The organism is Sandaracinobacteroides sayramensis, assembly GCF_022014495.1.
Classification (GTDB): domain Bacteria; phylum Pseudomonadota; class Alphaproteobacteria; order Sphingomonadales; family Sphingomonadaceae; genus Sandaracinobacteroides; species Sandaracinobacteroides sayramense.
This window is the reverse complement of the sequence record NZ_JAKLSQ010000002.1, coordinates 1-45,621: the sequence shown is the minus strand read 5'-3', so window position 1 is coordinate 45,621 and position 45,621 is coordinate 1. Positions and strand designations below refer to the sequence as shown.

Below are 45,621 nucleotides of genomic sequence, written 5' to 3'. Positions count from 1 at the left end.
GGAGGTGCAGGAGGGTCACCCTCCTGCTGGGGGTCCAGGGGGCAAAGCCCCCTGGCCTTCTTCCCTACTCCGCAGCGACCGGCTCGCGCACGGTGAGGGCGGCTCGGACGGAGGCGCCGTAGGCCGGGTCGGCCTTGTCGAAGTGGGCGAGTTGCCGGTCGACGATGAATTGCGGCACGCCCTGCATGGCGGCGGCGATGTTTTCGCCGAGGCGCTTCTGCTCGTCGGCTTTCAGCAGGCGGAAGAGGTTGCCGGCCTGGGTGTAGTCGTCGTTGCCCTGGCGGTGGTTGTGGCGTGCGGCTGCGCCGGAAAGCGCCAGCGGCGGCTCGGCGACGGACGGGTCTTCGATGGGGCCGCCGAAGCTGTTGGGCTCGTAATAGGCGTCGTCGGCGCCGTGCTTGTGGCCGAAGAAGTTCATCTGCCCGTCCTTGTGGTAATGGTGGACGGCGGATTTCGGCGCGTTCACCGGCAGCGCCTCATAATGGGTGCCCAGCCGGTAGCGGTGGGCGTCGGCGTAGGAGAAGATGCGCGCCTGCAACATCTTGTCGGGCGAGGGGCCGATGCCCGGCACGAAGTTGGAGGGGCTGAAGGCCGCCTGCTCGATCTCGGCGAAATAATTGGCGGCGTTGCGGTTCAGCTCCATGATTCCGACTTCGATCAGCGGGTAGTCGGCGTGCGGCCAGACCTTCGTCAGGTCGAAGGGGTTCCAGCCGGTGCGGGCTTCCCACTGCGCGGCTTCGGCTTCGGGCATGATCTGCACGCACAGGCGCCAGGCCGGATAGTCGCCGCGCTGGATCGCGCCGAACAGCGCTTCCTGATAGCTTTCGCGCGTCTTGCCGATCAGCTCTTCGGATTCGGCGTTGGTCATATTCTCGATGGGTTGCAGCGCCTTGAAGTGGAATTTCACCCAGAAGCGCTCGCCGGCCTCGTTCCAGAAGCTGTAGGTGTGGCTGCCGAAGCCGTGCATGTGCATCGGGTTCTTGGGAATGCCCCGGTCCGAGAACAGGATCGTCACCTGGTGCAGGCTTTCCGGCGACAGGCTCCAGAAGTCCCACATGGCGGTGGGGGAGCGCAGGTTGTTGACCGGATGCCGCTTCTGGGTGCGGATGAAGTCGGGGAATTTCAGCGGGTCGCGCACGAAGAAGACGGGGGTGTTGTTGCCGACCAGATCCCAATTGCCCTCGTCGGTGTAGAATTTCACCGAGAAGCCGCGCACGTCGCGCTCGGCGTCGGCCGCGCCCATCTCGCCGGCGACGGTGGAGAAGCGGGCGATCAGCGGCGTCACCTTGCCCACTTCGCCGAAGACGGCGGCGCGGCTGTAGCGGCTGATGTCGTTGGTGATGGTGAGGCTGCCATGCGCCCCCCAGCCCTTGGCGTGCACCACGCGTTCCGGGATTCGCTCGCGGTTCTGGTGGGCCAGCTTTTCGATCAGTTGCCAGTCCTGCATCAGCACGGGGCCGCGCGGACCGGCGCTCTGGCTGTTCTGGTTGTCGGCGACGGGGCTGCCGGCGCTGGTCGTCAGGCGGGGCGGGTTGGTCATGGCTGTATCCTCCTGTGATGCCAGGCAAGCTAACATGCCGGTGTGACAGGCGGAAACACGGAAACCCGGCCTCAGTGATCGATAAGATCGATCATATGGGGGCAGGCAAACGGCGGCTTCGAATGGAAGGCCGGCAGTCCTTGCCCAACCCTCGTCACGCCTTGCCACCTTCTCGTCACCCCGGGCTTGACCCGGGGTCCAGCTTTTTTCCTTGAGCGCTTTGCCGTCCGGAAAGCTGGCCCCCCGGGTCAAGCCCGGGGTGGCACATTGCTGCCTCAGGCGGAGAAAAGCGCCTCTTCGGGGATGGCGTAGAACAGGTCGGCACCGCGCGTCACCGGCCCCAGCAGCGCCGGCGCCGCCGGCAGAAGCTGCTCGGCGAAGAAGCGCGCCGTGGCGATCTTGGCCTTCAGGAAAGCGGGGTCGCCCTGCCCTTCCTCCAACTGGCGCGCGGCTTCCGCCGCCTGGCGGGCCAGAAGCGAGGCGCCGATCGTCAGCCCGAACATGCGCAGATAGGGGGTCGCCGCGGCGGCCGTGTCGGCAAGCTTCTCGCCTTCATTGCCGGAAATCCAGACGCTCGCCGTCTGCAGCGCTTCGATTGCGTCCTCAAGATAAGGCACCATCTGCCCCAGATCGCCGCTGCGCGGCAGGCCGGCCACGAACTGCCGCTCCCGCTGGAGCAGCGCCCGCCAATGGCGCCCGCCATCCATCGGCAGCTTGCGGCCGACGAGGTCCAGCGCCTGGATGCCGTTCGTGCCTTCGTAGATGGGGGCGATTCGCGAATCGCGGTAATGCTGCGCCGCGCCGGTTTCCTCGATGAAGCCCATGCCGCCGAACACCTGCAGGGCGAGGCTCGACATTTCCACGCCGATGTCGGTGGAGAAGGCCTTGGTGACGGGGGTCAGCAGATCGGCCAGCCCCTGCGCATCCGCCTTCTTCTGCGCCTCCGGCTCGGCATGGGCGCGGTCTACAGCGGAGGCGTTCAGATAGGCGATGGCGCGCGCCGCCTGGGTGAAAGCGCGCACCGTCATCAGCATCCGGCGGACATCGGCATGCTCGACGATGCGGACCGGCTCGCGCGAGGCCCCGCCGAACTTCGCCGACTGCACGCGCTCGCGGGCGAAGGCCAGCGCCTGCTGATAGGCGCGTTCGGCAATCGCGATTCCCTGCAGGCCGACGTTGATCCGCGCGTGGTTCATCATCGTGAACATCGCCCGCATGCCGGCGTTCTCCGCGCCGACCAGATAGCCGACGCATTCGCCCTTGTCGCCGAAGGCCATGGTGCAGGTGGGGCTGGCGTGGATTCCCAGCTTGTGCTCGGTGGAAACCACGCGGACGTCGTTGCGCGCGCCCAAAGATCCATCGGCGTTCACCAGATACTTCGGCACGATGAACAGCGAGATGCCCTTGGTTCCGGCCGGCGCGTCCGGCGTGCGGGCCAGCACCAGATGCACGATATTCTCGGTCAGGTCATGCTCGCCCCAGGTGATGAAGATCTTCTGGCCCTTCAGCCGCCAGCTTCCGTCACCCGCCGGGGTGGCGGTGGAGCGCAGCGCCCCCACGTCGGAACCGGCCTGCGGTTCCGTCAGGTTCATCGTGCCGGTCCAGCGGCCTTCCACCAGCGGCTGCAGATAGAGCTTCTGCTGCTCGGGGCTGGCGTGCGCCTGCAAGGCCTCGATCGCCCCCAGCGTCAGCATCGGGCAAAGCGAGAAGGCCATGTTGGCCGAGGTGATCTGCTCCTGCACGGCCGATGCCAGCGCAAACGGCAGCCCCTGCCCGCCATGGTCGGGCGAAGCGCCCAGCCCGATCCAGCCGCCTTCGGCATAGGCGTCGTAGGCGGCCTTGAACCCCTGCGGCGTCTGCACCACGCCATCGGCGGCGCGCGCGCCCTCCCGGTCGCCCACCGTGTTGAGCGGCGCGAACACATTCGCGGCCAGCTTGCCCGCCTCGGTCAGCACGGCTTCCAGCAGGTCGGCGGTTGCGGCACCGAAGGGCGGCAACCCGGCCAGCTCGTCGAATCGGGCGATCGTCTCCAGCACGAAACGCTGCTCGGCGACGGGCGGGGTATAGGTCATGGGGAAACACCTGTTATTTGAATCTGCTGCGGCTATAGCCGCTCGCATGGCGGATTCCACTGGCGAGTTGACACGAATGCGCCCGGCCGATGCCCAGGGCGTGGCGGAAGCCGTGGCGCTGCTGGCCGGCGGCAGCCTCGTCGCCATCCCGACGGAGACGGTCTATGGCCTCGCCGCCGACGCCGCCGACGGCGAGGCGGTGGCCCGAATCTACGCCGCCAAGGGCCGCCCCCACTTCAACCCGCTGATCGTGCATCTGGCGGACCGGGCGATGGCGGACCGCTACGCCGACCTCCCGCCGCTCGCCGAAAAGCTGGCGGCGGCCTTCTGGCCCGGCCCGCTGACGCTGGTGCTGCCGCTGAAGCCCGGCGCCCCGGTTTCCCCGCTGGTGACCGCCGGCCTGCCGACCATCGCGCTCCGCCTGCCGGCGCACCCGGTGATGCGCGACGTGGTGCGCGCGCTCGGCCGGGGGGTGGCGGCGCCGTCCGCCAACGCCTCGGGCCGGCTCTCCCCCACCCGCGCCGCGCATGTCGCCGCCAGCCTCGAAGGGAAGGTACCGCTGGTGCTGGACGGCGGCCCGTGCGAAGCGGGTATCGAAAGCAGCATCGTCGCAGTTGTTGGCGGCGAAGCCCGGTTGCTGCGGCAAGGGGCGATTGCACGCGAATCGCTCGAAGCTGTGCTGGGCGCCCCGCTGGCGCTGGCATCCCCATCCGAGCCGGTCGCGGCGCCGGGCATGCTGCTAAGCCACTATGCGCCGCGCTTGCCGATCCGCCTGAACGCCGAAACCGCGCGCGCGGAAGAGTTTCATATCGGCTTCGGCCCAATCTTCGGCGACGAGAATTTGTCCGCCCGAGGCGACCCGGTCGAAGCGGCAGCACGCCTGTTCGATCTGCTGCACCGCGCGGACGCCAGCGGGCGAACGGCGATCGCGGTCGCCCCGATCCCCGAGGCAGGGCTGGGCGCGGCCATCAACGATCGGCTGCGCCGTGCTGCCAGCCACCGAAGCCAATAAGAAACTCGCTTATCCCTGCGATCCACGCTTCGCCACCTTGAATACTGGCCCGCGAGTGCACAGTTAACACGCACTAAAACAGGGAGATTGTGGATGGCTGAACGTATTCGCGAACGAGACCTTATCATCCCGGCACTCAAGGCAGCGGTTGGCGCTGGAGGAGAAATCCAGACGACCGCTTTGATCGAGCAGATGACTGACCAGTTCGAACCGGAAGGCGAGGATGCGAAGATCATTCAGAATCGTAGCGACAGCAAATTTAGCCAGAAAGTGCGGAACCTTGTATCTCACCGGGATACCAGTACGAGCATGTTCTCTCAGGGATACGCAACATATCATCCAGAGACAGAATCGATCCGCATCACTGATCTGGGTCGCGAATTCTTGGATCAGGGGCCCGATGAGTAAAGTGCCTTATAGCCGGGCTTGAACCACTTTAACTCTGTCCCGCTGGTCGCGTCTTTGTCCCAGACGAACCAAGCATAGGCCGTGGTCCCTGTTCCCTTCTGGACTGTGCCAGCCGGATAAAACGTAATCCGCTCGCTAAAGACCCACACCCGCGACGGTGGCGCATCGGTGAAAATCGTGCGCTGGCGGTTCGCACCTTCAAGAAAAGCCAGTCGCAAGAGCAGCGCGAACTTCTTACCTGCCTTCTCTAACCCAGTTTGCACGAAACCCTCGGCAGCATTGTAGGGCGGGTTGGTGATGATGTTGGGAGCCTTGCGCCAGCTATTCAGAAAGTCGTGGTTACCCTCACCATAACCGCGATCGATCAGGTCCGAACTGATTACCTGATTCCCCGTCCTTTCCAACACCTTGGACATAGCGCCATTGCCACAGGCGCTCTCCCAAATGTCCCCCACAAATTCTTCATTGTCTATGAGTGCATGGGTCGCCCATGCCGGGGTAGGGAAGAAGTCGGGGCCATCGAGGTCGGCGAACCGTTTCGTGGTCGGCTTGAACCCGCCGTTAAGGTAATATGTTGCGTCCATTAATAAAGTATAGCAGAATCAATATGTTAGTCAATATCATCTAAGTGACTCAAAAGATTCGGAAAGGCGTCGTCCGCTAAAACTAACCCGCATCGACATTCGACCAACCTGACCGTCTAAAGCAATTCCGTCGCCGCGCTCCACCAGTCGGACGGCACCTGCACTTCGGGCACCGGCCCGTCGAACAACGCGAAGGAAGTGGCGCCCGAGCCGGACATGCGCGCCAGCGAGACGCCCGGAAGCCCCCGCAGCCAGCCCAGCACTTCGGCGATCACCGGCTGCAAGGCGATGGCCGGCGCTTCCAGATCGTTGCGGGCCGCGCGCCAGTCCGCATCCAGCGGGCCGCGATCGACTCCGTCCCAGGCCTTGAACACCGGTCCCGTCGGCACCGGAACGCGCGGGTTCACCAGCAGCACGCCCAGCCCGGCGACGCTTTGCGCCTCCGCCAGCCCTTCGCCCACGCCCACCCCGCGCGCCGTGCGGGAGCGGACGCAGGCCGGCACATCCGCGCCCAGCCCTGCGCCGATCCGTTCCAGCGCCGCTTCGCCCAGCGGCGCGCCCGCCAGCCGGTTCAGCAGCCGCAGCGCCGCGCCCGCGTCGGCGCTGCCGCCGCCCAGCCCGGCGGCGACGGGGATTCGCTTCTCCAGCCGCAAGACGTAACGCGCCCGCCAACCTGTCTCCGCCGCGAAAGCCCGCGCCGCGCGCAGCACCAGATTGTCGACCAGCGGCCCGGCGGCTCCGGCCATGGGGCCGCTCACCTCCAGCGACCAGTCCTCCGCCGGCTCCGCCTCCAGCCGGTCGCCGAAACGGGTGAAGGCGAACAGCGTCTCCAGTTCATGATAGCCGTCCGCCCGGCGGCGGCGCACATGCAGCGCGAGATTGATCTTGGCGGGCGCGCCCTCCACGCCGGCAATGGGCAAGGTCATCGGCTGGCGAGCGCCACGTCCAGCCCGTAATCGAGCTTCTTGCGGATCATCTCCGCCAGTTTCGGCTCGGGCGAAAGCGCCGCCGCGCTGGCCCAGGCGTGGCGCGCCTCGATCCGCCGGCCCACCTTCCACAGCGCGTCGCCCAGATGGTCGGCGACCGTCGGGTCGGAAGGCTCGGCTCCGCGCGCCGTTTCCAGCAGCCTCACCGCTTCCGGATAATTGCCGGTCAGATATTCCGCCCACCCCATGCTGTCGACGATGGCGCCATTTTCCGGCGAGATGGCATAGGCCTGCGCGATCAGACCCCGCGCCTCTTCGATGCGGAGCCCCCGGTCGATCAGGCTGTAGCCCAGATAATTCAGATATATGGGGTTTTTGTCCGCCAGTTCCACGGCGCGGCGCAGATCCGTCTCGGCCCCCGGCCAGTCGCCGGCCTTTTCCTTCACCGTGCCGCGCAGGAAGGCCAGTTGCGCTTCCGCCGGGGCGGAATCGGCGGGCAGGCGCTTCAGCGCCTCATCATAGGCGGCGATCGCCTCGGCGCTGCGCTCCTGCCGCCGCTCCAGTTCCGCCAGCCGGCTCCAGTCGTCGGCGGTCGCATCCGGGCGGCTGGCGTAACGCCGCAATATCTCGCGGGCCTCGTCGTCGCGCTCGGCGGCGATCAGGATTCCGGCGCGGCGGGTTTCGGCGATCTGCCGCCAGCCGCCGCCTTTCGGCACGGAATCGAGCGCCGCCAGCGCCTGGTCATATTTGCCCGCCCGCGCCAGCGTGTCGGAGGCGACCAGCCAGCCGTCCGGCAGCGCCGGGTCGGCGAGCGTCGCCAGCCGGGCGAAATTGATCGCCGGCCCGACGGCACGCTCGCGCGCCAGATCGGCCGCCAGCCGCAGGAACATCAGCGCAAGCCCCTCCTGCGGGCTGTCCACCAGATCGGCGAGCTTGCGGCCGCTCATCCGCGCGTCCTTGCCCAGCCGCTCCCGCGCCTCGATCAGCTGCGGATCGCGCTCCGGCCCGCCGCCCAGCAGCAGGATCGCCCGCTCGCGGTACTTCGGGTCGGTGGCGGCGGCTTCCAGCGCCGTGCCGACCGCCGAGAGCCTGAGCCGGGTGACGTTCGCGCCTTCCGCGCCGACGATGGCCGCATAGGCGTCCGCCGCTTCCGGCCAGCGCTTGCCATAGGCCAGGAGATGCGCCCGATGCTCGCGCAGGTAAGAGGCCGCCGCTCCGCGTCCGGCCGCCGGGTCGACCAGCGCCAGCGCCCCGTCGATATCGCCGCGCGCGGCCCGCCCCCAGGCTTCCAGCAGCACGCCCAGCACCTGGCCGGATTCGCCGCCCCGGCCCGGGGCGCCGAAGGCCGCGCGCGCCGCTTCATAGCCGCGCCAGTCCCGCGCGGCGGCGGCGCCCGCCGCCCGCGTCAGCGCGACGATGGAATCGCCGACCGCGCTCGCGGCGGTGGATTCTGCGGCCAGCGGAATCTGGTTGGCCAGCCGCAGCGCCGCCTTCATGTCGCCCGACAGCATGGCGACATCCAGCGACCGGCGGCGGGCGATCTCGTCGCGGTCGCCTTTCAGCGCCGTGCCGAAACGCTCGGCGGCGACGACGTAATCGTCTCCGGCCATGGCGAGGCGGCCCTGCACATAGGCCTGCGTCGCCTGCTCGATCGTGGGGGCAGACGCTTTCGCGGCGAGGGGAGCCGGCGCAAAGGCCAGCGCGCACAATAAGGTCAGATGCGCTGTCGGCAGGCGGATATCCAAGGCAGTCTCCTTGGCGTCCACCTTACAGCCGCAGGCCCGGCGCGTCGATTGGGGAACGCGCCGGGCCGAAGCCGATCTCAGCCGATCACCTTGGCGCGCAGCCGGGCGTATTCGTCGGCGCTGATGCTGCCGGCGGCCTTCAGCTCGTCCAGCTTCTTCAGCTCGTCGGCCGGGGAAATGCCCACGAAGTCGCGCAGCTCGCGGCGGGCTTCCTGCACCTGCGCCGCCTGGCGCTCGCCCATGCCCTTACCCTGGGTCAGGATATAGGCGAACACGCCCAGATAGGGGAGGAACAGCAGGAAGAGAATCCAGATCACCTTGCCGAAACCGCCGACGTCGTGGCGGCGGAACAGGTCGCCGATCACCGAGATCAACAGCCACAGCCACAGCACGAACACGAACACCACGAAGGCGAACATCGCGAAGTTCACGATGCTGGAGAAGATGGATTGAGCCATTGGGAACCCCCTGAAAAAACCCGCTGATTCGCCCTTAGGCCAGGGGGGTTCCAATGTCACGCCCAAGTGGCAGGTCAGGCGTCGATTTCGTCGGCTTCGACGCTGGCGGCATGCGCCTGGATGAAATTGAAGCGATGCTCCGGCACGCGGCCCATCAGCCGGTCGACCAGATCGCGGACCTGGTGCCGGTCCTGATGGCTTTCGGGCAGAACCACCCGGATCAGCGTTCGGCGCGCCGGGTCCATGGTGGTTTCGCGCAACTGGTGCGGCGCCATTTCGCCCAGGCCCTTGAAGCGGCCCACTTCCACCTTTTTATTCTTGAAGCGGGTGGCCAGAAGCCGCGCCCGCTCGGCATCGTCGCGGGCGTAGACGCTGTCGGCGCCGGCGGTGATCCGATAGAGCGGCGGCTGCGCGAGATAGAGCCGGCCGGCCGCCACGAGGCCCGGCATTTCCTGGAAGAAATAGGTCATCAGCAAGGTGGCGATATGCGCGCCGTCGACATCGGCGTCGGTCATGATCACCACCCGCTCGTAGCGGAGCTGGTCGTCGCGATAGCGGTCGCGCGTGCCGCAGCCCAGCGCCAGCGCCAAATCCGCCACTTCCTGGTTGGCGCCGATCTTGGCGGCGTTGGCCGACGCTACGTTCAGGATCTTGCCGCGAATGGGCAGGATCGCCTGCGTCTTGCGGTCCCGCGCCTGCTTGGCGGAACCGCCGGCCGAATCGCCTTCGACGATGAACAGCTCCGTCCCCTCCCGCGCGTTCGCCGAGCAGTCGGTCAGCTTGCCGGGCAGCCGCAGCTTGCGGGCGTTGGTGGCGGTCTTGCGCTTCTCCTCCCGCTCGGCGCGGCGGGCGAGGCGCTCGTCCATGCGGTCGATCGCGAACTGCAGCAGCGCGCGGGCGCGTTCCTGGTCCTCGGTCAGCCAATGGTCGAAATGGTCCTTCACCGCCGTCTCGACCAGCTTCTGCGCCTCGGGCGAGGAAAGCCGGTCCTTCGTCTGCGACTGGAACTGCGGCTGGGGGATGAACAGCGACAGCATGATCCGCGTGCCGACCAGCGCATCGTCCGCCGTCAGGTCGGAGGCCTTGCGGTTGTTGATGAGGGCGGCGAAGCCCTTCAGCCCCTTGATGATGGCGGTGCGGAATCCGGCCTCGTGCGTGCCGCCCTGCGGCGTCGGGATGGTGTTGCAATACCAGCTATGGGCGCCGTCGCCGGCCACCGTCCAGTGCATCGCCCATTCCACCTTGCCCTGATTATCCTGAAACTCATGCAGGCCGGCGAAGGGCTGGTTGGTGACCGTCGCCTCGCCCGCCACATCCTCGGCCAGATGGTCGGCGAGGCCGCCGGGGAAGATGAAGGTCTGCTGCTCGGGCACCTTGTCGGAGGCCAGTTCCGGCGCGCAGCGCCAGCGGATTTCGACTCCGCCGTAGAGATAGGCCTTGGAGCGGGCGAGCTTGTAGAGCCGGTCGGGCGCGAATTGCGCCGTCGCGCCGAAGATCTGCGGGTCGGGGCGGAAGGTGACCGTGGTGCCGCGCCGGTTGGGGGTCGGCCCCAGATTCTCCACCGGCCCCAGCGCCGCCCCGCGCGAATAGCGCTGCCGCCACAGCGTGCGGTTGCGCGCCACCTCCACCGTCAGCTCCTCGGCCAGCGCGTTCACCACGGAAATGCCGACGCCATGCAGGCCACCCGAAGTCGAGTAAGCGCCGCTGGTGAACTTGCCGCCCGAGTGCAGCATGGTCAGGATCACTTCCAGCGCCGACTTGTCGGGAAAGCGCGGATGCGGGTCGACCGGAATGCCGCGGCCGTTGTCGCTGATGGAAAGCGCGCCGTCCGCCGCCAGCTCCACCTCGATCCGGGTGGCGTGGCCGGCCACCGCCTCGTCCATGGCGTTGTCGAGGATCTCGGCCGCCAGATGGTGCAGCGCGTTGGAATCGGTGCCGCCGATATACATGCCCGGCCGCCGGCGCACGGGCTCCAGGCCTTCGAGGACTTCGATTGCGGAGGCGTCATAGCCCCCGGTTCCTGTGGCGCCGGCGCCTGCTCCGGCGAAGAGATCGGTCATGGCCGCCGTCATAGCCGCTGGCTTCGCCCAAGGAAACGGCGGGCTGACGAGAATTGATGCTGATGATGAGCAGTTCCACCCCGTCCCGCCGCCCGGCCAGGCGCGGGCAGATGGCGAGCTTTCACCTGTTGCGGCGCGGCAACATGGCGTGGCAGAATTGCCCCGGCGCGCCGCATCCACGCTTTTTGCAACTTGTGCGGCGCACAATAAGCCGCCAATCTCGGTGGGCAAATGGCGGCAGAAAGCCCGCCCAAGAACAGATGCCTGAAGCGAGTGCATCGACAATCAGACCCGCGGCGGGGCGCTTTCCACGCCCACGCGGGATACCAGGAGCGGAAAATGAAAGCAGTTTCGTCCATCGGCAGCCGGGCTGTTCTGGCTGGCATCCTGATGCTCGGCGCGTCCACGGCGGCCTTGGCGCAGGAAGAGGAAAAGTCGATCACCATCAGCGGCTCGGCGGCCTTCGTCAGCGACTATCGCTGGCGCGGCGGCAGCCTGTCGAACCTCGATCCCGCGGTGCAGGCCGGGATCACGCTGGAGCATAAGTCGGGCTTCTTCGTCGGCGCCTGGGGCTCTTCCATCGCCGACTTCAACGGCTCGACGGTGGAAGTCGACCTGACGGCCGGATGGGCCGGCAATGTGGCGGGGCTCGAAGCCTCGGGCGGGGTGCTCTACTACGGCTATCCGGGCGGCAAGGACACCGACATGGTCGAGCTGTTCGGCACGATCGGCGTGCCGCTCGGCCCGGTGACGGCTACCTTCGGCCTCAACTGGGCGCCGGACCAGAGCAACCTCGACCGTTCCAGCCGCTACGCCTTCGGCCAGTTGTCCGCCGGCATCCCCAACACGCCCATCTCCCTCACCGCCTCGCTCGGCAACGAGCGCGGAGGCGTCGTCGCCGACGAGAGCGGTCTCAAGACCAGCAAGTGGGACTGGCTGGTGGGCGCCGACCTGACCTGGGAAGCGCTGACGTTCAGCGTCGCCTATGTCGGCAACGACCTGACCGGCCGCACCATCAGCGACGGCGAATCCTCCTTCCGGGCGAACCGCCTGGCCAAGGACACGGTCGTCTTCTCGGTGACCGCCGCCTTCTGACCGGAAAGGCACGGCCCCACAGCCGGGCCAAATGAAAAGGGCGAGGCCGAAAGGCCCCGCCCTTTTTCATGCCCGAACGGGCCACCCCGGCGCGGCCGGGGCCGGCAAGCCGTTACTTCGCGGCCTTCTTGCGGGCCGGCGCCTTCTTCGGGGCGTCGGCTTCGCCTTCGGCGGCGGCTTCTTCCTTGGGCGCGGCCGCCTTCCTGGCAGCCGGCTTCTTTGCCGGCTTCGGCGCTTCCTCGGCCACAGCCTCCCCGGTCACCGCTTCCGCAGTCACCGCGTCCTCGGCGGCTTCCGCCTTCACGGCCTTCTTCGGCGCCGCCTTCTTCGCAGGCTTGGCGCCATGATCATGGTCGTGGTCATGCCCATGGTCGCAGTCGGGGCCGTGCACATGGCCCGGCGCGCCGTGCGGCAGGGCGGACAGCGGGGTTTCGTCCTCGCTCTCGATCGCCGCTTCCAGTTCGGAGCGGCTCACCTGCCGGTCGGTGATGCTGGCCTTGCCCAGCAGGAAGTCCACGACCTTTTCTTCGAACAGCGGCGCGCGCAGCTGGGCGGCGGCGATCGCATTCTCGGCGAAATATTTCTGAACCTCGCGCTCCTGGCCCGGGTAGCGGGCGGCTTCCTGCGCCACCAGCCGGTTCATTTCGCCCTGCGTCACCTGCACGCCATTCTTCTGCCCGATGTCGGACAACAGCAAGCCCAGGCGCACGCGGCGCTCGGCGATGCGGCCATAGTCGCCACGCTCGGCTTCCATCCCGGCCTTTTCCTCGTCGCTGGCCGACGCCTCGACCTGCGCCCAGATCTGCTGGAACTCGGCGTCCACCATGGAAGGCGGCACATCGAAACTGTGGGCGGCGGCCAGATGGTCCAAGAGCTTGCGCTTCAGATAGGTGCGGGTCAGGCCGTTCAGCTCGGACTCGACCTGATCCTTCAGGATCTCCTTCAGCTTGTCGAGGCTGTCGAGGCCGAGGTTGGTGGCGAAGCTCTCGTCCACCACGGCTTCCTTGGCGAGCTTCACCGCCGTCACCGTCACGGCGAATTGGGCGTCCTTGCCGGCCAGATTCTCGGCGGGATAGTCGGCGGGGAAGGTCACCTTCACGGTGCGGCTGTCGCCGGCCTTCACGCCCACCAGCCCGTCCTCGAAGCCGGGGATCAGCCGGCCGGAGCCCAGCTCGATCTCCATGGCCTCGCCCGTGCCGCCCTCGAAGGCGACGCCGTCGGCGGTGCCGGCGTAATCCATGACGACGAGATCGCCTTCCTTCGCCTTATGCTTGGCCGGCGCGTCCTCGAAGCTCTTCTGCCCTTCGGCCAGACGCTTCAGCGAGGCTTCCACCTCCGCGTCGGACACTTCGACCGTCAGCCGCTCCAGCGCGATGCCTTCCACTTCGGCGTCGGGCACGTCCGGCAGCACTTCCAGGCTGACGGAGATCTTCACATCCTCGCCGTCGTTCAGGCCGCCGTCCAGATCGACCTGCGGCTGGATCGCCGGGCGCAGGCCCTTGTCGGCCATCAGCCGGTTCACGGCCTCGTTCACCGCTTCCTGCAGTGCCTCGCGGCGGAGCGAGGGGCCGTGCATCTTGCGGATCAGGTTGCCGGGCACCTTGCCCGGGCGGAAGCCAGGCATGCGAACCTGCGGCGCAACCTGGGCAATGGCGGCGTCGACCTTGGCGGCGATGGCGTCCGAGCCGATCACCAGCTCATAGGCACGCTTCAGACCGTCGTTCAGCGTCTCGGTGGCAGTCATGAAAACCCGTTCCTCTCAAGGTATTCCCAGATATGGCGCCATGGAAGAAGAGCCGGGCCGTGGATTGCGAAAGGGTGCCGCACGGGGTGGTGGAGAGGGTGGTGCGGGCGAAGGGACTCGAACCCCCACGTCTTTCGACACTGGAACCTAAATCCAGCGCGTCTACCAGTTCCGCCACACCCGCACATACCCTCGGGCATTCCCTTCGGGCCGCCGCTCGTCGTCCGAAATAGAAGCGCGGGCTTATAGCAGCGCTTCGCCTCCACGCAAGCGCTGCGGTGGCAAGGTTGCGGCAGGCCCTGTGCGGAATCGGTTGCGCTTTCCGAGAAAGGGCAGTATTATTGCCCTAATTTCGGGAGAGAGACCATGAGTTCCACCACCATAACCGCGCCCGCGCGGCCCGCTTCGCTGCCGGTTTCCCTCGACGATCGCTACGACATCGGCGCCGGGCGCATCTTCCTTTCCGGCACGCAGGCGCTGGTGCGGCTGGCGCTGGTGCAGCAGGCCCGCGACGCGGCGGCGGGGCTGAAGACCGGCGGCTTCATATCCGGCTATCGCGGCTCGCCGCTGGGCGGTTTCGACCAGGAGCTCTGGCGCGCCAAGAAGCGCCTCTCCGCCGCCGACGTGCTGTTCGTGCCCGGAATCAACGAGGAACTGGGCGCCACCGCCGTCTGGGGCTCGCAGATGACGGCGCTGAACCCCAGCGCGAAGTTCGACGGCGTCTTCGGCCTCTGGTATGGCAAGGGCCCCGGCCTCGACCGGGCGATGGACGTGCTGAAGCATGCGAACGCCGCCGGCACCTCGCAGCATGGCGGCGTGCTGGCGATCGTCGGCGACGACCATGGCGCCAAATCCTCCACCCTGCCCCACCAGTCGGACCATAATTTCTCCGCCGCTTTCGTCCCCTTCCTCGCGCCGTCTTCCGTGCACGAGTTCGTGGAATATGGCCTGCTGGGAATCGCCATGAGCCGCTTCGCCGGCACCTGGGTGGGCTTCAAAGCGACCGCCGACACGGTGGAGACCTCGGCCACCGTCGACACCGCGAACGAGCGCCGGCAGATCATCCTGCCCCCCTTCGACTTCCCCGAAGGCGGCGTGCACATCCGCCCGAACGACATCTGGCGCGACGAGGACACCCGCCTGCAGCGCTACAAGGGCTTTGCGGCGCAGGCCTTCGCCAAGGCCAACGGCATCGACCAGTTGGTGTGGGACACGCCGCGCCCCCGCTTCGGCATCCTCTCCACCGGCAAGGCCTTCGCCGACACGATGGAAGCGCTGGAGGAACTGGGGATCGACGCCAGGGTCGCCGCCGACATCGGCCTCCGGCTCTACAAGGTCGGCATGCCCTGGCCGCTGGAGCCGGACGGCGTCCGCGCCTTCGCCGAGGGGCTGGAGGAAGTCCTCGTCATCGAGGAGAAGCGCGAGTTCATCGAGCACCAGTTGAAGTGGCAGCTCTACAACTGGAAGCCGGGCGTGCGCCCGAAGGTGGTCGGCAAGCAGGACGAGACCGGCGAATGGCTGCTCTCGCCCGACAATGAGCTGACTCCGGGCATGATCGCCAAGGTGATCGCCAAGCGCCTCAGCCACTTCCACAAGACCGACCGCATCGAGAATGCGCTGGCCTTCTTCGAGAAGCGCGAGGCGCTGCTGGCGAAGTTCGTCACGCCGACGAAGCGCTCGCCCTATTTCTGCTCCGGCTGCCCGCACAACACGTCCACCAAGGTGCCCGAAGGCGGCCGGGCGCTGGCCGGAATCGGCTGCCACATCATGGCCTTGTGGATGGATCGGGCGCAGACCTTCACGCAGATGGGCGGCGAGGGCGTGACCTGGGTGGGCGAAGCGCCGTTCGTGGGCGAGAATCATGTGTTCGCCAACCTCGGCGACGGCACCTACGAGCATTCCGGCCTGCTCGCCATCCGCCAGTCGATCGCCAGCGGCACCAACATCACCTACAAGATCCTTTTCAACGACGCGGTGGCGATGACCGGCGGCCAGCCGGTGGAAGGGCAACTGACGGTCGGCAAGGTCGCGCGGCAGATGCTGGGCGAAGGCGCGCAGAAGGTCTGGGTGCTGACCGAGGACATGTCGCGCTACCCGCAGGGCTATCTGCCGGCCGAGGCGGAACTGCACGACCGGGGGCAACTGGAGCCGATCTCGAAGGCGGCGGCCGCCACGCCGGGCTGCACCGTCATCATCTACGACCAGACCTGCGCCGCCGAGAAGCGCCGCCGCCGCAAGCGCGGCCTGCTGCCCGACCCGGACCGGCGCGTCATCATCAACCCCGCCGTCTGCGAGGGTTGCGGCGATTGCTCGGTGCAGTCCAACTGCGTCTCGGTCGAGCCGCTGCAGACGGAATTCGGCCGCAAGCGCCGGATCAACCAGTCGAGCTGCAACAAGGACTATTCCTGCCTGAAGGGCTTCTGCCCCAGCTTCATCACCGTGGACGGCGTGGAGGTGCGCAAACCCGCGAAGAAGGCGCTGGACCTTTCCGGCCTGCCCGATCCGCAGGTGCCGGCGCTGACGCAGGCGACCAACATCCTCGTCACCGGCATCGGCGGCACCGGCGTGCTGACGGTGTCCGCCCTGCTGGGCATGGCCGGGCATCTGGCGGGCGTCGCCTCCACCACCGCCGACATGGCCGGCCTCGCCCAGAAGGGCGGCGCGGTGTGGAGCCATGTGCGGCTGGCGCCCGATAACGAGGATCTGCTCGGCCCGCGCATCATGACCGGTGGCGCCGATCTGGTGCTGGCCTGCGACAGCGTCGTCGCCGCCGACAAGGCGGCGCAGAATCTGATGTCGCTGTCGCGCACCCATGTCGTCGCCAACGCCGACATCGCGCCGACCGCCGATTTCGTCCGCAACCGCGACCTCGACTTTAAGTCGGCGCAGGTGAAGCGGGCGGTGGAACAGGCCTCGCGCGCGCAGGATTTCGTCGCTGCCGAGCGGATCGCGACGGCGCTGATGGGCGACGCCATCGCCGCCAATGTGATGCTGATGGGCTACGCTTGGCAGAAGGGGCTGATCCCACTTTCGCTCGACGCCTTGCATGGCGCCATCGAGCTGAACGGAATCTCGGTCGATTTCAACAAGCAGGCCTTCGCGCTTGGCCGGCTGGTCGCCCACGATCCGGCGCGGGTGGAAGGGCAGCTCGCGCCGCCGGCCGCCGAATCCGCGACGCTCGACGTCCGCATCGCCAGCCGCGTCGCCGACCTGACGGCCTGGGGCGACGCCGCCTATGCCGCGCGCTTCCGCGCGCTGGTGGAGCGGGTGCGGGCGGCCGAAACCGCGCTGCGCCCGGGAAGCGAGGCGCTCACCGAAGGGGTGGCCCGGGCGCTGCACAAGCTGATGGCCTATAAGGACGAATATGAGGTCGCCCGGCTGATGACCGACGGCCGCTTCGATACGCTGATGGCCGACACCTTCTCGAAGGCGCGCAAGCGGACCTACCATCTGTCGCCGCCGATCTTCGCCAGGACCGATCCTGCGACGGGGCGGCCGAAGAAATACGCCATGCCCGGCTGGGCGGTGGAGCCGCTGTTCCGGCTGCTCGCCTCGATGAAGGGCCTGCGCGGCACCGCCTTCGACCTCTTCGGCCGCAGCGAGGAGCGCCGCCACGAGCGGGAGGCCATTCCCGCCTATGAGGCCGAGGTGGAAAAGCTGCTCGCCGGGCTGACGGGCGCGAACCTGCCGCTGGCGGTGGAAATCGCCCGCCTGCCGCTCGACGTGCGCGGCTATGGCCCGGTGAAGGAAGCGGCGGCGAAGGCGGTGGAAGCGCAGCGCCAGGCGCTCTGGGCGAAATGGCCTGGGGAGGCCGCGCGCGCCGCCGCCTGACGGCGGGGCGGACGAGGGTTGGTGAAAACCGCCGCCTGAAGACCTGAATGACAGCGGAGCGGAAATGCGTTAACCATTTCATCACGCACTGGGGGTGATGTGATGGGCAAGGCTTTTCTTCGGGCTCGAAGCGTATTTCCCTTGGCCGTCCTGTTCCTGGCGGCGACCACCTGGGGGTGCAGCGCCTCCTCTCCAGGTGAGCGGGGCCCGGACGAGGCCACCGACGCGTCAGCGACAGACACCGATTGGGCAGCGATAGACAGCGACGGGGCCACGGACGCCGCCTCGCCGGCGCCGGATGCACCCGCCCCCGCGCCGCCGCCGCCCGTCAGCGGCGCGCCAGCCTATTGCCCCGCCGTCGAGGAGCAACTGCCGCCCGAGGAATGCGCCGCGCTGACGCAGGTGCAGACCGGAAGCGGCGCGCTGAAGACCCCGGCGCAGATGCTGATCGGACAGCCCGAGGTGGTGACGCTGGCGCTCTCCCGCGAGGCCGGCAGCAGCGCGCCTTCGGACGCGGTGGCCGGAGCCCCCGGCGTGGAACGGCCGCTGGCGCCCGCCGTCGGCCGCTGGATGGAAGCCACGCTGATCCCCGGCCCCGGCCTGAAAGCCAGCATCAGCCCCGAGACTCCGGCGCTGCAGGATCTCTTCGCCTCGGAAGACGCCTATTGGCAATGGACGGTGGAAGCGACGGAACCCGGCCAGCGCCAGCTCACGCTGCGCACGCGGGTGATGGTGAAGGGCGCGGACGGCGAATTCCGCCCGCGCGGGCGCGGCTTCACCCGGCAATATCCGATCGACGTCGCCGTTTCCCGCCGCGAAGGGGTGATCCGCGATCTGGAAAAGGCGGGCAAGGACGCCGGCCGGGTCGCCGAGACCGGCGGCGGCTGGGAAAAGCTCTTCTATGCGCTGGCGGCGCTGGTGATTGCCCTTGGCGCCGTCTGGGCGGCCATCCGGGGCTTTGGCAAAACGAAAAGCGCGGATAAGACGAACGGCGGAAAGAGCGACGACAAGAAGGGCGGATGATCCGAATGACGGTTGCGTTGGCTGAAAATGTTTCGACGGCCCCCTTTGCCGGCTGCCAGAAATTCCCGGGCAAGGCGCTGGTGCTCTACCAGAAGAAGGCGTTCCTCGACGCGGCGACCTGCGCCGCCCTCGTCGAGCGGATCGACAGCCTGCGCCGGCCATCCACCATATCCGACTCCAACGGCGACCCGTTCAACCGCACTTCGGAAACCGCCGACCTTTTCGGCGGCGATCCGTTGATCGACGGAGTCAACGCCCTGCTCGACCGGATGTCCGGCCAGCCCGGCAGCCATGGCGAGGTGCTGCAGGGCCAGCGCTATGCGGTGGGGCAGGAATTCAAGTTCCACACCGATTATTTCGAACCCGGCGGCCCCGACTGGGAAGCCAACACCCGCGTCGGCGGCCAGCGCACCTGGACGCTGATGACCTATCTGAACCAGCCGGACGAAGGCGGCGCCACCCGCTTCAAGCGCATCGGCAAGATCTTCCAGCCGGAAGCCGGCAAGCTGCTGGCCTGGTGCAACCTCGATTCCGCCGGCCGCCCCAACTATGAAACGCTCCATGCCGGAATGAAGGTCCATCGCGGCACCAAATATATCATCACCAAATGGTATCGCGAGCGGCGCATGAGAGCCTGACGCCATGACGATCCTCTTCATCCTGCTGCTGGTGCTGGCGATCTGGGCCGCCTTCCGGTTCGGCGGCGTGCGCAAGGCGGAGGAAAAGCCGCGAAGCTCGCAGCCCTTCCGGCGCCGGAAAAGGCCCGACGAGAAGGGGGAAGCGGAAAAGGCGGAAGAGGATTCGCCTTTTCGCGGCAAAGGCGGCCGCTTCGGCGGCGGCGGCGCGTCGGGCGACTGGAACGATTGACTGGCGCAATCGACAGGCGCGATCTGCGGCCTGCGCGCATTAATCGTGGCGCTTGAGGAGGAGGCCCGATGAACTTCGATCTTTCGGACGACGCGAAGACGCTGAAGGACGCGGCGCGCAAATTTCTGGACGCCCGCGCCGGCCCTCAGGCCGCGCGCAGGGTGATGGACGCCGGCCTCGCGCAGGACGCGCAGCTCTGGGCGGAAATCGTCGAGCAGGGCTGGCCGGCGGCGCGTGTGCCCGAGGCGCATGGCGGGCTCGGGCTCGGCGCCGACGAAGCCTGTGTGCTGGCCGAGGAAATCGGCCGCAGCCTGGCGCCCGTGCCGCTGATGTCGACGCTGGCCGCGATCGAGGCGATCCTGATCGCCGGCAGCGCGGCGCAGCAGGCCGAGTGGCTGCCGAAGCTCGCCGCCGGAGAAGCGATCGGCTGCATCGCCTGGGCGGAAGGCGCGCGGTCGCCGCTGCAGCAGCCGGCGGCGGTGCTGGAAGGTGGCAAGGTCTCGGGCGAGAAGTCGCCGGTGATCGACGGGCTTGCAGCGACGCTCGCCATCGTCACCGTCGCAGGCCCCGACGGCCCGGCGATGGCGCTGGTGCCGCTCGAGGGCGTCTCGCGCGCCGGACAGGAAACGCTGGACCTCGTGCGGCCGTCGGCGAAGCTGCAATTCGAGAGCGCCCCGGGCGAAGCGCTGGGAACGGCGGCGGACTGGGTGAAGCTGACCGAGCGTCTGGCGGTGCTGTCCGCCTGGGAAGCGCTGGGCACGGCCGACGCCGCGCGGGACATGACGGTAGCCTATGCCAAGGAGCGCGTCGCCTTCGGCCAGCGGATCGGCCGCTATCAGGGCGTGAAGCACAAGCTGGCCGACATGTATGTGAAGGCGGAACTCGCCCGCGCCCATGCGCTGCACGGCTGCTGGGCGTGGGAGGCCGACGCCCCCGAGCTGGCGCAGGCGGCGGCCGCCGCGCGCGTCGCCAGCCTCGACGCGCTGAAGCTCACCGCCGAGGAAGCCGTGCAACTGCACGGCGGGATCGGCTTCACCTGGGAGCAGGACTGCCAGTTCTACTACCGCCGCAACCGCCTGCTGGCGGCCTCGATCGGCAGCCGCGCGCACTGGGCGGAACGGCTGGTCAGGGCGCTGGAACGGCGCAACCGCACGGCCGCCTGAGGGAGTAGCGAAGATGGATTTCAACGACACCCCGGCCGAAGCCGCCTATCGCGCCCAGGTGCGCGCCTGGATCGAGGAGGCCGCATCGGACTATGCCGAGCCGTCGGGCACGCCCTTCGCGCTCGACGATTTCGTCGCCCGCTGCAAGGCTTGGCAGTTGCGGAAGTTCGAAGCCGGCTATGTCGGGATCACCTGGCCGAAGGCGATCGGCGGCCAGGGGCTGACGCCGATGCACCAGATCATCTTCAACCAGGAGGAAAGCCGCAGCTACGCGCCGACCGGGCTCTATTCCATCGGCCTCGGCATGTGCATCCCCACCGTCTTCACCCATGGCGCGCCGGAGATCGCCGCGCGCTATGTGCCGAAGGCGCTGAGCGGCGAGGAGGTCTGGTGCCAGCTCTTCTCCGAGCCGGTCGCCGGGTCCGACCTCGCCGGCATCCGCACCAGAGCCGTCCGGGATGGCGACGAATGGGTGATCGACGGCCAGAAGGTCTGGACCAGTTTCGCCCACCGCAGCGATTTCGGAATCGTCGTCACCCGCACCGATTTCGACGCCCCCAAGCACAAGGGCCTCAGCATGTTCATCGTCGACATGCGCGCGCCCGGCGTGGAGGTGCGGCCGATCCGGCAGATGTCGGGCGGCAGCGACTTCAACGAGGTGTTCTTCACCGGAGTCCGCGTGGCCGACAGCCACCGGCTGGGCGAAGTCGGCGAAGGCTGGAAGGTCAGCCTGACGACGCTTATGCACGAGCGGCTGGCGGTCGGCGGAAAGCCCCGCCACGCGCCCGGCTATCAGGCGCTGATGGAGCTTGCGAAGCGCGTCGAGACGGACAGCGGCCCGGCGATCGAGCGCGCCGATGTCCGCCAGCGCATCGCCGACACCTATATCGCCGACGAGGGGATCAGCCTGACGCAGATGCGCGCCTTGTCCGCCCTGTCGCGCGGGCAGGTGCCCGGGCCGGAGCAGTCGATCTCCAAGGTGGTCGTCGCCAAGACCATGCAGGAGATGACCGCCTTCGCCATGGAACTGGCGGAAGCCTCGGGATTCACCGTGGAGCCGGGTTCCGACCTCGACAAGCTGCAATCCAGCTACATGTGGTCGGCCGGGCTCAGGATCGCCGGGGGCACCGACGAGATCCTGCGCAACATCATCGCCGAGCGGGTGCTCGGCCTGCCCGGAGACCTGAGGCCGGACAAGGACACCCCCTTCAGCCAATTGAAACCGCTCTGAACAAGCGGAAAGCGGTTGCGCCGAGCCGCTGATCCGGGCTTCGGGGGCGGCACGATGCCTTCGAAGCCCGTTCCCTGATTCGCGCCGCATGATTCGCGCCCTGCTCGATCCGTTCCTCCTTCTGCTGGTGGGGATGGTGGCGCTGGCCAGCGTCGCCCCGGCGCAGGGCGAAACCGCCATCTGGCTGGGGCATGTGGCGGATGCGGCGATCTTCCTGCTGTTCTTCCTGCATGGCGCCCGCCTGCCGCATGCGGCGGTGAAGGACGGGCTACTGAAATGGCGGCTGCATCTGGCGGTGCTTGGCAGCACCTATCTGCTGTTCCCGCTGATCGGGCTCGGGCTGGTGCATTCCGGAATCGCCGGCGGCGTTCTCGCAACCGGAATCCTGTTCCTGACGCTGGTGCCCTCCACGGTGCAGTCCTCCATCGCCTTCACCGCCATGGCGCGTGGAGACGTCGCGGCGGCGGTGGTCAGCGCCGCCTTTTCCAACATCGCCGGGCTGTTCCTGACGCCGCTTCTGGTGGCGCTGATCCTGAAGGGCAGCGGCGCCGCCATGTCGGCGAACGCCGTCGGCACCATCCTCGTGCAACTGCTGCTGCCTTTCGTTGCCGGGCATCTGCTGCACGCGCGGCTCGGCGGCTTCCTGCAACGCCACCGCCCGCTGACGATGCTCGTCGATCGCGGCTCCATCCTGCTCGTCGTCTACGCCGCCTTCAGCCATGCCGTCGTCATGCACCTGTGGGACCAGCTTTCCGCGACAGACCTGCTGCTGCTCGCGGCGCTATCCATACTGATCCTCGGGCTGGTGCTGGCGGCCACATGGTGGGCCGGCAAGGCGCTCGGCTTTCCGCTGGAGGACCGGGTGGTTCTGCTGTTCTGCGGCTCTAAGAAAAGCCTGGCGTCCGGCGTGCCGATGGCCGGCGTGCTGTTCGCGCCGACAGCCGTCGGCCTCGCCATCCTGCCGCTGATGCTGTTCCACCAGATTCAGTTGATCGCCTGCGCGGTCATCGCCCGCCGGCTGGCGGACCGGGCCGAACCCGAACGGACCTAACCCAGAACCGCCTTCACCCGCGCCTGCAGATCGGCTTCCGGCCGGGCGCCATAATGTTCGATGATCTCGGCGGCGGCGATGGTGCCCATCACCGCGCAGTCCCTCAGGCCCCGCCCCTGGGCGTAGCCGGTCAGGAAGCCGGCGGCAAACAGGTCGCCCGCCCCGGTCGTGTCCAGCACCCGGGCGGCCGGCGTCACCGGCACTTCCTCGCGGCCGACGCCGTTCACCACGATGGCGCCCTTTTCCGAGCGGGTGAGGACCGCCAGCGGCACGAGCGCCGCCAGCCCCTCGACCGCGGCCTCGACGCTGTCGGTCTGGAACAGGCTCTTCGCCTCATTCTCGTTCGCGAAGACGATGTCGACCGCGCCCGACTGCATCATCTCCCGGAAATCCTCGCGATGGCCTTCCACGCAGAACACGTCGGACAGCGTCAGCGCCACCTTGCGCCCGGTCTCGCGGGCGATGGCCTTCGCCTTGCGGATGGCGCGGATCGGCGCCGGAGGATCCCACAGATAGCCCTCGAAATAGATGAGCCGGGCGGCCTTCACCATCTCCGCGTCCACGTCCGTCTCGTCCACCTCCTGGCACGAGCCGAGATAGGTGCTCATCGTCCGCTGCGCGTCGGGGCTGACGACGATCAGGCACTGGCCGGTCGGCGGGCCGCCCTCGGCGGCCGGCGTGCGGTAATCGACTCCGGCGGCGCGGATGTCGTGCGCGAACACCTTGCCAAGCTGGTCGTTCGAAACCCGGCCGACGAAGGCCGCCCGCCCGCCCAGCGTCGCGACTCCGGCGGCGGTGTTGGCGGCGGAGCCGCCGGAGATCTCCCGGCCCGGCCCCATCTTCGCGTAAAGCGCGGAGGCCTCCTCGGCGGAGATCAGCCGCATCGTGCCCTTGGGAATCCCGTTGCTTTCCAGAAAGGAATCCGGATGCGAGGCAATCACGTCGACGATGGCATTGCCGATTGCGAGCACGTCATACTGGTCGGCCAAATCGGGCTCCTGATGCGGGAAGGCGTTTTCCCGGCGCTAGCATCCACCGGGCCGACTGGCTAGAGCATCGGGCATGACGCGGCTTATCCCCCTCATCGGCTTCACCCTGGTTGCGGGCTGCGCCGCAACGCCCAAGGCGCAGCAGGTGGTCAGCGCCCCGCCGCCCCCGCCGCCGGGGATGGAGCTGGTGCTCGACCAGGTGCCCGAAACCGCCATCGCGCTTCTGGGCCAGCCCCGCCTCGACAAGCGCGAAGGGACGGCGCGGCAGATGCAGTTCAGCGGCGATTGCGTGCTGGACATCTGGTATTACCCCCAGCCGGACATGCCGGTTCCAGCGCCGCTCGTCGCCACCCACGCCGACGCCCGCCTGCCGAACGGGCAGGAAGCGCAGCCGGGTGCCTGCATGCAGCAGTTGATCGGCGCCCGCGAAGCCGCGCGCGCGGCCGAAGCGGCGGCCGCCGCCGCAAAAGCGGAAGCGAAGCCCGCCGCGCCGAAGCCGGCCCAGCGCAAACGCCGATAAGGCCTGGCCCGCAGCCTCAGGTCGAGAACTCATACAGGTAATGGATATATCTTCCGTCATCCCGGGCTTGACCCGGGATCCCGCTTCTTGCCGACGCTGGCGAGAAAGCTGGCCCCCGGGTCAAGCCCGGGGTGGCGAAGGGGGACCGGGGTGACGAAGGGGAATAGGAGTCCTCAACCTAGCCGCGCGCGCGTATCCGGATGGAAAGCGCGTGCGCCGGCAACCCCTCGGCATCGGCCAGAGTCGCCGTCGCGTGCGCCAGCGCCGCGAAGCCATCGGCCCCCGCCTCCAGCCAGGTGGTGCGCTTCAGGAAATTGTGCACGCCCAGCCCGCCGGAAAACCGCGCGCGCCGTCCAGTCGGCAGCACATGGTTGGGGCCGCCGATATAATCGCCCACCGGCTCCGGCGTGTGCGCGCCGAGGAAGATCGATCCGGCATGGCGCACGACCTCGAACAGCGGTTTCGGATCGGCCAGCATCAGCTCCAGATGCTCGGCCGCCAACGCGTTCGCCAGCGGCGCCGCTTCCGCCAGATCGCGCACCAGGATGATGGCGCCGTAATTGTCCCAGCTTTCCCGCGCCGCCTCGCCGGTGGAAAGCGCCGGCAGCAGCCGCTCCACCCAGTCCGCCACCGCGTCGGCCAAAGTCGGGCTGTCGGTGATCAGGATCGACTGCGCCACCGGGTCGTGCTCGGCCTGCGAAAGCAGGTCGGCGGCGATCCAGTCCGGCCGGGCCGACGCATCGGCGATCACCAGAATTTCAGAGGGGCCGGCCACCATGTCGATCCCGACCGTGCCGTAAAGCTGCCGCTTCGCCTCCGCCACCCAGGCGTTGCCGGGGCCGACGATCATGTCGCATTTCGGGACAGGCGCCGTGCCATAGGCCAGCGCCGCGATCGCCTGCGCCCCGCCGATGCGGAAGATGCGCGAAACGCCGGCCAGATCGGCCGCCAGCATGGCCAGCGGGTTCAGCCGCCCGTCCGGCGTCGGCATCACCATCACCAGCTCGTCGACGCCGGCGACCTGCGCCGGAATGGCGTTCATCAGCACGGAGGAGGGATAGGCCGCCCGCCCGCCAGGCACATAGAGACCGGCGCGCTCCACCGCCGTCCAGCGCCAGCCGGCGCGCACGCCCGTCGCATCCGCATGCTCGCCGTCCGCCGGCCGCTGCACCTCGTGAAAGGCGCGGATTCGCGCCGCCGCCAGTTCCAGCGCCGCGCGCGCCTCCGCCGGCACGCGGGCGACGGCCGCGTCGCGCTCGGCGCGGCCGACTTCGGCGCTGCCCGCCGTCAGTTCCACCCGGTCGAATCTCTGCGTCAGCTCGGCGACGGCGGCGAAGCCCTCCTTGCGCACCCGCTCCAATATGGCGGCCACCTGACCCGACACGCCCCGGTCGGGCTCGCGGGTGTCGGCCACCAGCGCCGCGAAACGCGCGGCGAAATCGGCATCCGCCGAACGCAGGCGCAGCATCAGGCGGCCCCGGCCAGCGCGCGGAAGGACTCCACCAGCCGCGCCACCTCCGGCATCGTCTTGAAAGCGGCGCGGTTGACGATGAGGCGCGAGGTAACCTCCAGAATCGCCTCCCGCTCCACCAGCCCGTTTTCCTTCAGCGTGCGGCCGGTGGAAACCAGATCGACGATACGCGGCGCCAGCCCCAGCAGCGGCGCCAGCTCCATTGCCCCGTTCAGCTTCACGCATTCCGCCTGCACCCCTTGCGCGGCGTAGTGCCGCGCCGTCAGATGCGGATATTTGGTGGCGACGCGCACATGGCTTTCCGACAGGATCGGCGGCGTCCCCTCCGGCTCCGCGACGGAAAGCCGGCAGCGGCCGATGCCGAGGTCGACCGGCGAATAGAGCTCGGAATAATCGAACTCCGCCAGCACGTCGTTGCCGACGATCCCCAGATGCGCGGCGCCGAAGGCGACGAAGGTGGCGACGTCGAAGCTGCGCACCCGGATCACCGACACGTGGGGGTTGCTCGTCGCGAAGCGCAGCGCCCGGCTGCCCTCGTCGAACAGCGCCGGCTCGGGATGAATGCCCGCCTTCTCCAGAAGCGGCAGGGCCTCCTTCAATATCCGCCCCTTCGGCAGGGCGAAGACCAGTTGTCGCGGGCTGTTCGTCATGATGGCGGCGGCTATGCACGTCATGCGCACTTGCGGCAACCGCCCGGTGCGCGTATATGCGGCGCACTTCCTGACAGCCTGGCTTTCACGGAACCTCCGGCCCCGGGCCGCGGGGCCGCGAAGTTCATGCACCATGATTTACGGGCTTCAGGCCGAGGAGTTTGGAAATGGCCAGTCTGGAACAGCTGAAGGCGCTCGTCGAGCCGGTGGTCGAGGACCATGGCTTCGAACTGGTGCGCGTGGCGCTGATCGAAGGGCCGACCCTCACCTTGCAGATCATGCTGGAGGACCCGGCGACCGGGCAGATGAAGGTGGACGATTGCGCCCGCGTGTCGCGCAAGATCTCCGCCCTGCTGGACGAGGCGGACCCGATCGAAAGCGAATATATGCTGGAGGTCTCCTCACCGGGGATCGACCGGCCGCTGACCCGGCTGAAGGATTACGACCGCTGGGCCGGGCATCTGGCGAAGCTGGAGCTGGCGGACACGGTGGCGCTGAACGGCGCCGACCGCAAGCGCTTCCAGGGGCCGCTTCTGGGCACCGCCGGCGACGATATCCGGATCGAGGTGGAGGGCATCGGCGAAGTGCGCCTGCCCTTCGCCGGCATCCGCACCGCGAAGCTGCTGCTGACCGACCGGCTGATCGCCGAGACGGGCACCCTCCTCTCCGAGGAAGGCGCGGACGACATCGAGGAAGAGGCCGACGAGGAATCGTCGAACGAGACGCGAAACTAAAGGGCGAAAAATGAACCCGATTGCTGCGAACAAGGCCGAACTGATCGCCATCGCCGACGCGGTGGCGCGCGAGAAGTCGATCGACCGGATGATCGTCATCGAGGCGATGGAAGAGGCGATCCAGCGCGCCGCCCGCGCCCGCTATGGCGCCGAGAACGACATCCGCGCCAAGATCGACCCGCGTGGCGGCGACCTGCGGCTATGGCGGGTGCTGGAAGTCGTCGAAGAGCCCGAGGATTATTTCAAGCAGATCAGCCTCGTCGACGCGAAGGAGCGGGAATCGGACGCGAAGGTCGGCGATTTCATGATCGACGACCTGCCGCCGATCGAATTCGGCCGAATCGCCGCGCAGGCCGCCAAGCAGGTGATCGTCACCAAGGTGCGCGACGCCGAGCGCGAGCGGCAATATGAGGAATACAAGGACCGCCAGTCCGAGATCATCACCGGCGTGGTGAAGCGGGTGGAGTTCGGCCATATCGTCGTCGACCTCGGCCGCGCCGAAGGCGTGATCCGCCGCGACCAGCAGATCCCGCGCGAAGTGCTGCGGGTGGGCGACCGGGTGCGCAGCATCATCACCCTCGTCCGCCGCGAGAATCGCGGGCCGCAGATCTTCCTCAGCCGGGCGCATCCCGAATTCATGAAGAAGCTGTTCGCGCAGGAAGTGCCGGAAATCTACGACGGCGTCATCGAGATCAAGGCCTGCGCCCGCGATCCGGGAAGCCGCGCCAAGATCGGCGTGCTTTCGAACGACGGCTCGATCGACCCGGTCGGCGCCTGCGTCGGCATGCGCGGCAGCCGCGTGCAGGCGGTGGTGCAGGAACTGGCGGGCGAGAAGATCGACATCATCCCCTGGTCGCCCGACACCGCCACCTTCGTGGTGAACGCGCTGCAGCCGGCGCAGGTCTCCAAGGTGGTGATCGACGAGGAGGACAACCGAATCGAAGTGGTGGTCCCCGACGACCAGTTGTCGCTCGCCATCGGCCGGCGCGGCCAGAACGTGCGGCTGGCCGGCCAGCTCACCGGCCACCAGATCGACATCATGACCGAGGCGGCCGAAAGCGAGAAGCGGCAGAAGGAATTCGTCGAGCGCTCCGAACTGTTCGAGCGCGAGCTGGAACTGGACGAGACTCTGGCGCAGCTTCTGGTCGCCGAAGGCTTCACCAGCCTCGAGGAAGTGGCCTATGTCGAAGGCGAGGAACTCGCCTCCATCGAGGGGCTGGACGAGGAAATCGCCGCCGAGCTGCAGAACCGCGCCGTCGAGGCGCTGGAGCGCCGCGAGGCCGGCTACCGCGAAGCCCGCCGGGCGCTGGGCGTGGAAGACGCGCTGGCGGAAATCCCCGGCCTAAGCGAGGAAATGCTGGTGCGCCTCGGCCAGAAGGGCGTGAAGACGCTGGACGATCTCGCCGACCTTTCCACCGACGAGCTGATCGGCAAGGGCGACAAGCGCCGCGAAATCCCCGCCGGAATCCTGGCGCCGTTCGGCATCTCGGTGGACGACGGCAACGCCATCATCATGGCCGCGCGCAAGCATTGGTTCGAGGATGAGGAAAGCGCCGAGGGATGACAGGGCCGCTTTCCCCCGCAGTCAGGGAGGGCGCCGATGCGCGAACCCTCCGATGACCATCTTGACGCCTTAGTCGAAGACGGCCGCGGCGGGCGCAAGCCCGAACGCAAGTGCATCCTTTCGGGTGCGCATGGCGACCGCGCGTCCCTCATCCGCCTCGCGCTCGGGCCGGACGGGCAGGTCTGGCCCGATCTCGCCGCCAAGCTTCCCGGGCGCGGCGCCTGGATCGCCCCCGACCGGGCGGCGCTGGAGCAGGCGATGGAAAAGGGGCGGCTGAAGGGGGCGCTGGCCCGCGCCTTCAAGGCCCAGGCGGCCGTGCCCGAAGACCTGCCCGCGCGAATCGAAAAAGGGCTGGAACGGCGCGCGCTCGACCGGCTGGGGCTCGAACATCGCGCCGGGCATCTTATATTGGGTTCGGAGAAGCTGACGGAATGGGCGCGCGGCGGCCGCCTGTTCCTGCTGCTCCACGCCGCCGATGCGGCGGAGGATGGAACATCGAAGCTGGACCAGGCTTGGCGCAGCGGCGGCGGCGAGCCTGAGGGCTGCATTCGCCTGCCCGTGGGGCGCGAGGCCTTGTCTCGGGCGCTCGGGCGTGAGAATGTGGTGCATTCGGGCGTCAACAATGGCAAGGCAGCGGCGCGGATCTCTGACGAGCTTCGGCGCTGGGCTGCCTTCAATGGCAATCGGGATCTGACAGACGACGTCCGGGCGCAGTCCGGGCGGCGAAACGACGAAGGACGGGAATGAGCGAAGAGGAAAAGCCGAAACTGGGCCTGAGGCCACAGCTCGGCGTGAAACGCACGACCGAAGTGAGCCAGGTGAAGCAGAGCTTCAGCCATGGGCGCACGCACAAGGTCGTGGTTGAGACGAAGAAGGCCCGTGTCTTCCGCAAGCCGGGGGATCCCGCGCCCGCAGACGCTTCTCCTGACTATCAGGACGAGGCCGCCGAAGCCGTGCCCGCCACGCCCGTCGCTGCCCCGGAACCCGTTCAGCCGGCCGCGCCGGCCATGCCCGTCGCCCCGCCGCCGCCCTTCGTGGTGGTGACGGACGAGCCGCTGAATAAGGCCGAACCGGCCCGCCCCGCGCCGAAGCCCGAGCCGGAACCCGAGCCGGAGGTTCAGGCCGCGCCCGAGCCGCAAGCGGAGCCCGCACCCGAAGCGGCTCCGCCCGCCGAAGCCGCTCCGGCGGTCGAGCCGGCCGCCCTGCCCGTGGCGGAAGCCGCGCCCGAGCCGCAGCCGGAACCCGCGCCTGCGCCGGTCGTTGCCGCCCCGGCGCCCAGGCCCGCGCCTGCCCCCGCGCCGAAGCCGGCGCCCAGGCCGGCCGCGCCCGCGAAGCCGGAGCTGACGCCCGTGCAAAGGGCGCTGCAGAATCCGAAGCTGACTCCGCGCGAACGGCAGCAGCTCCTCCTCCGCCTCGCCGAGGAAGAGCGTTTGCAGCGCGCCGAGGAAGGCCGAATCCGCGAAGCCCGCGAAAAGGCGGAAGCGCAGGAAGCCGAGCGCCTGCGCCTGGAGGAAAAAGCCAGGGCAGAGGCCGAGGAAGCCGCCCGCGCGGCGGAAGCCGCCAAGCGCGCCGCCGAAGCCCCGCCTGCGCCGCCCGCCGCCCCGGAAGAGGAAGAGGAGCGCCCGCGCAGCGCGCTGCCCAGCCGTGGCCCGGTGCGCCGCGCCCCCGAGCCGGCCAAGCCCTCGCGTAACGTCCGCGACGACCACCGCCGCCAGGGCAAGCTCACCATCACCCGCGCCACTGGCGACGAGGACGGCACTCGTTCCCGTTCGGTCGCGGCGATGCGCCGCGCGCATGAAAAGCAGAAGCGCTCCGCCCATGGCGGCGGCGCCGCCGCCCAGTCGCGCACGGCGCGCGAAGTGCAGGTGCCCGAAGCGATCACCGTGCAGGAACTCGCCAACCGCATGGCCGAGCGCGGCGCCGATCTGGTGAAGCTGCTGTTCAAGATGGGCATGCCCACCACCATCAACGCCACCATCGACCAGGACACCGCCGAGCTGCTGGTCACCGAATTCGGCCACATCATCAAGCGCGTGTCCGACAGCGACGTGGAACAGGGCATCGAAGGCGAAGCCGATACGCCGGAAAGCCTGAAGCCGCGCCCGCCGGTCGTCACCATCATGGGCCATGTCGACCATGGCAAGACCTCGCTGCTCGACGCGCTGCGCGGAACCGGAGTCGCCGCCGGCGAGGCGGGCGGAATCACCCAGCATATCGGCGCCTATCAGGTGACGCTGAAGTCGGGCGAGAAGATCAGCTTCCTCGACACGCCGGGCCACGAGGCCTTTTCCGAAATGCGCGCCCGCGGCGCCAACGCCACCGACATCGTCGTGCTGGTGGTGGCAGGCGACGACGGCATCAAGCCGCAGACCATCGAGGCCATCGCCCATGTGAAGGCGGCCGGCGCGCCGATGATCGTCGCCATCAACAAGATGGACAAGCCCGGCTCCGACGCCAACCGCGTGCGCACCGAACTGCTGCAGCACGACATCCAGGTCGAGGAAATGGGCGGCGAGGTGCAGGACGTCGAAGTCTCGGCGCTGAAGCGCACCGGCCTCGACGAACTGGCCGAGAAGATCCTGCTGCAGGCCGAAATCATGGAGCTGAAGGCCAATCCCGACCGGATGGGCGAGGCGATCGTGGTGGAATCGAAGCTGGACAAGGGCCGTGGCGCGCTCGCCACCGTTCTCGTGAAGCGCGGCACGCTCAACACCGGCGACATCTTCGTCGTCGGCACCGAATGGGGCAAGGTCCGCGCGCTGGTGAACGACAAGGGCCAGACCATCAAGCAAGCCGGCCCCTCGCTGCCGGTGGAAGTGCTGGGCCTTTCCGGCGTGCCGCAATCGGGCGACCTGCTGACGGTCGTCGAATCCGAAGCCCGCGCCCGCGAAGTGGCGGCCTATCGCCAGCAGGTGGCGCTCACCAAGCGCACCACCTCGGCGCCTGCCAGCCTCGAAAGCATGTTCGCCGGCCTAGCCGAGAAGAAGGCGATGGAGTTCCCCGTCGTCGTCAAGTCCGACGTGCACGGTTCCACCGAGGCGATCGTCTCGGCGCTCAACAAGCTGTCCACCGACGAGATCCGCGTGCGCGTGCTGCACTCGGGCGTCGGCGCCATCACCGAATCCGACGTGACGCTCGCCCGGGCCTCGGGCGCGCTCATCATCGGCTTCAACGTGCGCGCCAACGCCAAGGCCCGCGAAGCCGCGCACCAGGCCGGCGTTCCGCTGAAATATTACGACATCATCTACGACCTGATCGACGAAGTGAAGGCCGGGATGGCCGGCAAGCTCGGCCCGGAATATTTCGAGAATGTTGTCGGCCGCGCCGACGTTCGCGAAGTCTTCCAGGCGGGCAAGTTCGGCAAGGCCGCCGGCTGCCTCGTCACCGAAGGCTATATCAAGCGAAACCTGAAGGCGCGCGTCCTGCGCGACGACGTCATCGTCTACAATGGCTCCATCGCCTCGCTGCGCCGCTTCAAGGACGACGTCACGCAGGTCGAGAAGGGCTATGAGTGCGGCATCGGCCTCGAAAACTTCCAGGACATCCAGCAAGGCGACGTGATCGAGACCTTCGAGATCGAAGAGCGTCTGCGCGAACTGTGAAGCGCCAGCACGCCTCTTCCTCGCAGGACCGGGGCGAAGGCCGGTCCGTCCGCACGCTGAAGGTGGGCGAGGCGATGCGCCACGTGCTGGCCGATGTGCTGGCGCGCGGCACGCTCCGCGACGATGTGCTGGACCGGCACATCGTCTCCATCTCGGAAGTGCGAGTCTCGCCCGACCTGCGCCACGCCACCGCCTACATCATGCCAGTCGGCGTCACCCCCGCCGAGCAGGAAGCGGTGCTGAAGGCCCTCAACAGCCAAAGCAAGCAGCTGAAGGGCGAGATGGCCCGGCGCGTGAACACCAAATACGCCGCCGAAATCCACTTCCGCGTGGACGAAAGCTACGCCGAAGCCGCCCGCATCGACGCCCTGCTGCGCTCCCCCCAGGTCGCCCGCGACCTGGAAGACAAGGCCCCGCCCCGAATCCTCGACGACGAGTGAGGGAGAACGCAGGGGCTCTGCCCCTGCACCCCGCAAGGGGCGTGACGCCCCTTGACCCCCTTTAAGTTTGCAGAAGAGCCCCCCGAAACTGACGGCTGTGCACGCACGTCGGCTTTCGGGGGGCTCTTCTGCAAACTTATGGAGGTGCAGGAGGGTCACCCTCCTGCTGGGGGTCCAGGGGGCAAAGCCCCCTGGCGTTCTCCCTCACCCCGCCGGCGGGGTTTCCGGCGCGGGGACTCGCTTCATGGGCTGGAACTGGCCGAGCTGGCAGCGGGGCGGGTTGGGGCCGCGTGCCATCGAGACGGGGGTGATGGTGTCGAAGCTGCACAGCTGGCTGGTGCGGCTGTTGTGGCGGACGGCCTGGCCGAAGCTGAGGCCGGAGCAGCTGTGCGGCAGATTGTTGCGCCAGGCCTGATTGCGGTTGCGCTCGAAATCGATGGTCCGGTCGTCGATGGCGCGGAAGCTGCGCACCTGGTTCAGGCTGATGCAGTTCACCGGCGGGCCGTCTTCCACCCAGACGCTGCGATTGGCGGAATCGTTGCTGCCGCTCGCGCAGCCGGCGAGCAGCAACGCCGCCCCCAGCAGCCCCATGCCTTCAGACACGCCTTTCGACATCCCCTTCTCCCTCGTCCAGCGGACCCGGCTTGAAGGATTGGGCAAGCTTGCCCTTCTGTCAATCAGCGGGTGGGAACGGGCTTTTCGCCGCTGTAGTCGTAGAAGCCACGGCCTGTCTTGCGGCCATACCAGCCGGCTTCGACATATTTCGTCAGCAGCGGCGCGGGGCGGTATTTCGGGTCTCCGGTCGCCTTCTGCATCACTTCCATGATGGCGTGCAGCGTGTCGAGGCCGACGAAATCCGCCAGCGTCAGCGGTCCCATCGGGTGGTTGGCGCCCAGCTTCAGGCCGGTGTCGATACCCTCGACGCTGCCGACGCCCTCGCCCAGCGCGAAGATCGCCTCGTTCAGCATCGGGCAGAGCACGCGGTTGACGATGAAGCTCGGGCTGTCCTCGGCAACGATGGCGGTCTTGCCCAGCGTCTCGATGAAGCCGCGCGCCGCCGCGCGGCTGTCGTCGGAGGTGGCGAGGCCGGGGATGATTTCCACCAGCTTCATCACCGGCACCGGGTTGAAGAAGTGCAGGCCCACGAACCGGTCCGGCCGGTCGGTGCCGGCGGCGAGCATGGTGATGGAGATGGAGGAGGTGTTGGTCGCCAGCAGCGCCTGCGGCGCCAGCTTGCCGGCGAGGCCGGCGAAGATCTTCTGCTTCAGCCCTTCATTCTCGGTCGCGGCCTCGATCACGATGTCGGCGTCGGCGAATCCGTCCGTGTCCCCGGCGGGGGTGATTCGCGCCAGCAGGGCTTCGGCCGCGGCGGCTTCCAGCGCACCCTTGGCCACCTGCCGGTCGAGCTGCTTGCCGATGCCGGCCTTGCCCTTTTCCGCCCGATCCAGCGCGATATCGGAAAGCACGACCTGGTGGCCCGCGGCGGCGGCCACCTGCGCGATTCCCGCCCCCATGATGCCCGCGCCGATCACACCAACCTTCATGCCCCATTCCTTTCCTGATCCGCCGCCGGAGTTAGCTTGTGCGGCATAAGGTTACAACAAGACGAAATGCCCATCAGGAGAAGTCGTATATTCGGCCCCCCCATGGGCTGACAAACAGCGGAAGATGCCCACCGCATGGAAAAAGGGCCGCCCGCCCGAAGGCAGCCGGCCCTTCCCGATTTCGAACGGTGGAAGCTCAGAGCTTCGACGTCAGTTCCGGCACCAGCTGAAACAGATCGCCGACGAGGCCATAGTCTGCCACCTGGAAGATGGGGGCTTCCTCATCCTTGTTGATGGCGACGATCACCTTGGAATCCTTCATCCCGGCGAGGTGCTGGATCGCCCCCGAAATGCCGACGGCGACATAGAGTTCCGGCGCGACGATCTTGCCCGTCTGCCCGACCTGATAGTCGTTCGGCACATAGCCGGCGTCGACCGCCGCGCGCGAGGCGCCGACGGCGGCGCCCAGCTTGTCGGCCAGCGGGTCGATATATTGCGTGAAGGCTTCGCCCGAACCCAGCGCCCGGCCGCCCGAGACGATGATCTTCGCCCCGGTCAGTTCCGGGCGGGCCGATTGCGTCAGTTCCGCGCCCTTGAAGCTGGAAAGCCCGGAGTCGGCCGCGCCCGACACGGCTTCGACGCTCGCCGAGCCGCCGGAAGCCGCCGCCTTCGGGAAGGCGGTGCCGCGCACGGTGATCACCTTCTTCGCGTCGGACGACTGCACGGTGGCGATGGCGTTGCCGGCGTAGATCGGGCGGGTGAAGGTGTCGGCGCTTTCGACCGACAGGATTTCCGAGACCTGCGCCACGTCCAGCAGCGCCGCCACGCGCGGGGCGATGTTCTTGCCGCGCGACGTGGCCGGCGCCAGGAAGGCGTCGTAGTTGGCCAGAAGCCCGGCCACCAGCGGCGCCACATTCTCGGCCAGCGCGTCGCCATAGGCGGCATCGTCGGCCAGAAGGACCTTGGAAACGCCTTCCACCTTGGCGGCGGCGTCGGCGGCGCCCTGCGCCCCGCTCCCCGCCACCAGCACATGCACTTCGCCACCGGCGAAGCCGGCCAGCGCCCTGGCGGCGGAAACGGCGTTGAGCGTCGCGTCCTTCAGCGACGCATTGTCATGTTCTGCAAGGACCAGCACGCTCATGCGATCACTCCCGCGCTCTTCAGCTTTTCCACCAGTTCGTCGACGGTCTTCACCTTGATTCCGGCCGAGCGCTTCGGCGGCTCGGACACCTTCAGCGTCGTCAGGCGCGGCGTGAGGTCCACGCCATAGTCGGCGGGCGTCTTGTTGGCGATCGGCTTCGCCTTCGCCTTCATGATGTTCGGCAGCGAGGCGTAGCGCGGCTCGTTGAGGCGAAGGTCGGTCGTCACCACGGCCGGCAGCTTCAGCTCGACGGTCTCGAGGCCGCCGTCGATTTCCCGAGTCACCGCCACCTTGTCGGCGGACGGCTCCACTTTGGAGGCGAAGGTACCCTGCCCCCAGCCCAGCAGCGCCGCCAGCATCTGCCCGGTCTGGTTGGCGTCGTCGTCGATCGCCTGTTTGCCCAGGATAATTAGGCCGGGCTGCTCTTCCGCCGCCACCTTGGCCAGCAGCTTCGCCACGCCCAGGCTCTCGGTCGGGCCGTCGGCGGTGATGAGGATGCCCCGGTCGGCGCCCATGGCCAGCGCCGTGCGCAGCGTTTCCTGCGCCTGCGCCGGGCCGACGGAGACGACGACGATTTCCGTCGCCACGCCCTTTTCCTTCAGCCGAACCGCTTCCTCGACGGAGATTTCGTCGAAGGGGTTCATGCTCATCTTCACATTGGCGAGTTCGACCCCGCTCTGGTCGGGCTTCACCCGGACCTTCACATTGGCATCGACCACCCGCTTCACGGGCACCAGAATCTTCATGGGCAGATCGCTCCCCAGTCCACTTGAATTAGCGCGAAACCCCATGAGGCAAGGCAGCGGCGGGTGTCAACGCGCGCGGCCCACGATCAATGGCTGTAAAGCCTATCCTAAATGACAGGGGATTCGACCTGCTCCGCCGCAACGCAGCATCGGCGGCGCCCGATCAATCCCCCGTCTGGATGCGGTCCATCAACTGCTTCACCGTCGGCACGAAGCCGTTCGAGTAGAAGGGGTCGGTCTTGAAATTGAAGGCGGCGTGGCCGGCGAACATCAGCTCATGCTCCGGGTCGGCGCCATGGGCGATGTCCTGCAGCGTCTTCTGGATGCAGAAGCTGCGCGGGTCGGCCAGATAGCCGGTCGTGTGGTCGCCATGGTCCTTCCAGGCGCTGAACGAGCAATGCGAAAGGCAGCCCATGCAATCGGCCTGGTCCTTGCGGATCAGCTTCGATTCCGCGGCGCTCACGAACACCAGCGTGTTGTCGGGGGTCTTCAGCGCGGTGTCGAAACCGGCGCCATGCCATTCCCGCGCCCGGTTGAGATCGTCCCGGGTGACATAATAGGTCTTGCGGCCGACGCCCACGTCCAGCGTGAACTGATGGTCTCCGGCGGCCTCGGTCGAAAAGGCGATCTGCCGCTCCGAACGGCCTTCCAGATTGCGCAGGAAGCTGTTGCGTACCGCCGAGGAATAGAAGCCGGTCGGCGAGAATTTGTGCAGCAGGATGTCGCCTTCCTCCAGATGCGGCAGGCGGGCCTTCCAGCCTTCGGGAATCGGGCTTTCCTGCGTCAGCAGCGGGCGGGTGCCATATTGGAAGGCGATGGTTCCAAGCTCGGGATTGTCGATCCAGTCGACCCAGTCGCGCAGATACCAGACGCCGCCGGCCATCACGATCGGCACGGAATCGGGGATTCCGCCCTCGCGCATCACCTCGCGCAGCTCCTTCACGCGCGGATAAGGGTCCTGCGGCGCGCGCGGGTCCTCGGCGTTGGAAAGGCCGTTGTGGCCGCCGGCCAGCCAGGGGTCTTCGTAGACGACTGCGCCCAGCCACTCGCTGGCCTTGGAATAGGCGCGCTTCCACAGCGCGCGGAAGGCGCGGCCGGAGGAGATGATCGGGTAATAATGCACCCCGTGCCGCGCGGCGATCTCGGAAAGCTTGTAAGGCATGCCCGCGCCGCAGGTCACGCCGTGCAGCAGGCCCTTCGTCTGTTCCAGCACGCCTTCCAGCACGCGCTGCGCCCCGCCCATTTCCCACAGCACGTTGATGTTGAGCGCTCCGCGCCCGGCGCGAATCTCGTCGCCGGCGATGTCGAAGGCGCGGCGCACCTGCTCCACGGCGCCGCGGATGCCATATTCCACCAGCTCCTCATGCCGGCCCTCGCGGGTGCGGCTGTGGTAGATTTGCGGAATCACCTCGCCATTCGAGTCATAGCTGTCGGCGTTCACCGCCGACACCGTGCCCAGCCCGCCGGCCTTCGCCCAGGCGCCCGCCGAGGCGTGGTTGGTGGCGGACACGCCCTTGCCGCCTTCCACGAGCGGCAGGAACGTCTGCCCGCCGACGGTCAGTGCACTCAGAGCCTTCAATTCAGTCTCCCCTCAAGGGCCAGATTACGCCCCAATCGCTCAAAGGTCAGCCCCATCGAACGCGGCCGAAACCACGGCGGCGCGAAGCTCCGGGATGCCGGCCTTCGTCTCGCTGCTCGTCGGCAGGATCGCCGGATAGGCCGCCGGCCGGGTGCGGGCTTCCGCGCCGACCGATTCCAGCACTTCTGCAAGCGCCGTCGGCTTCACCTTGTCGGCCTTGGTCAGCACGATCTGGTAGGAAACCGCCGCCTTGTCCAGCAGTTCCATGATCTCGCGGTCCACCGGCTTCAGGCCGTGGCGGCTGTCCACCAGCACCAGCACCCGCTTCAGCGTCGCCCGGCCGCGCAGATAGTCGTTCACCAGCCGGCCCCACTGCTTCACCACGTCCTTGGGCGCCTCGGCATAGCCATAGCCCGGCATGTCGACCAGCCGCAGCACCGGCGGCTCGCCCACCAGGAACAGGTTCAGTTCCTGCGTCCGCCCCGGCGTGTTGGAGGTGCGCGCCAGCGCGCTGCGCCCGGTGAGCGCGTTCAGCAGCGAGGATTTCCCCACGTTCGAACGCCCGGCGAAGGCGACCTCCGGCAGATCGGCCGGCGGCAGGAACTCCAGCTTCGGCGCCGACAACTGGAAGGCGACCGGCCCGGCGAACAGCCGCCGGGCAGGCTCCAGGTCGATCTCCATTATTGCGCCGGCGCCGGCGCCGGATATTTCTTCAGCAGGATCCACTGCTGCAGGATCGAAACCAGGTTGTTGACGATCCAGTAGATCTGCAGACCCGCCGCGAACGGCGCCATCATGAACATGAACAGCCAGGGCATCCAGGCGAAGACTTTTCGCTGAATTTCGTCGGTGGCGGGCGGATTCAAACGGAACTGCGCCCACATCGTCACGCCCAGGATGATCGGCAGCACGCCCAGATGCAGGAAGCCCGGCGGATCCCATGGAATCAGGCCGAACAGGTTGAAGGGCGTCAGCGGATCGGGGGCGGACAGATCCTTGATCCACAGAAAGGCCGGCTGGTGGCGGATTTCCACCGAGATCAGCAGCGTCTTGTAGAGCGCGTAGAAGATCGGGATCTGCAGCAGGATCGGCAGGCAGCCGGCCAGCGGATTGATCTTCTCCTTCTTGTAGAGCTCCATCAGCTCATATTGCTGCTTCTGCTTGTCGTCCTTATATTTTTCCTGGATTTCCTTCATCTTGGGCGCGAACACCCGCATCTTCGCCATGCTGGCATATTGCTTGTTGGCGATGGGGAACAGCACCAGCCGGACGATCAGCGTCAGGCCGACGATCGCCAGCGCGTAATTGCCGAACAGGCCATAGAGCCATTGCAGCAGGGCGAAGATCGGCTGGGCGATGAACCAGAACCAGCCCCAGGCCAGCGCCCGGTCGAACAGCGGCGCGCCCAGCTCGTCGCGCACCTGGTTCAGCAGCCGCACTTCCTTGGCGCCGGCGAACAGATGGCTGGTGGTGCTGGAGCCCTGCCCCGGCGCCAGCGTTTCCGAAGGCTTCATCCAGTCGACCTGATAGCGGTCTCCATCGGCGGCGGTGAAGCGCGCCTCGATGTTGGACTTCTGGTCGGGGATCAGCGCCGCCAGCCAGTGCTTCTGGGTGATGCCCAGCCAGCCGCCCTTCGAGCTGATCGTCTGCGGGCCATTGTCGCGCAGCTTTTCGAAACCGATATCGCCTTCCTTCAGCGTGCCGTTCAGCACGGCGATGGGGCCGATGTGCAGGTTGAAGGCGTCCTTCTCCGCGCCCACTCCGGTGCGGTTCAGATAGCCGAAGGGGCGCAGCGCCACCGGGCTCGCCGTGCCGTTCAGCACCCGCTGCTGCACGGTGAAGAGGAAGTTCGCGTCGACGGAAACGACCTGCTCGAACACCAGCTTGTCCGGGCTCGTCCAGCGCAGCGTCACCGGCTTGCCGGGCGACAGCGTCTGGGCGGAAGCGCTCCAGCGGGCGTCGGCCGGCGGCGCGCCGGGGCCGACCCAGCCGAAGCCGGCGAATTCCGCGTTCGGCGCGCCCGAAGGCGCGAACAGGCGGATGGGCGCGGAGTCGGCGGCGATCGAAACCCGATGGTCGCGCAGTTCCAGATCGTCGATCCGCGCGCCGGCCAGATTGATCGAGCCCTTGAGGCGCGGCGTGTCGATCGCCACACGCGGGGCGGCGGCCACCGCCACATCGACCGGAACCGTGGCGCCGGGCGCCAGCGGCGCGGCAGCGGCGGTCTCAGCATTCGCCGCTGCCCCCCCTGCTGCCGCCCCTGCCGCCGGCGCTTCCGCCGGCCGCTCGACGGCGGGCCGCGGCGCGGGGAAGAAGCGTTCGCTGAGGAAAGTCCAGCCGAAGAGGACCAGGGCCGACAGCACGACAGCCAGGATCAGGTTGCGATTCTCGGTCGTCACTCGTCTCTCACTTGTCGGTAGGAAAGGGGCGTCTGGAAAACAGGCGGAATTGCTCGGGCACCGGATCATGGCCCTGACCGCCCCATGGATGGCAGCGCGCGACGCGCGCCACCGTCAACCAGAGCCCGGCCCATAACCCATGCCGCCTTAATGCCTCAATGCCATAATGGGAACAGCTTGGGGTGAAACGGCAACTGGGCGGCAGGATCACCGAGAAAGTCAGCTGCCACAGGCGGAACAGCCCCGCCACGGCGCGCGCCGGCCATTCGCCCGGCTTCACGCCGCCGCCTCCAGCTTCGCCCGCGCCTTCGTCAGCGCCTTGCGGGCGAAGGCCAGCAGTTGCTCGAAGGGCATCTCCTCGGGCAGCGAGCGGGCGATGAACACATGGTCGGCAGACGGCACCGCCAGTTCCGGCATCGACAGCCGCGCCACTTCGCGCAGGCGCCGCCGCGCCCGGTTGCGGGCGACGGAATTGCCGATCTTCTTGCTGACGGTGAAACCGGCCCTCGAAACGCCGAGCCCGGTCGGCTTCACCAGCAGCACGAAGGGGGGAAGCGGCACGCGGATTCCGCCGTTCGCGGCCAGGAAATCCCGCCGCCGGGTGATTCGGGAGATGGCGATTCGGGCCGGGGCGGCAGACGGGGCGCCAGGCGGTGCCGCAGGCACCAAAACGGCCGGCACTGGGCCAGCCGTGAAGGATTCGTCAGCCATGCTGTTGTCCGGCCGGGGCCGGGCGGCTCGGCTCAGGCCGAGAGGACCTTGCGGCCACGCGCACGACGGCGGGCGATCACCTTGCGGCCACCGGGAGTCGCCATGCGGGCGCGGAAGCCGTGGCGGCGAGCGCGGACGAGCTTGGACGGTTGATAGGTGCGCTTCATCGGTGTTGCCTCGAAAATGGATTATCGGCCGAAGGCGCTGGCCTCCGGCAAGAGCCGGCGTCCATAGCGAAGGGGCGGCAAAAGGTCAACGCCCGCCGCCGGGCCTGAAAGACGAAAACCCCCACTCCGTCCCCCCGGGCTTGACCCGGGGTCCAGCTTTCTTGTTCCAGCGCGGCGCCTGCAGAAAAGCTGGACCCCGGGTCAAGCCCGGGGGGGACGAGGGCTGGTTGGCCCCTTCAGGCTGAGCCCGGCAGCGCGTAATCCGGCTCGGGGATTTCCTCCATCGCGTGCGCCAGCGCGGTGGACCAGCGCGCGCCCAGATCGTGGAAATAGGCGTCGTCCTCGGCGATCCGGGTCAAGGCCGCTTCCGAGCGGCCCGGGCGGATCACCAGCATGTCGATCGGCAGCCCCACCCCCAGGTTCGACCGCATGGTGGAGTTCATCGACACCAGCCCGATCTTCATCGCCTTGGGCAGCGGCGTGCGATAGTCCAGCAGCCGGTCGAGGATGGGCTTGCCATATTTCAGCTCGCCGATCTGGAAATAGGGCGTGTCCATGCCGCACTCGATGAAATTGCCCTCGCCATAGATCAGGAACAGCCGCGGCGCCCGGCCCTCGATCGAGCCGCCGACCAGCAGAGTCACGCCCACTTCCACGCCCTTCTCGCCGGCCTGCTGCTGGATGGTCTTCTCGATATCCTGCTTGGCGCCCACCATCGCCTCGCCGACGATCTGCGCCACGCGGAACATGCTGGGCGCCGTCTCGATGAACTCCGGCTCGCCCTCCTCCTCCATCACCACCCCTTCATGCAGGCGGTTGATGAGGGCCTGCGTCGTGCTGAGCGAGCCGGCCGACGCGATGGCGACGATGCGCTTGCCCGCCTCGCCGAACACGCGCAGCTTCCGGTAGGTGGAGATATTGTCGATCCCGGCGTTGGTGCGGGTATCCGCCAGCATCACCAGCCCTTCCTTCACCAGCAAGCCCATGCAGTAGGTCATTCGCGCTCGCCCCCCGACTCAGGCCTGTGTCTGGCTCTGGCTTAGACTTCGATGGGTCGCTTGCCGCCCGTGCACGCCGACCGCAAGCGATTCCAGCCCGCCGCCCCGGCGCGAGCCGCGAACGGGCGCGGCTTCTAGGCTGTCCAGCCCCACCGCCACCCGCACATGCCCTTCGGAAGCGCAGACCCCATGCGTCGGATCGAAGGCCACCCAGCCCAGCGTCGGCACGAACGCCTCGGCCCAGGCGTGCGCGGCTTCCTGCTCGGGATGGTCGGGGGCGGCGTAATGGCCGGAGACATAGCGCGCCGCGAAACCCAGATGCCGCGCCGCGGCGATGAAGATCTGCGACAGATCCTGGCAGACCCCGCGCCCCAGCGCCAGCGCCGTGTCGGCGTCCGTCACCACGTCGGTGATGCCCGGCTCGAACTGCATCCGCCCGTTCACCCCCAGCATCAGGCCGTGCAGCGTGTCGATGGCATCTGCCCGGCGGAAGCCTTCGGCGAACCCCTCCAGCGCCGGCGTGATCGCCGTCAGCGCCGTCGAGCGGCGGAACAGAGTGGCGACCAGCGGCTCCTCCACCCCGCGCACCAGCCCGGCCATGTCGCTGGTGATGACCGTGCCGGTCACGTGCAGCGTCAGTTCCTCCACCGGCCGGTCGGCGTAGAAGATGTGGCAGTCATTGCCATAGGCGTCCGTCGACCGCATCAGCCGCCCGTCGGCGTCGGTGTCGATCCGCCACGACACGATCTGCTGCCCGTCCGTCGCGCGCGGGGTCAGGCGCAGCTTCTGCACGATCCCGGTGGCCGGCTCGGAATAGCGATAGCGGGTGATATGGTCGATCTGCAGCAGCATGCCCGGCCCTAGAAGAGATATTGCTCGGCGATGGCGTCGCCCAGCCGGTTGTTCCCGGCGATGAAGTCCAGCAGGAACTCGTGCAGCCCCGCCTGGAACAGCGTGTCGATGTTGCTGGCCGAGAGCTTCCGCAGCGAATTGGCCGCCACCCGGTTCGCCGGCCCCCGCCGCCCGCGCGAGGCGGCGAGCTGGTCCAGCAGCCAAACCGAATCCTCGAGGCAGGCGATCAGCGATCGCGGCATGGCGCGGTTGAACACCAGCAGGTCCGCCACCAGCCAGGGCTTCACCGATTCCCGATACACCCAGCGATAGGCGGTCAGCGCCGAGACGGTGCGCAGCAGCGTCGTCCACTGGAAATAGTCGAGGCTGCCCCCCACCGGCTCGGAGCGCGGCAGCAGCAGATGATATTTCACGTCCAGCAGCCGCGCGGTGTTGTCGGCGCGCTCCACCGTGGTTCCCAGCCGCAGGAACCAGTAGGTCGCCTCGCGCAGCTGCGTGCGGTGCGCCGCGCCGTCGAACATCAGCAGCGAGCCGCGAATGCCGTCGATCAGCCTCACCAGCGTCGGGCTGTCGGGCGTCGCCGTGCCGAAGCGCTGGATTTCGTGCCAGGCGTCGTTCACCGCCTCCCAGGTTTCCAGCGTCAGCGAGGTGCGAACCGCCCGGCCGTTGCTGCGGGCCGCCTCCAGGCAGCGGCGGATGGAACTCGCATTCTCCGGGTCCAGAGTCAGGAAATGCCCGACATGCGCCTCGTCGACCGGCAGGTTGCGGGCGTGGAAGGCGGGCGCGACGGCGGCGGACTGGATGGCGCTTTCCCAGGCCGCCTGCGCCCCGCCGTGCGAGGCGGGGAGAGAGGCAAGGCGCACCGTCGCCTCGATCAGCCGGCAGAGGAAATCGGCCCGCTCCAGATAGCGGCCCATCCAGTAGAGGTTGGCGGCGTTGCGCGAAAGCATCAGCCCTCCTCCGCCTGCCGGTCGAGCACCCAGGTGTCCTTGGTGCCGCCGCCCTGGCTGGAATTCACCACCAGAGAGCCCTCCTTCAGCGCCACCCGCGTCAGCCCTCCGGGGATGATCTTCACCCCGTTCGCCCCGGTCAGCACGAAGGGCCTGAGATCGACATGCCGGGGCGCAAGGCCGGAAGCCGTCAGCGTCGGGCAGGTGGAAAGGGCGAGCGTCGGCTGGGCGATATAATGTTCGGGGTGGGCGCGAAGCCGCGCGGCGAACTCCTGGCGCTGGGCCTGGGTCGCATGTGGCCCCACCAGCATCCCATAGCCGCCCGAGCCGTCGGTTTCCTTCACCACCAGCTCGTCCAGCCGCTCCAGCACATAGGCGAGCGAGTCCGGCTCCCGGCAGCGCCAGGTCGGCACATTGTGCAGGATCGGATCGCGCCCGGTGAAGAAGCGGACGATCTCCGGCATATAGCTGTAGATCGCCTTGTCGTCGGCGATTCCGGTGCCGATGGCGTTGGCGACCGTCAGATTGCCGGCGTGCACCGCCTGCACCAGCCCCGGCACCCCCAGCGCCGAGTCCGGGCGGAACTGCAGCGGGTCGAGGAAATCATCGTCCACCCGCCGGTAGAGCACGTCCACCCGCTTCGGCCCCTCGGTGGTGCGCATGAAGAGGATGTCGCCATGGACGAAGAGGTCCGAGCCCTCCACCAGCTCCACCCCCAGCTTGTCGGCGAGGAAGCTGTGCTCGTAATAAGCGCTGTTGTGGATGCCCGGCGTCAGCAGCGCGAGGCAAGGCTCCTGCCCGCAACTGGCTGGCGCCACCGAGGTCAGCGTTTCCAGCAGCGTTTCCGGATAGGTTTCCACCGGCCGCAGCCCGCCGGCCTCGGAAACGGCGTGGATCAGCTCCGGCACCAGCCGCAGCATCACCTCGCGGTTCTCCAGCATGTAGGAGACGCCGGACGGGGTGCGGGCGTTGTCCTCCAGCACGAAGAATTCGCTCGGCCCGGTCCGCACCAGGTCGATCCCGGCGATCTGCACCCAGATGTCGGCGGCCGGCCGATAGCCCACCTGCGGCAGGCAATATTGCGGGTTCAGCAGCACCAGCTCCTCGGGCACCACCCCGGCCCGGAGGCATTCGCGCGGGCCATAGACGTCCGCCAGGAACAGGTTCAGCGCTTCCACCCGCTGCTTCAGCCCTTCCTCCAGCATCGCCCATTCGCTGCCGGCGATCACCCGGGGCACGATGTCGAAGGGGATCAGCCGCTCGCCGGCGTCCGGGTCGCCATAGACGGCGAAGGTGATGCCGATGCGGCGGAAGAACAGCTCCGCCTGCCGGCGGCGGGTTTCCAGCAGATCGGGGGGGGCGGCGCGCAGCCATCTCTCGACTTCGGCGTAAGCTTCGCGGACCTGCGGCGCATCCGCGCCGCCAAAGAGCGGCCCTGCCCCTTCCGCCGAAGGGTAAGGCCCGAAGCCATAGGTTTCATCGAAGGCGCGTGCGGCCACCTGACCCCCTTTGCCGGCCGGGCGCCCGTCGCCCGGCCCTTGGGGAACATATTGTGCGCCGCACAACCGCCGCGCAACCGGAAAATTGCAGATGCGTTACCGATCGCAGACCAAATGACGATCGTTACCGATCGTCCATGCGCGACGAAGACTCCCGCCCGCGCGCCTGCCGACCACCGGCCCCCGCGTCGCCGCGCGGCGATTCCGCCCGCGGGGCCTGCGCCCGCGCCGGCGGCCGATCGGGCCGGGGCGGCC

At 68.0% G+C, this 45,621-nt stretch carries 42 protein-coding genes and 1 tRNA gene; 17 read left to right on the top strand and 26 right to left on the bottom strand.

The window, feature by feature from the left end; all coding sequences use genetic code 11:
* Positions 1-64: 64 nt before the first annotated feature.
* Both L6Q21_RS02860 and L6Q21_RS02855 read right to left on the bottom strand, forming a co-directional pair.
* Positions 65-1,540: a catalase gene (locus L6Q21_RS02860; RefSeq protein ID WP_237828998.1), complete on the bottom strand. Its 1,476-nt coding sequence runs from the start codon at positions 1,538-1,540 to the stop codon at positions 65-67.
* A 275-nt stretch (positions 1,541-1,815) separates the two neighbouring features.
* Positions 1,816-3,612: an acyl-CoA dehydrogenase gene (locus L6Q21_RS02855; RefSeq protein WP_237828997.1), complete on the bottom strand. Its 1,797-nt coding sequence runs from the start codon at positions 3,610-3,612 to the stop codon at positions 1,816-1,818.
* Positions 3,613-3,658: 46 nt separating this feature from the next.
* Here L6Q21_RS02855 and L6Q21_RS02850 point away from each other — a divergent pair, with 46 nt between their 5' ends.
* Together L6Q21_RS02850 and L6Q21_RS02845 are read left to right on the top strand one after the other, a co-directional pair.
* Complete coding sequence (locus tag L6Q21_RS02850; protein ID WP_237828996.1) at positions 3,659-4,624, top strand: L-threonylcarbamoyladenylate synthase; 966 nt, start codon at positions 3,659-3,661, stop codon at positions 4,622-4,624.
* Between the two features lie 93 nt (positions 4,625-4,717).
* Positions 4,718-5,032, top strand: coding sequence for a hypothetical protein (locus L6Q21_RS02845; protein WP_237828995.1), 315 nt, complete (start codon positions 4,718-4,720; stop codon positions 5,030-5,032).
* Here L6Q21_RS02845 and L6Q21_RS02840 read toward each other — a convergent pair.
* From L6Q21_RS02840 to parE, 5 genes are all read right to left on the bottom strand, one after another.
* Complete coding sequence (locus tag L6Q21_RS02840; RefSeq protein ID WP_237828994.1) at positions 5,014-5,616, bottom strand: hypothetical protein; 603 nt, start codon at positions 5,614-5,616, stop codon at positions 5,014-5,016. The genes L6Q21_RS02845 and L6Q21_RS02840 overlap by 19 nt on opposite strands.
* Positions 5,617-5,732: 116 nt before the next feature.
* Positions 5,733-6,542, bottom strand: coding sequence for a 4-(cytidine 5'-diphospho)-2-C-methyl-D-erythritol kinase (locus L6Q21_RS02835; RefSeq protein WP_237828992.1), 810 nt, complete (start codon positions 6,540-6,542; stop codon positions 5,733-5,735).
* Positions 6,539-8,287, bottom strand: coding sequence for a tetratricopeptide repeat protein (locus L6Q21_RS02830; protein ID WP_237828991.1), 1,749 nt, complete (start codon positions 8,285-8,287; stop codon positions 6,539-6,541). The genes L6Q21_RS02835 and L6Q21_RS02830 overlap by 4 nt, the downstream gene beginning before the upstream one ends.
* Before the next feature lie 77 nt (positions 8,288-8,364).
* Positions 8,365-8,745: an SHOCT domain-containing protein gene (locus L6Q21_RS02825; protein ID WP_237828990.1), complete on the bottom strand. Its 381-nt coding sequence runs from the start codon at positions 8,743-8,745 to the stop codon at positions 8,365-8,367.
* Between the two features lie 74 nt (positions 8,746-8,819).
* Positions 8,820-10,805, bottom strand: coding sequence for a DNA topoisomerase IV subunit B (gene parE, locus L6Q21_RS02820; protein WP_237828989.1), 1,986 nt, complete (start codon positions 10,803-10,805; stop codon positions 8,820-8,822).
* Here parE and L6Q21_RS02815 point away from each other — a divergent pair.
* Both L6Q21_RS02815 and L6Q21_RS02810 read left to right on the top strand, forming a co-directional pair.
* Positions 10,804-11,073, top strand: a complete 270-nt coding sequence (locus L6Q21_RS02815; RefSeq protein ID WP_237828988.1) for a hypothetical protein — start codon at positions 10,804-10,806, stop codon at positions 11,071-11,073. The genes parE and L6Q21_RS02815 overlap by 2 nt on opposite strands.
* 71 nt (positions 11,074-11,144) lie before the next feature.
* The gene (locus L6Q21_RS02810) at positions 11,145-11,900 is read left to right on the top strand and encodes a TorF family putative porin (protein ID WP_237828987.1); all 756 of its coding nucleotides are present in this window, start codon (positions 11,145-11,147) and stop codon (positions 11,898-11,900) included.
* A gap of 112 nt (positions 11,901-12,012) precedes the next feature.
* On the opposite strand, the gene tig is transcribed toward L6Q21_RS02810, so the two are convergent.
* Positions 12,013-13,644 (bottom strand): trigger factor, encoded by a 1,632-nt coding sequence (gene tig, locus L6Q21_RS02805; protein WP_237828985.1) that lies wholly within the window; start codon positions 13,642-13,644, stop codon positions 12,013-12,015.
* Between the two features lie 99 nt (positions 13,645-13,743).
* Positions 13,744-13,828: transfer RNA gene (locus tag L6Q21_RS02800), tRNA-Leu, on the bottom strand.
* 182 nt (positions 13,829-14,010) lie between these two features.
* On the opposite strand from L6Q21_RS02800, the gene L6Q21_RS02795 reads away from it, so the two are divergent.
* The 7 genes from L6Q21_RS02795 (at position 14,011) to L6Q21_RS02765 (ending at position 22,810) form a co-directional block, all read left to right on the top strand.
* A complete protein-coding gene (locus L6Q21_RS02795; protein ID WP_237828983.1) occupies positions 14,011-17,475 on the top strand; it encodes an indolepyruvate ferredoxin oxidoreductase family protein in 3,465 nt (1,154 codons plus the stop codon).
* 141 nt (positions 17,476-17,616) lie between these two features.
* Complete coding sequence (locus L6Q21_RS02790) at positions 17,617-18,498, top strand: hypothetical protein (RefSeq protein WP_237828982.1); 882 nt, start codon at positions 17,617-17,619, stop codon at positions 18,496-18,498.
* Between the two features lie 5 nt (positions 18,499-18,503).
* The gene (locus tag L6Q21_RS02785; protein WP_237828980.1) at positions 18,504-19,136 is read left to right on the top strand and encodes a prolyl hydroxylase family protein; all 633 of its coding nucleotides are present in this window, start codon (positions 18,504-18,506) and stop codon (positions 19,134-19,136) included.
* A gap of 4 nt (positions 19,137-19,140) precedes the next feature.
* Positions 19,141-19,365, top strand: a complete 225-nt coding sequence (locus L6Q21_RS02780; protein ID WP_237828979.1) for a hypothetical protein — start codon at positions 19,141-19,143, stop codon at positions 19,363-19,365.
* Positions 19,366-19,433: 68 nt separating this feature from the next.
* The gene (locus L6Q21_RS02775) at positions 19,434-20,528 is read left to right on the top strand and encodes an acyl-CoA dehydrogenase family protein (RefSeq protein ID WP_237828978.1); all 1,095 of its coding nucleotides are present in this window, start codon (positions 19,434-19,436) and stop codon (positions 20,526-20,528) included.
* A gap of 13 nt (positions 20,529-20,541) precedes the next feature.
* Entirely contained in the window at positions 20,542-21,759 is a 1,218-nt protein-coding gene (locus L6Q21_RS02770; protein WP_237828977.1) for an acyl-CoA dehydrogenase family protein, read from the top strand.
* Between the two features lie 88 nt (positions 21,760-21,847).
* The gene (locus tag L6Q21_RS02765; protein WP_237828976.1) at positions 21,848-22,810 is read left to right on the top strand and encodes a bile acid:sodium symporter family protein; all 963 of its coding nucleotides are present in this window, start codon (positions 21,848-21,850) and stop codon (positions 22,808-22,810) included.
* Here the strand turns inward: L6Q21_RS02765 and L6Q21_RS02760 are convergent.
* Positions 22,807-23,799, bottom strand: coding sequence for an adenosine kinase (locus L6Q21_RS02760; protein ID WP_237828975.1), 993 nt, complete (start codon positions 23,797-23,799; stop codon positions 22,807-22,809). The two genes, L6Q21_RS02765 and L6Q21_RS02760, sit on opposite strands and share 4 nt — an antisense overlap.
* A gap of 73 nt (positions 23,800-23,872) precedes the next feature.
* Between L6Q21_RS02760 and L6Q21_RS02755 the strand changes: the two genes are divergently transcribed.
* A complete protein-coding gene (locus L6Q21_RS02755) occupies positions 23,873-24,319 on the top strand; it encodes a hypothetical protein (RefSeq protein ID WP_237828974.1) in 447 nt (148 codons plus the stop codon).
* 178 nt (positions 24,320-24,497) lie between these two features.
* Here L6Q21_RS02755 and hisD read toward each other — a convergent pair whose 3' ends face one another.
* Together hisD and hisG are read right to left on the bottom strand one after the other, a co-directional pair.
* A complete protein-coding gene (gene hisD / locus L6Q21_RS02750) occupies positions 24,498-25,790 on the bottom strand; it encodes a histidinol dehydrogenase (protein WP_237829000.1) in 1,293 nt (430 codons plus the stop codon).
* A complete protein-coding gene (gene hisG / locus L6Q21_RS02745; RefSeq protein ID WP_237828973.1) occupies positions 25,787-26,464 on the bottom strand; it encodes an ATP phosphoribosyltransferase in 678 nt (225 codons plus the stop codon). The genes hisD and hisG overlap by 4 nt, the downstream gene beginning before the upstream one ends.
* A gap of 143 nt (positions 26,465-26,607) precedes the next feature.
* Between hisG and rimP the strand changes: the two genes are divergently transcribed.
* From rimP to rbfA, 5 genes are read left to right on the top strand one after another with little or no spacing between them, the layout of a single operon-like run.
* On the top strand, positions 26,608-27,174 hold the full coding sequence (rimP, locus tag L6Q21_RS02740) for a ribosome maturation factor RimP (protein ID WP_237828972.1): 567 nt from the start codon (positions 26,608-26,610) through the stop codon (positions 27,172-27,174).
* 10 nt (positions 27,175-27,184) lie between these two features.
* Positions 27,185-28,738 carry a transcription termination factor NusA gene (gene nusA, locus L6Q21_RS02735; RefSeq protein WP_237828971.1) on the top strand — a complete coding sequence of 518 codons (1,554 nt, stop codon included), beginning with the start codon at positions 27,185-27,187 and terminating at the stop codon, positions 28,736-28,738.
* A gap of 36 nt (positions 28,739-28,774) precedes the next feature.
* Positions 28,775-29,485 carry an RNA-binding protein gene (locus L6Q21_RS02730; RefSeq protein WP_237828970.1) on the top strand — a complete coding sequence of 237 codons (711 nt, stop codon included), beginning with the start codon at positions 28,775-28,777 and terminating at the stop codon, positions 29,483-29,485.
* Entirely contained in the window at positions 29,482-32,340 is a 2,859-nt protein-coding gene (gene infB, locus L6Q21_RS02725) for a translation initiation factor IF-2 (RefSeq protein WP_237828969.1), read from the top strand. Before L6Q21_RS02730 ends, infB begins: the two co-directional genes overlap by 4 nt.
* Positions 32,337-32,780 (top strand): 30S ribosome-binding factor RbfA, encoded by a 444-nt coding sequence (rbfA, locus tag L6Q21_RS02720; RefSeq protein ID WP_237828968.1) that lies wholly within the window; start codon positions 32,337-32,339, stop codon positions 32,778-32,780. Before infB ends, rbfA begins: the two co-directional genes overlap by 4 nt.
* 204 nt (positions 32,781-32,984) lie before the next feature.
* On the opposite strand, the gene L6Q21_RS02715 is transcribed toward rbfA, so the two are convergent.
* The 14 genes from L6Q21_RS02715 to L6Q21_RS02650 form a co-directional block, all read right to left on the bottom strand.
* Positions 32,985-33,395, bottom strand: a complete 411-nt coding sequence (locus tag L6Q21_RS02715; protein ID WP_237828967.1) for a DUF6491 family protein — start codon at positions 33,393-33,395, stop codon at positions 32,985-32,987.
* A 62-nt stretch (positions 33,396-33,457) separates the two neighbouring features.
* Positions 33,458-34,324, bottom strand: coding sequence for a 3-hydroxybutyryl-CoA dehydrogenase (locus L6Q21_RS02710; RefSeq protein ID WP_237828966.1), 867 nt, complete (start codon positions 34,322-34,324; stop codon positions 33,458-33,460).
* A gap of 196 nt (positions 34,325-34,520) precedes the next feature.
* Positions 34,521-35,465: an electron transfer flavoprotein subunit alpha/FixB family protein gene (locus tag L6Q21_RS02705; RefSeq protein WP_237828965.1), complete on the bottom strand. Its 945-nt coding sequence runs from the start codon at positions 35,463-35,465 to the stop codon at positions 34,521-34,523.
* Entirely contained in the window at positions 35,462-36,211 is a 750-nt protein-coding gene (locus L6Q21_RS02700) for an electron transfer flavoprotein subunit beta/FixA family protein (RefSeq protein WP_237828964.1), read from the bottom strand. The genes L6Q21_RS02705 and L6Q21_RS02700 overlap by 4 nt, the downstream gene beginning before the upstream one ends.
* Before the next feature lie 163 nt (positions 36,212-36,374).
* Complete coding sequence (locus tag L6Q21_RS02695) at positions 36,375-37,790, bottom strand: NAD(P)H-dependent flavin oxidoreductase (RefSeq protein WP_237828963.1); 1,416 nt, start codon at positions 37,788-37,790, stop codon at positions 36,375-36,377.
* 39 nt (positions 37,791-37,829) lie between these two features.
* Entirely contained in the window at positions 37,830-38,471 is a 642-nt protein-coding gene (gene yihA / locus L6Q21_RS02690) for a ribosome biogenesis GTP-binding protein YihA/YsxC (protein WP_237828962.1), read from the bottom strand.
* On the bottom strand, positions 38,471-40,189 hold the full coding sequence (gene yidC / locus L6Q21_RS02685) for a membrane protein insertase YidC (RefSeq protein WP_237828961.1): 1,719 nt from the start codon (positions 40,187-40,189) through the stop codon (positions 38,471-38,473). Before yidC ends, yihA begins: the two co-directional genes overlap by 1 nt.
* Positions 40,190-40,196: 7 nt before the next feature.
* Positions 40,197-40,439, bottom strand: a complete 243-nt coding sequence (yidD, locus tag L6Q21_RS02680; protein WP_418895792.1) for a membrane protein insertion efficiency factor YidD — start codon at positions 40,437-40,439, stop codon at positions 40,197-40,199.
* 26 nt (positions 40,440-40,465) lie between these two features.
* Entirely contained in the window at positions 40,466-40,900 is a 435-nt protein-coding gene (gene rnpA, locus L6Q21_RS02675) for a ribonuclease P protein component (RefSeq protein WP_237828959.1), read from the bottom strand.
* 32 nt (positions 40,901-40,932) lie between these two features.
* Positions 40,933-41,067, bottom strand: a complete 135-nt coding sequence (rpmH, locus tag L6Q21_RS02670; RefSeq protein ID WP_237828958.1) for a 50S ribosomal protein L34 — start codon at positions 41,065-41,067, stop codon at positions 40,933-40,935.
* A gap of 236 nt (positions 41,068-41,303) precedes the next feature.
* Positions 41,304-42,065, bottom strand: coding sequence for a proteasome-type protease (locus L6Q21_RS02665; protein ID WP_237828956.1), 762 nt, complete (start codon positions 42,063-42,065; stop codon positions 41,304-41,306).
* A gap of 18 nt (positions 42,066-42,083) precedes the next feature.
* Positions 42,084-42,917 carry a transglutaminase family protein gene (locus tag L6Q21_RS02660; protein ID WP_237828955.1) on the bottom strand — a complete coding sequence of 278 codons (834 nt, stop codon included), beginning with the start codon at positions 42,915-42,917 and terminating at the stop codon, positions 42,084-42,086.
* 8 nt (positions 42,918-42,925) lie between these two features.
* Positions 42,926-43,867, bottom strand: a complete 942-nt coding sequence (locus tag L6Q21_RS02655; RefSeq protein WP_237828953.1) for an alpha-E domain-containing protein — start codon at positions 43,865-43,867, stop codon at positions 42,926-42,928.
* Entirely contained in the window at positions 43,867-45,366 is a 1,500-nt protein-coding gene (locus L6Q21_RS02650; RefSeq protein ID WP_418895791.1) for a circularly permuted type 2 ATP-grasp protein, read from the bottom strand. The genes L6Q21_RS02655 and L6Q21_RS02650 overlap by 1 nt, the downstream gene beginning before the upstream one ends.
* Positions 45,367-45,621 lie beyond the last annotated feature (255 nt).

Excerpts from the sequence above, each read along its gene's own strand:
- L6Q21_RS02860 (WP_237828998.1), bottom strand. The coding sequence starts at position 1,540 with ATGACCAACCCGCCCCGCCTGACGACCAGCGCCGGCAGCCCCGTCGCC.
- L6Q21_RS02855 (WP_237828997.1), bottom strand. The coding sequence starts at position 3,612 with ATGACCTATACCCCGCCCGTCGCCGAGCAGCGTTTCGTGCTGGAGACG.
- L6Q21_RS02850 (WP_237828996.1), top strand. The coding sequence starts at position 3,659 with ATGGCGGATTCCACTGGCGAGTTGACACGAATGCGCCCGGCCGATGCC.
- L6Q21_RS02845 (WP_237828995.1), top strand. The coding sequence starts at position 4,718 with ATGGCTGAACGTATTCGCGAACGAGACCTTATCATCCCGGCACTCAAG.
- L6Q21_RS02840 (WP_237828994.1), bottom strand. The coding sequence starts at position 5,616 with ATGGACGCAACATATTACCTTAACGGCGGGTTCAAGCCGACCACGAAA.
- L6Q21_RS02835 (WP_237828992.1), bottom strand. The coding sequence starts at position 6,542 with ATGACCTTGCCCATTGCCGGCGTGGAGGGCGCGCCCGCCAAGATCAAT.
- L6Q21_RS02825 (WP_237828990.1), bottom strand. The coding sequence starts at position 8,745 with ATGGCTCAATCCATCTTCTCCAGCATCGTGAACTTCGCGATGTTCGCC.
- L6Q21_RS02815 (WP_237828988.1), top strand. The coding sequence starts at position 10,804 with ATGGCCGCCGTCATAGCCGCTGGCTTCGCCCAAGGAAACGGCGGGCTG.
- parE (WP_237828989.1), bottom strand. The coding sequence starts at position 10,805 with ATGACCGATCTCTTCGCCGGAGCAGGCGCCGGCGCCACAGGAACCGGG.
- L6Q21_RS02810 (WP_237828987.1), top strand. The coding sequence starts at position 11,145 with ATGAAAGCAGTTTCGTCCATCGGCAGCCGGGCTGTTCTGGCTGGCATC.
- tig (WP_237828985.1), bottom strand. The coding sequence starts at position 13,644 with ATGACTGCCACCGAGACGCTGAACGACGGTCTGAAGCGTGCCTATGAG.
- L6Q21_RS02795 (WP_237828983.1), top strand. The coding sequence starts at position 14,011 with ATGAGTTCCACCACCATAACCGCGCCCGCGCGGCCCGCTTCGCTGCCG.
- L6Q21_RS02785 (WP_237828980.1), top strand. The coding sequence starts at position 18,504 with ATGACGGTTGCGTTGGCTGAAAATGTTTCGACGGCCCCCTTTGCCGGC.
- L6Q21_RS02780 (WP_237828979.1), top strand. The coding sequence starts at position 19,141 with ATGACGATCCTCTTCATCCTGCTGCTGGTGCTGGCGATCTGGGCCGCC.
- L6Q21_RS02775 (WP_237828978.1), top strand. The coding sequence starts at position 19,434 with ATGAACTTCGATCTTTCGGACGACGCGAAGACGCTGAAGGACGCGGCG.
- L6Q21_RS02770 (WP_237828977.1), top strand. The coding sequence starts at position 20,542 with ATGGATTTCAACGACACCCCGGCCGAAGCCGCCTATCGCGCCCAGGTG.
- L6Q21_RS02765 (WP_237828976.1), top strand. The coding sequence starts at position 21,848 with ATGATTCGCGCCCTGCTCGATCCGTTCCTCCTTCTGCTGGTGGGGATG.
- L6Q21_RS02755 (WP_237828974.1), top strand. The coding sequence starts at position 23,873 with ATGACGCGGCTTATCCCCCTCATCGGCTTCACCCTGGTTGCGGGCTGC.
- hisG (WP_237828973.1), bottom strand. The coding sequence starts at position 26,464 with ATGACGTGCATAGCCGCCGCCATCATGACGAACAGCCCGCGACAACTG.
- rimP (WP_237828972.1), top strand. The coding sequence starts at position 26,608 with ATGGCCAGTCTGGAACAGCTGAAGGCGCTCGTCGAGCCGGTGGTCGAG.
- nusA (WP_237828971.1), top strand. The coding sequence starts at position 27,185 with ATGAACCCGATTGCTGCGAACAAGGCCGAACTGATCGCCATCGCCGAC.
- L6Q21_RS02730 (WP_237828970.1), top strand. The coding sequence starts at position 28,775 with ATGCGCGAACCCTCCGATGACCATCTTGACGCCTTAGTCGAAGACGGC.
- infB (WP_237828969.1), top strand. The coding sequence starts at position 29,482 with ATGAGCGAAGAGGAAAAGCCGAAACTGGGCCTGAGGCCACAGCTCGGC.
- L6Q21_RS02715 (WP_237828967.1), bottom strand. The coding sequence starts at position 33,395 with ATGTCGAAAGGCGTGTCTGAAGGCATGGGGCTGCTGGGGGCGGCGTTG.
- L6Q21_RS02710 (WP_237828966.1), bottom strand. The coding sequence starts at position 34,324 with ATGAAGGTTGGTGTGATCGGCGCGGGCATCATGGGGGCGGGAATCGCG.
- L6Q21_RS02705 (WP_237828965.1), bottom strand. The coding sequence starts at position 35,465 with ATGAGCGTGCTGGTCCTTGCAGAACATGACAATGCGTCGCTGAAGGAC.
- L6Q21_RS02700 (WP_237828964.1), bottom strand. The coding sequence starts at position 36,211 with ATGAAGATTCTGGTGCCCGTGAAGCGGGTGGTCGATGCCAATGTGAAG.
- yihA (WP_237828962.1), bottom strand. The coding sequence starts at position 38,471 with ATGGAGATCGACCTGGAGCCTGCCCGGCGGCTGTTCGCCGGGCCGGTC.
- rnpA (WP_237828959.1), bottom strand. The coding sequence starts at position 40,900 with ATGGCTGACGAATCCTTCACGGCTGGCCCAGTGCCGGCCGTTTTGGTG.
- rpmH (WP_237828958.1), bottom strand. The coding sequence starts at position 41,067 with ATGAAGCGCACCTATCAACCGTCCAAGCTCGTCCGCGCTCGCCGCCAC.
- L6Q21_RS02665 (WP_237828956.1), bottom strand. The coding sequence starts at position 42,065 with ATGACCTACTGCATGGGCTTGCTGGTGAAGGAAGGGCTGGTGATGCTG.
- L6Q21_RS02660 (WP_237828955.1), bottom strand. The coding sequence starts at position 42,917 with ATGCTGCTGCAGATCGACCATATCACCCGCTATCGCTATTCCGAGCCG.
- L6Q21_RS02655 (WP_237828953.1), bottom strand. The coding sequence starts at position 43,867 with ATGCTTTCGCGCAACGCCGCCAACCTCTACTGGATGGGCCGCTATCTG.